This is a genomic window from Variovorax sp. KBW07 (genome assembly GCF_003852515.1).
In the GTDB taxonomy this organism is placed as follows: Bacteria; Pseudomonadota; Gammaproteobacteria; order Burkholderiales; family Burkholderiaceae_C; genus Variovorax.
Genome location: NZ_QAJK01000096.1, coordinates 1 through 42,859, shown reverse-complemented (window position 1 = coordinate 42,859; position 42,859 = coordinate 1). Strand labels below are relative to the sequence as shown.

The following is a 42,859-nucleotide window of genomic DNA, read 5'->3' as shown; positions in this document are numbered from 1 at the left end:
GCGCAGAGCACACCGCCAGCGTGAGCGAGTTCAGAGCACTGGTTGATCAGCGAAGCACTCAGAGCGTGTCCATGTGAGAATGGCATCGGGTGCTCCCCGCAGCGAAATAAAGGAGGAGCGAAGCGGGGGACATTCGCGGAGGGGAGTACCCGGTGTCAGTCGCACTCGCCCTGAAGAACAGCCCCGGCACAATCGACAAACCGAACCTTGGAGAGAGACCGCAATGACCATCGAGATATCGAAAGAAGCGCGCCAACAAGCCATCACATCCATCGAGCGCTACTTCCGCGAGAACATGGAAGAGCCCATCGGCAACATCGGTGCCGGCGCACTGCTCGGCTTCTTTCTCGAAGAAGTCGGCCCCGTCGTCTACAACAAGGCCGTCACCGACGTCCAGGAGCGCCTCCAGTCCCGCCTTTCGGAAGTCGACCTCGAAGTGCACGAAGACGAATTCCAGTACTGGCGCAAGTTCGACAAGCAGAAAAAAGCACGCTAGACACCGCCTGTCTCGACGGTGCCCAAGCCCCGGCGTAGCGCCCACGCATCGCCGCGAATTCAAAAATGCTTCCAAACGTTGCAGAATCCGAAGCCATGCAACACCACCGCACGCCCCTTCGCGCCATGCTTCGCTCCTTGCCGCGCACCCTTGCCGTCCTGCCGCTTGTGCTGGCCGCCTCGCTCGCCTCCGCGCAGCAAGACCCGGCCGCCTTTCCGCTGGACTCCGTCGGCTACCTCAACGAGGAGCTGCCGCGCATGGAGGCCGCCATTGCCGCCAAGGACCGCAGCTTCTTCCATGGCGCCATGGCCCGCACCGTGCAGTTCTCAGAACGCTGGGGCTTCAAGGCCACGGCCAACCCCGACCTCGCGGCCTACCCGATGTGCACGGCGGCAGTCATGGACTACGCCGTGGTCGGCATGTGCCGGCTCATGCCGTCCGACGACGCATGCGAGCCCGGCCTGGCCTCGCGCTTCGATGCCAACGTGAAGCGCTGCCGCGAAGTGGCCGCCAAGAAATAGCCGGAACAGGCGGTCGCACGACCAGGCCACCGGCCACACGAAAGAGACATCAGCACCATGGACTACACCCGCTACCAGACCCTTGCCATCACGCGCCGGGGCGCCAACGGCGCGGTGCTCGACATCCAGATGCGCGCCACCAACGGCAAGCTGCCCACGGCGGGCCATGACGGCCATCGCGAGCTGGCCGAGATCTGGCGCGACGTGTCGGCCGACGACACGGTGCGCTGCGCGGTGCTGCGGGGCGAAGGGCAGGGCTTCTCGGGCGGCGGCGACCTGGCCATGGTGCAGGACATGACGACCGACGACGCGGTGCGCCAGCGCGTGTGGAAAGAAGCGCGCGACCTCGTCTACAACATCATCAACTGCGACAAGCCGATCGTCAGCGCCATGCATGGCCCGGCGGTGGGCGCGGGGCTGGTGGCGGGGCTGCTGGCCGACATTTCCATCGCCACGAAGAACGCGAAGATCGTCGATGGCCACACGCGCCTGGGCGTGGCGGCGGGCGACCATGCGGCCATCGTGTGGCCGCTGTTGTGCGGCATGGCCAAGGCCAAGTACCACCTGCTGTTGTGCGAGCCGGTGAGCGGCGAAGAGGCCGAGCGCATCGGCCTGGTGTCGCTGGCGGTGGACGAGGCCGACCTGCTGCCGCGTGCCTATGAAGTGGCCGACCGTCTCGCGGCCGGCAGCCAGAGCGCGATCCGCCTGACCAAGTACGCGCTGAACAACTGGCTGCGCCAGGCCGGACCGACCTTCGACGCCTCGCTGGCGCTCGAATTCATGGGCTTCGCGGGCGCCGACGTGCGCGAGGGCGTGGCCTCGCTGCGCGAACGGCGTGCGCCGAACTTCGGCTGAAGAAAAATACGAAGCCCGGCACCCACCGGACTCTTCGGCATCAGGCCTTGCGCAAGCCCTGCAGGGTCTGCAGCAGCACGACACGCGTCTGCCCCAGCACCATGCCCTTCCACTCCTCGTTGTCGCAATAGAACGCGTCGCGCAGCTGCGCGCGGATCTCTCGCTTCTGCGCTTCCGGTGCCTCGGGGTAGCGGCGCAGCCAGGTGTCGGCGCGCAGGCGAAGCAGCACTTCCAGGTCGGGCAGGGTGCCGAACTCCAGGCCCATCGGCGCGACGCGGGCGTTCGGGCATTCGTCGTACGCGGTCGAGATGACGGGGCCCGACACGTCGGCCGAGGCCGAATCGCCGGCGAAGGGCGCGAACACGTCGGCGCCCCACCAGGCATGCGCCATCGCGAGGTCTTCGGGCGTGTTGCGGCCCGGGTAGATCTTCTCGCCGTGGCCGTAGGGGCCCAGGCCGGTGTGCACGTCGATCCAGCCGAGGTGCGTGGCCGATGCCGCGTACTTGCGCAAGATGGCGCGAATGGTCTTGTTGCTCCACGACGGCGCGGTGCCGCCGTAGAACAGGCCGTCGGGCGAGGTGTACTGGCCCTTGGTCACGGCCGCGCGGAAGGCAGTCATGCCATGCTTGCCGATGTAGGCGCCCACGGCTGCGTCGTCGGCGGGTGTCGGCGGCCACGTGGCGGGCAGCACCAGCGGCTCGACCTCGGCATAGCCGGCGTTCACCGGCAGCGGCGCGTTGAAGTCGATGTGGTTACGGTTCAGGTCGATGTTGTCTTCGTTGGTGCGGTGCAGGTGCGAAAAACCGTGCGGGTTGACCGCGTGCACCAGCAGCAGCGCCACGCCGGCCTGTTCGAGCCGGCCCAGCAGGTCGGCGTCGTTCAGCGTGGCGACCTGCGCGCCCGAGCCGCAGAAGCCTTCGGGGCCGTGCGTGCCCGAGGTCACCAGCAGTACCTTCTTCGCGTCTTTCGCGCCGATGAGTGCCACGTCGGTGGCCAGCTCTTCGCCGAGCGCGCCGCGGTGCGCTTCGAGCACGAACGATTCAATGGCCGCGCCGCGCTGGGCGGCGGCCTCGAGAAACTTGGCGCGGGCTTCGACATACGTGCCCGAAAAATAACGGGTGGCGGCGGTGCGTTGTTGTGTTTGCATGGGATGTGGGCTCCTGTCCGAAAAATGTGGGGCGCTAAGGTCGCGAATCAGGCCGGCGCGTGCGCGTTGGCGGCGTCGATGTCGCGGCCGGTGTGGTCGCGCAGCCAGAGCAGGCCGAGCAGCGAAACCACCGTCATCACGACCAGGTACCAGGCCGGCGCGAGCTTGCTGCCGGTGGCATTGACCAACCAGGTACTCACGAAGGGCGCAAAGCCGCCGAACAGCGCCACGCCCACGCTGTACACCAGGGACATGCCGCTGGCGCGCACCGCCTTCGGGAACATCTCGGGCAGCATGGTGATGCCCGGCACCGTTTGCGCCACCAGGCCCACGCTCAGCGCGGCCAGCACCACGAACAGCACGGTTGGCGTCGGCGAGGCGTTGAGCCACAGGAAGGCCGGGTAGATCACGATCGCCAGCGCCACGCGGCTCCACAAGATCAGCGGCTTGCGGCCCACCACGTCCGACAGCTTGCCGACGAAGGGCGCGAGCGCGAACGAGATCAGCCCGGTAATGGCGGCGCCGATCAGCGCCACCGATGGCGTGAGGCCAAGCTCGCGCACGGCGTAGGTCGGCATGTAGAAGGTCACCACATAGGCGGCCGTGGTGCCGCCGACCAGCGCGAGGATGGCGGCCAGCACCGTCTTGCCGTGCTGCGTGCAAACGATCGCCAGGCTGCTCTGGCGGCGCGGCGCGGCGGCTTCTTCGGGCGAGATGTGCAGCGACTCTTCCAGGTGCCGGCGGATGTACATGCCCACCGGCGCAATCAGCATGCCCAGGATGAACGGCACGCGCCAGCCCCAGCTCTGCATGGCCTCGGTAGACAGCGAGACGGTCAGCGCGCCCACCACCACGGCGCCCATCAGCACGCCCAGGCCCTGGCTCGCGAACTGCCAGCTCGCCATGTAGCCGCGGTTGGCCGGCGTGGCGTGCTCCACCAGCAGCGTGGTCGAGGCGCCCACTTCGCCGCCCGCCGAGAAGCCCTGGATCAACCGGGCCACCACGATGATGATCGGCGCCGCGACGCCGATGCTCGCGTAGGTGGGCGTGAACGCGATCAGCGCGCAGCCCAGGGCCATCAGGAAGATGGTGAGCGTCATGGCCTTCTTGCGGCCCGCGCGGTCGGCGTACGCGCCGATGACGATGCCGCCCAGCGGCCGCATGATGAAGCCGACACCGAAGCTGGCCACCGTCAGCAGCAGCTGTCCGTACGAATTGAAGGTCGGAAAGAACAGCTTGCCGATCACCAGGGCCAGGAAGCCGTAGACCGTGAAGTCGAAAAACTCCAGCCCGTTGCCGATGGTTGTGGCCACGATGGTCTGGCGCCTGCGCGCGGACGTCGGGGGCTGCTTGCTTGGGGTGCTCATGTCTCTCCAGTGTGTCTTTGCTTTTCGAGGATGTCGGCCGAAGGTATCTACGCCCCGACCGCGCCGGATGCTAGAGACTCGCAGCTGTCATGAAAAGACAATAATTGGGCGTTAAAGATAACTTTTGGTTTTCATGAAACCCAACCAGCTGCACGCCTTCGTGGCGGTGGTCGAGCAGATGAGTATCCGGGCCGCTGCGCGCGTGCTGGGCATCTCGCAACCGGCCGTGACCAAGATCGTGCGCGAGCTGGAGCGCGAGGTCGGCGCGCCGCTGGTGGAGCGCAGCGTCAAGGGCGTGCGGCTCACCGAGTTCGGCCGGGCCTTCGCGCCCAGGGCGAGGCTGCTGCTGTCCGACATGCAGCGCGCGCGCGACGAAATTGCGCAGATACGCGACGGCGCGACCGGCTCCATCTCGCTGGCGGTGAGCGCCTCTTTCGCGCTGACCGTGCTGCCCGCGGCTTTCAAGGACTTCCACACGCGGCTGCCCGCGGTCGATGTGCAGTTCAGCGAGGCGGTGCTGCCGTGGATGCTGGCGCGGCTGCGCGATGGCTACCTGGACTTTGCGGTGGCGCACGTGGTGCCGGGCCGGCTCGATCCGCAGTTCGAGGCGATCGAGTTGTTCCCCGTGCAGCTGGTGGTCGGCCTGCGCGAGCGCCACCCGCTGCGCGCGAGCCGCTCGCTGAAGGAGCTGTACGACGCCGAATGGATCTTGCCGGGCGACGACCATGACCAGCGCGGAAGCGACTCGGTGGCGCCGCTGTTCATGCCGCTGGGCCTGCCGCCGCCGACGCGCGTCATACAGGGGCAATCGGTCACGGTGGCGCTCGGGCTGGTAGGGCACATGGACCTGATCGGCCTGTTCGTCGAGCCGCTGGTCAAGCTCACCTTCAAGCGCCACGGCATCTGCCGCGTGGACATCCGCGAAACGCTGCCGACGCTGAACGTGTGCGTCATCAAGCGCAAGGGGCAGTTGCTGACGCCGGCGGCGCAGCACTTCGTGGAGTGCGTGCAGCGGGCGTCCGAAGCCGCGATGGCGGCTTAGGACTGAACGGACCTGGTCCGCTACAGCGAAGGAGGGAAGTCGACGCCGGCTTCACCGCCGCCCGGCCACGGCGCGTACTTGTGCATCGCGCGTGCGAACAGATCGCTGGCGGTCCAGCCCGACAGCCAGGCATGCAGGCGGGGCCAGGGCTGGGCATCGAACCATGCGGGCGCGACCATCGCGAACTGGCGCACGAAGGGCATGACGGCGGCATCGGCCAATGTGGCGTGCGTGCCCGCCAGGTGTGCCGTCGCAGAAAGCCGGGCTTCGAGTTCGCGCAGGAACCGGGCGCCGCGCTCGCGGGCCGCGGAACCTTGTGCGTCCTCGTCAGCAAACCGCCCGGGGTACTTGTAGCGGTCGAGCTGCGGCTTGAACTCGTCGTCGCAGGTGGCCACCAGCGCCAGCATGTCTTCGAGCGTGCCCGCGTCGGGTTGCAGCCAGCGTTGCGGGTCGTTGCGTTGCAGGGCCCAGCGCATCACGTCCAGGCTTTGCTCGAGCACCGCGCCTTCTGGCGTCACCAGCACCGGCACCGTGCCCTTGGGCGATGCGGCCAGCATGTCGGCCGGCTTGTTCTTCAGCACGACTTCGCGCAACTCGCAGCGCTGGCCGCTTGCGACGAGCGCGAGCCTTGCCCACATCGCATAAGGGCAGCGGCGGAACGAATAGAGAACGGGGAGGGCGGCAGTGGGCATTCGGATGTGCGGGCGAAGCGGCCGATTTTCAGGCACTGCGGCTGGCTCGCGCGCCGGCGGGGTTTTCATCACAATGGGCGGCCATGGCCGAACGCCTCTTTCTTCGCCTCGACGACGATCCGTTGCACGGACCGGAGTCGGGCGTGCCCGCCGGCACGCTGCGCGCGCTCCCGGTGTGCGAGTCGCTGCAACGGCATGTCTCGCACATCCTGATGTACCGCGAGACTTTTGCCGAAGGCCACGAGATGCGCGAGCGCGTGCTGCCCGACGGCGCGGTGCGGCTGGTCTTCAATTTCGGCGATGCGCCATCCGCCGATGATGGCGAGGGGTATGCGGTTGAGGCCATCGGTGCATCGGCCGCACCGGTCGTGGTGCGCATGCGCCGGCGTGTCGAAGGGCTCTCCGTCACGCTGCGCCCCGGCGCGGCGGCGGCCTTGCTGGGCATGCCGGCCGGGGAGATCAGCGGCGGCGCCGTGCACCTCGATGCGTTGTGGCACGGCGAAGGCAGCGAACTGCTGGCGCGCATGGCCGAGGCGCCAGACGATGCGGCGCGCGTGGCGTTGCTGCATGCGGCTTTGCAACGACGGCTCGCCGGCAGCGATACCAAGAGTCAGCCCGTGGCAGCCGCGATGCGCGCCGCGCAACTCATCGCCGCATCGGGTGGGCGCCGGCCGTTGCGCGAGGTAGCCGCCGCCGTCGGCGTTGGCGAGCGGCGTTTGCAGCAGCTCTTTCAAGCGCATGCCGGGCTGTCGCCGCGCGCATGGAGCCGGCTCGCGAGGCTGCATGGCTGCCTGCGTGCATTGCGCCTGCAGCCTTCTTCGCCCGCATGGGCCGATGTGGCACTCGACAGCGGCTTCTACGACCAGTCGCACCTGGTGAACGAGTTCCGCGCGCTCTGCGGCGTCACGCCGACCGAGTTCATGGGCCATGCCGTTTCGGGTTCTTCCAAGACGGCGCGCTGAGCCCGCACTATCTTCGTCGGCTCTCATGCAGGCAGACAGAAGGAGCAACCGCACATGATGCAGAACAACGAAAACGGCCACCGTCCATTGAAGGACTGCGTGGCCGTGGTGACCGGTGCCAGCCGCGGCGCGGGCCGCGGCATCGCGCAGGAACTGGGTGCCGCCGGGGCCACCGTGTACGTGACCGGGCGCAGCACGCGCGAACACCCGGCCGACACCTACGGCCAACTGCTGGCGCTGTCGGACATGCAAGCAGTGCCCGGCAGCATCGACGACACCGCCGACGAGGTCAACCGCATGGGCGGGCGCGGCATTGCCGTGCCCTGCGACCACACCCGCGAAGAAGAAGTGGCGGCGCTCTTTGCGCGCGTGGAACGCGATGCCGGTCGGCTCGACCTGCTGGTCAACAACGCCTGGGGCGGCCACGAGACTTTCAACGGCGTGTTCGAAGCGCCGTTCTGGGAGCACCCGCTGTCGAACTGGGATTCGATGTTCGACCGCGGCGTGCGCAACCACCTCGTGGCCAGCCGCTGCGCCGCACCGCTGATGGTGCGCCAGAAGAAGGGGCTGATGCTCACCACCACTTTCTGGGACCGCGGCCACTACCTGCGCGGCAGCCTTTTCTACGACCTGGCCAAGGCCTCGATGACGCGGCTGGCCTTCGGCATGGCGCAAGACCTGCGCGCGCACAACGTCGCTTCCATCGCGGTGTCGCCCGGCTGGATGCGAACGGAGTTCGTGCTCGCGGGCCACAAGACCGACGAGGCGCATTGGCAGGAACGCCCGGCGCTGGCGCGCACCGAATCGCCGCGCTACCTGGGCCGCGCGGTCGTGGCGCTGGCGGGCGATTCGAAGGTGCTGGGCAAGAGCGGCGAAGTGCTGCGCGTGGCCGACCTGGCCCGCGAATACGGCTTCACCGACATCGATGGGCGGCAGGTCGAAGCCTTCGAGATGTAGCCCAGGCCGGCCGGCCGGCGTGCGCTACGCGACGGCTGCCAGCCCGAGCGCACGCGCCAGCTGTGCCCCGGCCTCGGCCAGTCCCTGCTGGTCGTTGTGGATCTCGATGGTGGCAAGGCCCGCAGGCATGCGGAAGTCGAGCGCGCGCCGCACCCGTGCCTCCACCATGTCGGCCGATTCGCGGCCCCGCGCCATGAGGCGCTCCCGCAGGGTTTGCACACTGGCCGTGATGTGCACCACCGTCATGTCCGGATAGCGGCGCGCCGCTTCCGGCAGGTAGGCTCGCGATCCATTCACGATCACCACGTCGCTGCCGCGCTGCGGTGGCAGCTCGGCATGGCGCACGCCGTAGCACAGGCTATTGGCTTCCCAGTGGAGCCCGAAGGCGCCGGCTTCGCGCAATTGCAGAAAGCCGTGGGTGTCGATGCTGTCGTGCTGCTCGCCGTCCGCCGTGGCGGCGCGCGTGATGGTGCGCCGCGCGAAGGCGACCGGCGCGTCGGGCGCCAGTTGGTTCTTCAGCCATGCGAGCAGGCTGTCCTTGCCGGCGCCCGAGGGGCCGGCCACGTACACGAGCCGCCCGCTCATTGGCCCAGCTCCATCTGCGCCAGGCACATGAAGTCGGCACCGGGCGTGGGTTCGGCAAATAGGCTGATGGCTTCGAAGCGCAAGGGCGGCGCCGCCAGCAGCGGCGCGAAATACTGCTGCGCCGCCGCGCGCAACGCGTCCACCGCGGCGGGTTCGGTGTCGCGCAGCGAACCGGTCAGCGACATGTGGAAGCGGAAGCGCTCCAGCACGAAGGGGTAGCCCCATCGCACCAGCAACACGTCTTCTTCGGGCGTGAGGCCGGCCGCGCGGCGGCGCTGCAGTTCGGCGGGCGAGAGCGGCTCGGCAAAGGCATGAAGGCCCGTCACGCAGGCACCGGCCACCGCGTGCAACGCCGGGCTGGGTTGCGCGGGCACGAGCGCAAGAAAATCATCGAGCAGCGCCACTTCGAGCGGCGGCATGTCGAACGGCTCCCAGGCCTGGCAGAGCGTCTGCAGGCCATCGCGCAGGGTGGCTTCCTCGATGTGCGGCCACAGCGTGAAGGGCGCGGCAAGCGTGGCGTGCCAGCCATAGCGCCGGGGCGCGGCCGTGGCCTTGCGTTGCAGTTCGGCGGGCAGTCCGTCGAAGACCGGTTGCGGCCTGGCCTGGCCACTGGCCGCGCACCGGCCCAGCCAATTGCTGCCGGCCTCCCACCAGGGGCTTTCGATGGTGGGCGCGAAGTAGGCCGCGTAGCGATGCGCCCGGCGCATCGAAGGGGCGTGGCGCTCATTCATCGTGCTTCACCGTCAGCGTGGTGCGGTCGCCGGCAAACCAGGTGCGCGCGTATTCGATCGGCACGCCGGCGGTGTCCACGTTCACGCTCTCGACGAACAGCACCGGCCGGCCCACGGGCTGGCGCAACTGCGTGGCCACCGGGGCCTCGGGCATCTGCGCGGTGATGCGGCTCTCGCGCCGCGTGTAGTCGTCCACGCCATGCGCCGCGAAGCCGGCCGTGATGGAGCCCGTTTCGCGCACCACGGCCTCGAGCCCGGCAAAGCGCGGCAGCGGAAAGAAGCGCTCGCTGAAGTGCAGCGGTTGTCCTTCGGCGTCGCCGATCAGGTTCATGCACAGCAGCGTGCTGCGCGCCGCAACGTCGAGCGCGCGCGCTTGCGCGGCGGTGGCGCGCACGGTGCTGGCGGTCACCACGTGCAGTGCGCCACGCAAGCCGGCCTGCGCCAGACGCTGGTGGTGCCGCGGGCGCTTGCCCAGTGCGATGTCGACCGCGAACTCTTCGACATAGGTGCCGCTGCCTTGCGTCGCGCGTAGCAGGCCCTGGCTGATGAGGTCGGCCAGCGAGCGGCGGATGGTGTGGCGGTTGACGCCGAACTGCTCGGCCAGCGCGTGTTCGGAAGGCAGCCGCTGGCCCGGCGGATAGACGCCGCGCGCAATGGCGTCGGCGAGGTCGGCGGCGATGCGGGTCCAGAAACTGTCGCGAGCGGGGCGCGCGGGAAGCGATGCGGAAGAACTTGTTGTGGTTGTCATGAAGTCGTCTTGTGCGCTCTCTAAGCTCGCGCCGGTTGTTCAATTTGTCTATACAACTTTCAGAATATCACTTTCATGTTTCATGCTTTTGACACGGAACCGGCCGCACATCCGCTCGACCGGGCGCAGTGGATGGCAACGCTGGCACGGGCACCGCTCGAACTGCTGGAGCCCGCTCTGGGTGCGCATGCGCAGCACACGCCGCATTGGCTGCGTCCGCCCGAAACCGGGCTGGTCATGGTGCAGGGCCGCGCCGGCGGCACCGGCGAGCGATTCAACGTGGGCGAGGTCACGGTGACGCGCTGCGCGCTTCGCCTGGGCGAAGGCGCCGATGCGGTCGGCGTGGCCTACGTGCTGGGCCGCTCGCACCGCCAGGCGCAACTGGCCGCCGTGGCCGATGCGCTGCTGCAAGACCCCGAACAGCAAGCCTTGCTGAACACCCAACTGCTGGTGCCGGTGCGCCGCCACCTGGCGCTGCAACGCGCAAGGCGCCATGCCCGCGCGCAGAGCAGCAAGGTCGAGTTCTTCACCGTGGCTCGTGAAGCCGGTGTCGCCGACGAAGAGGAGGGCGACGAATGAACACCCACGACCTTTCGAAACTCGGCGCCGGTTTTTCCGACGCGGCACTGGGCAGCCAGTCGGTGTTTCGCGCGGCGCTGCAGGCGCTGTCGCACCCCGGCCGCGTGACCGCGCTGCCGCACGACGCACAGACGCCATCGCGCGGCCACCCCGCATCGGCCGCGCTGCTGCTGGCGCTGCTCGATCCCGATTGCACGCTGTGGCTCTCGCCCTCGCTGGCGGCCAGCGATGCCGCCGCATGGCTGCGCTTTCACACCGGCTGCGTGCTGGTCGATGCGCCGGACCAGGCGCAGTTCGCGTGGGTCGCGCAGGGCGACGAGTGCCCGGCGCTCGAGCGCTTTGCCCACGGCAGCGATGCCTACCCCGACCAGTCGGCCACCTGCGTGCTCGACGTGGCCGCACTGAGCGAAGGCCGTGACGGCAGCGACGTTAATGCAGCCAACGCACAAGCCTGGACGCTGCGCGGCCCCGGCATCCAGCACAGCACGCGCATCGAAGTCGGCGGCCTTCCGCGCCCCGGCGACTCGGCCTTCACCGTGCAGTGGGCTGCCAATCACGCCGGGTTTCCGCGCGGCATCGACCTGTTCCTGGCCGCGCCGCAACAGATCGTCGGCTTGCCGCGCACCACGCACATCGATGCGCGCATCGAAGCGCGCACCGAAGAAGGGGAGGCTTGAGATGTACGTTGCCGTCAAGGGCGGTGAAGCCGCCATCCTCAGCAGCTACGAGCTGCTGGCCGAACAACGCCGCGGCGACACGGGCACGCCCGAGCTGTCGGTTGCGCAGATCCGCGCGCAGCTCAAGCTCGCGGTCGACCGCGTGATGACCGAGGGCTCGGTGTACGACCCCGAGCTGGCCGCGCTGGCCATCAAGCAGGCGGCGGGCGACATGGTCGAGGCCATCTTCCTGCTGCGCGCCTACCGCGCCACGCTGCCGCGGCTGGGCACCAGTGTGGCACTCGACACCGCGCGCATGCAGCTCGACCGCCGCATCTCCGCCACTTTCAAGGACCTGCCGGGCGGGCAGGTGCTGGGCGCGACCTACGACTACACGCAGCGCCTGCTGGACTTCACGCTGCTGGCGAACGCGGCCAATGCCGATTCGGCGCAGGCCGCCACGCGCACCGGCGCCAATGCCGCCAACGCAGCCACCTCGCCCACCGTCACACCGCGCGTGGTCGACCTGCTGAACCACGAAGGCCTGATCGAAACCCACGAGGTGCCGCCCGGCGACCCCGCGCCGGTCGACCTCACGCGAACGCCGCTGCGCTTTCCCGCCGACCGCGCCACGCGCCTGCAGAACCTGGCGCGCGGCGACGAAGGCTTCCTGCTGGCCATGGCCTATTCGACGCAGCGCGGCTATTCGCACAGCCATCCCTTCGTCGGCGAGATCCGCGTCGGCAGCGTCGAGCTGGAGCTGGCGCCCGAAGAGCTGCCCTTCACCATTTCCATCGGCGACATGGAACTCACCGAATGCGAAATGGTGAACCAGTTCGCCGGCAGCAAGACCGAGCCGCCGCAGTTCACGCGTGGCTACGGCCTGGCCTTCGGGCACAGCGAGCGCAAGGCCATGGCCATGAGCCTGGTCGACCGCGCGCTGCGCGCCGAAGAACTGGGCGAGGCCATCGAGGCGCCCGCGCAGATGCAGGAATTCGTGCTCTCGCACAGCGACAGCCTCGAAGCCTCGGGCTTCGTGCAACACCTGAAGCTGCCGCACTACGTCGACTTCCAGTCCGAGCTGGAGCTCGTGCGAAAGATGCGCGCGACCCCACGCGGGAACGAGGAAGAAGCCACGGGAGAACAGCCATGACCACAGCCACCACCTACAACTTCGCCTACCTCGACGAGCGCACCAAGCGCATGATCCGCCGCGCCATCCTGAAGGCGGTGGCCATTCCCGGCTACCAGGTGCCCTTCGGTTCGCGCGAGATGCCGCTGCCCTACGGCTGGGGCACCGGCGGCATCCAGGTCACGGCCGCGGTGATCGGGCCGAAAGACGTGCTCAAGGTCATCGACCAGGGCTCGGACGACACCGTCAACGCGGTCAACATCCGCCGCTTCTTCCAGCGCACCACGGGCGTGGAGACGACCACGCGCACCACCGAGGCGACGCTGATCCAGACGCGCCACCGCATTCCCGAAGCGCCGCTGGCCGAAGGCCAGGTGCTGGTGTACCAGGTGCCGGTGCCCGAGCCGATGCAGCGGCTGGAGCCGCGCGAAACCACCACGCGCACGCTGCATGCGCTGGCCGAATACGGCCTGATGCACGTGAAGCTGTACGAAGACATCGCGCGCTACGGGCACATCGCCACCACCTACGACTACCCGGTGCTGGTGAATGGCCGCTACGTGATGTCGCCGTCGCCGATTCCCAAGTTCGACAACCCCAAGCTGCACATGAACCCCGCGCTGCAGCTCTTCGGCGCGGGCCGCGAAAAGCGCATCTATGCGCTGCCGCCGTACACGCCGGTCGAGAGCCTGGGCTTCGACGACCACCCGTTCGAGGTGCAGCGCTGGGACGAACCCTGCGCGCTGTGCGGCGCGACCGACAGCTTTCTCGACGAAATCATCACCGACGACCGGGGCTCGCGCATGCACGTGTGCTCGGACTCCGACTACTGCCAGTCGCGCCAGCAAGTGCCGGCCGCGCAAGCCGCCGCACCCGAAGAACAGGCCACCGCATGAACGCCGCACTTTCCCATCCTCCCTTGCTGCGCGTGCGCGGCATCGGCAAGCGCTACGGCGACCGCGTGGCGCTGCATGACGCATCCTTTGATCTGTGGCCCGGCGAAGTGCTGGCCGTGGTCGGCGAGTCGGGCTCCGGCAAGTCGACGCTGCTGAACGCCATCGCGGCGCGCGACAAGCCCGATGCCGGCAGCGTCGAGTTCCAGGTGCGCGGCGGCGGGCTGCAGGACATCTTCTCGATGACCGAAGCCCAGCAGCGCCTGCTGGCCCGTACCGACTGGGGCTTCGTGCACCAGAACCCGGCCGATGGCCTGCGCATGGATGTGTCGGCCGGCGCCAACGTCGGCGAGCGGCTCATGGGCCTGGGCGAACGCCACTACGGACGCCTGCGTGCCACCGCCGCCGAATGGCTGCAGCGCGTGGAGATCGATCCGCAGCGCATCGACGACGCGCCGCGCACCTTCTCGGGCGGCATGCGGCAGCGCCTGCAGATCGCGCGCAACCTGGTCACGCAGCCGCGCCTCATGTTCATGGACGAGCCGACCTCGGGGCTCGACGTGTCGGTGCAGGCCCGCCTGCTCGACCTGCTGCGCCAGCTCACGCGGCAGATGCAGCTGGCCGCCATCGTGGTCACGCACGACCTGGCCGTGGCGCGCCTGCTCGCGCACCGCATGGTCGTGATGCAGCACGGCCGCGTGGTCGAGTCGGGCCTGACCGACCAGGTGCTGGACGACCCGCAGCACGCCTACACCCAATTGCTCGTTTCTTCGGTGCTCACCCCATGACGACTCCATTGCTTCACATCCAGGGCGTGGCCAAGCGCTTCACGCTGCACCACCAGAACCAGCTGGAGCTGTCGGTGTTCGACCAGGTCGAGCTGAGCGTCTCGGCCGGCGAATGCGTGGTGCTCGACGGCGCCTCGGGCCTGGGCAAGAGCACGCTGCTCAAGCTCATCTATGCCAACTACCGCGCGAGCCAGGGCCACATCACCGTGCAGTCGCAAGACGGACCGGTCGACGTGACGCAGGTCACGCCGCGCGAGCTGGTGCGGCTGCGCCGCGACACCATCGGCTACGTGAGCCAGTTCCTGCGCGTGATCCCGCGGGTGCCGGCCCTCGACGTGGTGGCCGAGCCGCTGGCCGAAGACGCCGGCGACGACCCCGCCGGCATCGAGGCCGCGCGCGAAGAGGCGCGCCGCTGGCTCACGCGGCTGCGCATTCCCGAGCGCCTGTGGCACCTGCCGCCCGCCACCTTTTCCGGTGGCGAGCAGCAGCGCATCAACATCGCCCGCAACATGATCAAGCCGAAGCCGCTGCTGTTGCTCGACGAGCCCACCGCGTCGCTGGACGCGGCCAACACCGACACGGTCATCGCGCTGATCCGCGAGGCCACGGCGCGCGGCGCCGCCACGGTCGGCATCTTCCACGACGCGGAAGTGGGGGCCGCGGTGGCCACGCGCCGCGTCAACGTCGGCGAATTCAGGAGCCAGCAATGAGCGCGCGCATGGTGTTTTCGAATGCACGCATGGTGCTGCCGGACGAGGTGGTGTCGGGTTCGCTGTCGGTGGCTGGCGGGCGCATCGATGCGATTCACGGCGGCCCGAGCGCGGAAGGCTCGATCGACCTGGACGGCGACTACCTGCTGCCGGGCCTGGTCGAGATTCATACCGACAACTTCGAGCGCCACCTGATGCCGCGCCCGAAGGTGCACTGGAACCCGTTGCCGGCGCTGCTGGCGCACGACGCCGAGGTGGCTGCCGCGGGCATTACCACGGTGTTCGATGCGCTCGGCGTGGGCGAGGCCGACCCCGAGAGCCTGCGCGGCAGCACCTGGGGCGCCACGCTTTCGATGCTCGATGCCTGCGCCGCGCAAGACCTGTTGCGCGCCGACCATCACCTGCACGTGCGCTGCGAGCTGCCCGCGCCCAACACCATCGAGCTGTTCGAGCCGTTTCGCGGGCATGCGCGGCTGTCGCTGATTTCGCTGATGGACCACACGCCGGGCCAGCGCCAATGGGAAGACATCGAGCTGGCGCGCGTGTACTACACCGGCAAGAAGGGCTGGAGCGACAGCAAGTTCGAAATGCGCGTGGCCGATTCGGGCCGGCTGCAGACCGCGTACGCGCAACCGCACCGCCGGCACTTCGTCGACTACTGCCGCACCCACGGCATTGCGCTGGCCAGCCACGACGACACCACGGTGGCGCATGTGGAGCAGGCTCACGCCGAGGGCGCGAGCATGTCGGAGTTTCCGACCACGCTGGCGGCGGCGCGCGCGGCGCGTGCGCATGGCCTGGCCAACGTGATGGGCGGGCCGAACGTGATGCGCGGCGGCTCGCACTCGGGCAACGTGGCGGCGGCCGACCTGGCGCGCGACGGCCTGCTCGACATTCTTTCGTCCGACTACGTGCCGAGCAGCCTGCTGGGCGCGGCGATGCGGCTGGTGGACGATGCACTCGTCACGCTGCCGCAGGCCGTGTCCATGGTGACGCAGGCACCTGCACGCGCCGCGCGGCTGCAAGACCGCGGTGCGCTCGAAGCGGGGCTGCGCGCGGACCTGGTGCAGGTGCGCATGTGCACCTTGCCCGGCGGCGTGCGGCATCCGCTGGTGCGCGGCGTATGGCGCGAAGGGCGCCGCGTCATCTGAAACCGAAGTGACACGCGCTCGTCGCCGAAGTGTCGCCGCAGCGTCATACCGGTTGGCGAGACTTCACTTGTCTAGACGACTTTAGGCCTGCCATGAACTCTCTTTTGCATATCCGCCAGCTCAACAAGCACTTTGCCAACGGCAAGCATGCGTTGCGCGACATCAACCTCGACGTGGCGCGCGGGGAAATGGTGGCGCTTATCGGCGCCTCGGGCTCCGGCAAGTCGACGCTGCTGCGCCACATCGCGGGGCTGGTGGCGGCCGACGGCGCCACGCAGTCGCTGGTGGAGATCGACGGGCGCTGCGTGCAACAGGGCGGCCGCATCCATCGCGACATCCGCAAGGTGCGCTCGCAGGTGGGCTTCGTGTTCCAGCAGTTCAACCTCGTGGCGCGGCTGCCGGTGCTGGTGAACGTGCTGGTGGGTTCGCTGCACCGCATGCCCTGGTGGCGCAGCTGGATGCGCCTGTTCACGGCGCAGGAGCGCGCACTGGCCCTTGAAGCACTGGCGCGCGTGGGCATTGCCGACTGCCATGCGCAGCGTGCGTCCACCCTGTCGGGCGGACAGCAGCAGCGCGCCGCCATTGCACGCACGCTGGTGCAGGGCGCCAAGGTGGTGTTGGCCGACGAGCCCATCGCCTCGCTCGACCCCGAGTCGTCGCGCAAGGTGATGGAGATCCTGGCGCGCATCAACCGCGAAGACGGCTGCACCGTGGTGGTGTCGCTGCACCAGGTCGAGATCGCCATGAAGTACTGCCCGCGCGTGGTGGCGCTGAACCAAGGCCAGGTGGTGTTCGACGGACCGTCGTCGGCGCTCACGCCCGCGCTGCTGCACGAGCTGTATGGCGTGCAGGCCGAAGAACTGCTGCGGCCCGCGGTGCCGACCGCGCCGGCTTCGTCGGTGCCGCCGGCCACCGAAGGCGCCAGCGTGCATGTGCCGACGCCGCCCATGGCCATGCCGTGGGCCGCGCGCCCGGCCAACGTCGCCTGATTTATTCCGCGCGCCACGTCGGCGCGCCCCCGTTTTCTTTCCCAACGTTCCCCTTTGGAGTCATCCATGATCAAGAAACTCTGTGCAGCCCTGGCCCTCGGCCTGGGCATGGTCGGCGCGTTTGCGCAAGACATCAACTTCGGCATCATCTCGACGGAGGCGACGCAGAACCTCAAGGGCGACTGGCAGCCGCTGATCGACGACATGAGCCGCCAGACCGGCCTGAAGGTCACGGCCTTCTTCGCACCCGACTACGCCGGCATCATCGAAGCCATGCGCTTCAACAAGGTGCAGCTGGGCTGGTTCGGCAACAAGTCGGCCATGGAAGCCGTGGACCGCGCCAGCGGCGAGGTGTTTGCGCAGATGGTCAACGCCGACGGCACCCAGGGCTATTACTCGCACCTGATCGTCAACCGTGAGAGCCCGCTCAACACGCTCGACGACGTGCTGAAGAACGCCAAGAACCTGAGCTTCGGCAACGGCGACCCGAACTCGACCTCGGGCTACCTGGTGCCCGGCTTCTACGTCTTCGCGCAGAACAAGATCGACGCCAAGACCGCCTTCCGCGTGACGCGCAGCGCCAACCACGAAACCAATTCGCTGGCCGTGGCCAACAAGCAGGTCGACGTGGCCACCAACAACAGCGAAAACCTGGAGAAGGTGAAAGAGCGCTTCCCCGAGAAGTTCAAGGACATCAAGATCGTCTGGACCTCGCCGCTGATTCCGCTCGACCCGCTGGTCATGCGAAAGGACCTGCCCGAAGCCACCAAGGCCAAGCTGAAGAACTTCTTCTTCAACTACGCCAAGACCGATCCGCGCGAGAAAGAGATCGTCATGAAGATCTCCAAGCTCTCGGGCTTCAAGGAATCGAGCGACAAGCAACTGCTGCCGATTCGCCAGCTCGACCTGTTCGGCCAGCGCACCAAGATCGAAGCCGACACCGTGCTGAGCGACGCCGACAAGAAGACGCGCCTGGCCGACATCGACAAGAAACTGGCCGCGCTGAACTGATCGCCGGCCGCAGCAGCTCCCCCAAAGACCGACCGCCATGGCCTCGACGATTCCGATGACCCGCCCGCCGCTTTCCGCGGTGGCCCCCAAGCGCAACCTGGCGTGGCAGCTGTCCTGGGCCGTGCTGCTGGTGCTGCTGCTTGCCTCGTGGAAGGGGGCCGACATGCGGCCGCTCGACCTGATCCGCGACAGCGGCAACATGGCGACCTATGCCGCCGAGTTTTTCCCGCCCAACTTCACGCAGTGGCGCATGTACCTGCAGGAGATGGTGGTCACGCTGCAGATCGCGTTGTGGGGCACGGTGCTGGCCGTGGTGACGGCCGTGCCGCTGGCGTTGCTGGCCTCGGCCAACATCGTGCCGTGGTGGATCTACCAGCCGATGCGCCGCCTGATGGACAGTTGCCGCGCCATCAACGAGATGGTGTTCGCCATGTTGTTCGTGGTGGCCGTGGGGCTGGGGCCGTTTGCCGGCGTGCTGGCGCTCTGGGTGCACACCACCGGCGTGCTGGCCAAGCTGTTTGCCGAAGCCGTGGAGGCCATCGACACGCAGCCCGTGGAAGGCATCCGCTCGACCGGTGCCAGTGCGTTGCACGAGATCGTGTATGGCGTGCTGCCGCAGGTGATGCCGCTTTGGATTTCGTATGCGCTGTACCGTTTCGAGTCGAACATCCGCTCGGCGTCGGTGGTCGGCATGGTGGGGGCGGGCGGGATCGGCGTGGTGCTGTGGGAGATCATTCGCGGCTTCCAGTACGCCGAGACCTGCGCGGTGATGATCATCATCGTGGTGAGCGTGAGCCTGATCGACCTGGTGTCGGCGCGCATCCGCAAGGTGCTGATCTAGGAACGCTGCCGTGGCATTGACCCTTGACGACATTGCGCAGTTGCTGGCCGGACCCGGCCAGCAGCAGTACGGCCGCGAAGCCGTGAGCCAGCTCGATCACGCGCTGCAGTGCGCCGCGCTGGCGGAAGAAGCGGGGGAGAGCACCGAGACCGTGGTGGCGGCGCTGCTGCACGACCTCGGCCATCTGCTCGCACCCGAGAATGCCCGGGAAGAAACCACGGCACCGAGGGCGCGCGACGACCTGCACCAGTACATCGCGCTGCCATTCCTGCATGGCGTGTTCCCGCCCGGCGTGCTGGCGCCGGTTCGCCTGCATGTGGATGCGAAGCGCTGCCTGTGCACATTGGACGCAGGCTACTGGGACACGCTGTCTCCGGCGTCGAAGCACAGCCTGGAACTGCAGGGCGGGCGCCATACGCCTGAAGAGGCCGAGGCTTTCATGCGCGCGCCATTCGCCGAAGAGTCGCTGCGCGTGCGGCGCTACGACGACCTTGCGAAAGTGAAGGGCAAGGTGACGCCTCCGCTGGCGCACTATCTTTGGAAGATGGCGCAGGTCGCGCTGTAGCGAGCGCCTGCCGCGATGAGTTGCAACGGCCGCTGAAGTAGCGCCGCACGGCACATCGGGCATCGCCGGAAGATACTGCGCAAGCACGGCGCGGCGAAACCCTCCGGCCCGGAAACAATGCGCTCGCCCTGCTGCGAACCCGCGCCAGGGCATGCGTGTTCAACTCCGGAAAGTCCATGACGCTCCCGCGTCGCTTGTATGAGAGATCTTGTGTTCCAGTTCGTCGGCGTGGTTCTTCTGGCCGACTTCATCAGTGGTCTCGTGCATTGGGCGGAAGACGCCTACGTTCGCAAGGAAACGCCCGTGGTGGGCAGGTGGATCGGTGAAGCCAACATCGAACACCACGTGAAGCCCCGGGCCTTCGTGCTGCGCGGCTGGTGGGCCAGTTCGTGGGACCTGGTGCTGACGGCGGCACTGGTTCTGATGGGCGCCTGGTGGCTCAAGGCCCTGACCTGGAAGGTGTGGCTGTTCGCGCTGGTGAGCGCCAATGCCAACCAGGTCCACAAGTGGGCGCACCGCGCGCCGCATGAAAACGGCCGGTTCATCACAATGCTGCAAAAGCTCAGGCTGCTGCAGACGCAGCGACACCATGCGCAGCACCATTCGGGGCAGAAGAATTCGCACTATTGCTCGATCACCAACTTCCTGAACCCGCTGCTGGAAGAAATCAACTTCTGGAAGGGCGTGGAATACGCGATCGAGAAGACGCTGGGGTGCAAGCGCAAGCCCGACATTTCCGTGAAGGCATTGGCACCGGCGGCGTAACGGACCGAAGGCGGGCGGTGCCTGCCTTTAAATGCAACATTGTGGCGATACTTCATATAATGCAATTCCGTTGCATATATGGAGTTCGCCCCGATGTCCGCCCGTCTCCCCGTTACCGTGCTGTCCGGCTTTCTCGGCGCCGGCAAGACCACGCTGCTGAATCACATCCTCCATAACCGGGAGGGGCGCCGCGTGGCGGTGATCGTCAACGACATGAGCGAGGTCAACATCGACGCCGCGCTGGTGCGCGACGGTGGCGCCCAGTTGTCCCGCACCGACGAGAAGCTGGTCGAGATGAGCAACGGCTGCATCTGCTGCACCCTGCGCGAAGACCTGCTGATCGAAGTCGACCGGCTCGCGAAAGAGGGGCGCTTCGACCAACTGGTGATCGAGTCCACCGGCATTTCAGAGCCCCTGCCGGTGGCCGAGACTTTCACCTTCGCCGGCGAGGACGGCAAGAGCCTGGCCGACGTGGCCCGGCTCGACACCATGGTGACGGTGGTCGACGCCTTCAATTTCCTGCGCGACTACGGCTCGGCCGACAGCCTGGGCCAGCGCGGCCAGTCGCTCGGCGACGAAGACACGCGCACGGTGGTCGACCTGCTGATCGAGCAGATCGAGTTCTGCGACGTGCTGGTGGTCAACAAGACCGACCTGGTGACGGCCGAAGAGCGCGAACGGCTGATGGCCATCCTGCACAGCCTGAACCCGCGCGCCCGCATCGAGGTGTCGGAGTTCGGCCGGGTGGCGCTCGACCGCGTGCTCGATACCGGCCTGTTCGACTTCGAGCAGGCCGAGCAGGCGCCGGGCTGGCTGGCCGAGTTGCGCGGCGAGCACCAGCCCGAGAGCGAGGCCTACGGCATTCGCAGTTTTGTCTACCGCTCGCGGCTGCCGTTCCACCCGATGCGCTTCTGGAAACTGGTGCAGACCGAATGGGAGGGCGTGGTGCGCTCCAAGGGTTTCTTCTGGTTGGCGAGCCGCGCCACGCGCGCGGGTTCGTGGTCGCAGGCGGGTGGTGCCTGCCGCTATGGCGCGGCCGGTTTCTGGTGGGCCGCGGTGCCGCGCGAACACTGGCCGACCGACCCCGACACGCTCGAGCTGATCCGCAAGAACTGGGACCCGGCGACCGGCGATGCCCGGCAGGAACTGGTGCTGATCGGCATCGAAATGGACGAGCCGGCGCTGCGCGCGAAGCTCGATGCCTGCCTGCTCACGGAAAACGAAATGCGCTTCGGTGCGTCGTGGTGGCAGAACTTCGAGGACCCGTTTCCGTCCTGGAATGCATAGAGCGTCGGGGCGCTGATTCGCGCGGGGACCGAGGCCGGCCGGGAAGAATCCACGAGCCAGGTATGGGCGGAAGATGAGAGTAGTTCTTATTTGGAAACTACAATCGCGGCGCCATGTCTGCCTCACATCCTGCGCACGAACCCCTGCTCCACGCCCGAGAACTCTTTGCCGGCCATCACGCCTGGCTCACGAACCGGCTGCACGCGCGGCTGGGAAACATGGCGGACGCGCAGGACGTGGCTTCCGAAACATTCCTGCGGGTGATCGGCCAGCGCGATCTGGCCGCGGTGCAGGAGCCTCGCGCCTTTCTCACGACCATTGCCAAGCGCCTGCTGTTCACGCTCTGGCGCCGCCGCGAGCTGGAGCGCGCCTACCTCGACACGCTGGCCCAGCGGCCCGAGGAAATGGCGCCTTCACCCGAAGAGCGCGCGGTGCTGCTTGAAACGCTGGAGCACATCGCCAATGCGCTCGATGGCCTGTCGCTGAAGGCGCACCAGGCGTTTCTGCTGAGCCAGCTCGACGGGCTGGGGTACCACGCGATCGCGGCCGAGCTGGGCATCTCGCACAGCACCGTGCGACGCCACATGGCCGACGCGTTCGGCCGCATCGCGCTGGCCATGGCACGCCAGCATGCGGGCATTGCCGCACCGGCGCGCGAGCTGGCCGCCTGATGGCGCCGGACATCTCGCTGGACGCCGCCACGCAGGCCGCCGTGGGCTGGATGGTGGTCATGCACTCCGGGCATGCCAGCGCCGCCGAGCGGCGCGATTTCGATGCGTGGCTGCTTGCCAATCCGGGCCACGGCGAGGCCTGGCAACGATTGACGCGTGCCCTGAATGGCACGCTGGGGCCAGCGCGCGTCGCGGTTCCTTCCCATGAGGGCACGCCGGCCTCCGGTGCCTTGCTGTCCGAGGTGATGGCGCGCCAGGACGTGCGCTCGCGCCAGCGCCGGCGCCTGTTGCGCAATGCGCTGGGCATCGGTGGCATGGCGGCCGGCGCCGCGCTGCTGGCGGAGCGCCAACTGCCGCTGGCCGAGCTGACCGCCGACCTGCGCACCGGCACCGGCGAGCGGTGCGACTTCATGCTGCCCGACGGCAGCAAAGTCACGCTGGACGCGCGCTCCGCCGCCGATCTCGATTTTCGCGAGGGGCATCGCACCGTCACGCTGCGGCGCGGCGCACTGGTGGCACAGGCCGCGCCGGTGCGCGGTGCGGGCGATGCGCCGTTCATCGTGCGCACCGCGCATGGCGCATTGCGCGCGCTGGGCACGCGCTTCGTGGTGCGGCAGGGCGACGGCGAAAGCTCGGTGGGCATGCTGGAGCACAGCGTGGAGATCAGCACCGCGAACGGCCGCCCCGAAACGCTGGCCGAAGGCCGGAGCGCGCGCTTCGGGCCCTCGGGCATCGTGCGCACGGACGAAGCACCCGTGGCCACCGCTGCCTGGGAGCACGGCATGCTCGAAGCCCACAACCAGACCCTGGGCGAAGTGGTGCAGGCCTTGCGCGCGTACCGCCGGGGCTTCATTCGCGTGACGCCCGAGGCGGCGGCGCTGCGCGTCTATGGCACCTACGCGCTCGACGACTCCGGCCGCGCGCTGGTCGCGCTGGGCGAGACGCTGCCTGTCGGCGTGCGCATCTTCCAGGGCGGCTGGCTGGTGCTGATCGATCGCCTGTAGCACTGCTATCCGGTAGCGATCGAGGCGACGGCCGCCGTCTGCGTGGCGGCATTGCCCCGCACGCATCCAGGCGCGAAGCCCACGCCGCAAAAAAAGATGAACACTTTTTCCAGCTCGGACGACAAGTCTCGGAACCCTTTCGCTTCCTGACTTTTCCCGAGGACTTCATGCCAGCCCTTTTCTCTTCGCGCCATCGCCTGCAGGCAGTGGCGACGGCCACCGCCCTGATGTGCGCATTGCACGTTCATGCGCAGGCGCCGGCCACCGCGGCAACGGCCGCCGCCGACAGCGCGGTGCATGTCTACGACCTGCCCGCGCAGCCGCTGGGCAGCACGCTGGCCCGCATTGCCGGCACCAGCAGCCAGCAGATCAGCATGGACGCCGAGCAGGTGCGCGGGCTGAACGCGCCCGCCGTGCGCGGCAGCCTGACGGCTCAGCAGGCAGTGCGCATGGCACTGGCCGGCAGCGGCCTGGAACTGGTGCGCACCGACAGCGGCAACTGGTCGGTGCGCAAGCTCGCCGCGCCGGCGCCACGGAGCGCGGCGATGCCGGCGGCCGAGGGCGGTGCCCTGGGCGAAGTGCTGGTGACGGCGCAGGCCGAGCCCGGCGCCACGTCGGAAGGCACGGGCTCCTACGCGGCGCGCGCGGTCACGATCGGCAAGCAGGAACAGCGCCTTCGCGACGTGCCGCAGTCGGTCTCGGTGCTCACGCGCCAGCAGCTGGACGATCGCAACCTGGGCAGCCTCGACGACGCGATGCGCACCGTCACCGGCATTTCGGTGGAGACCTCGAGCACGGGTGGCAACCACGGCAACTTCTACGCCCGCGGCTATGCGCTGGACTCGGTGCAGATAGACGGCGTGGTCACGCCCGCGAGCACCGGCAACGACCTGTCGACGGGCTTCGGCATGGCCATCTACGACCGCCTCGAAGTGCTGCGCGGGCCGGCCGGGCTGTTCCAGGGCGCGGGCGATCCGGGCGGCACCATCAACCTGGTGCGCAAGCGCGCGCAAAAGGACTTTGCGGCCCGCTACGAACTCACCGCCGGCTCGTGGGACCGCTACGAGGGGCAGGTCGACGTGACCGGCCCGCTCAATGCGTCGGGCTCCGTGCGTGGCCGGCTGGTGGCGGCCTACCAGGACCGCCATTCGTTCGTCGACTACGTGAACTCGCGCAAGCCGTTGCTGTACGGCACGGTCGATGTCGACCTGGGCGCCAACACCACGCTCACCGGCGGCATCACCTACCAGCAGTACAAGGGGCGCCCCGCCTTCGGCCTGCCGGCCTATACCGACGGCCGCTTTCTCGACGTGAGGCGCTCGACCAACCTCGACCCCGCATGGAACCACATCACCGAGGAGGTCAAGGAGTACTTCGGCGAACTCAACCACCGGCTGGCCAACGGCGGGCAGGCCAAGCTCAGCCTGGTCTACCGCGAGCAGGACGAACCGACGCGCAAGTTCGGCTGGTCGGACTGCGCCGTCGACCGGCCTAGCGGCGACAGCTGCTACATCAGCTGGATGTACCGCAGCCACTGGCGCACCTACAGCGCGGATGCGTTCGTGACGACGCCGTTCGACGCATTCGGCCGCACGCACCAGGTGACGGTCGGCGCGGACTACCGGAACATCTACAAGACCTTCCAGTACGGTGGCGGCGATTCGGGCTACATCAACGCCTACCAGCCCGACAACAACGTGTCCCAGCCCAGCTATGCCTTCGACAACGGGAACAGGGGCAAGACGACGCAGTACGGCACCTACGCCCGCGCCAACCTGAAGGCCACCGATCGCCTGCAGGCGGTGCTGGGCGGGCGCCTCAGCTGGTGGGAGAACACGGCGCACAACCGCAACGCGTACTTCAACCAGTTCACCGACACGCATGCGAAGGTGAGCCGCAAGTTCACGCCGTTCGCGGGCCTGGTGTACGAGCTGTCGGACAACCTGTCGGCCTATGCCAGCTACTCCAGCATCTTCGCGCCGCAGATCGCCACCGACGTTGCCGGCCAGACGCTGCGCCCGCGCACGGGCAAGCAGGCCGAGGTGGGGCTGAAGGCGGAGCTTTTCGACAAGCAGGCCAACGCGCACGTCGCGCTGTTCCGCATGCAGGACGTGAACCGCGCCATGACCGACCCCGACAACCTGCTGTTCAGCATCGCCGCCGGCAAGATGCGCAACGAGGGGCTGGAGGCCGAGATCACCGGGCGGCTGTCGCCGCGATGGGACCTGAGCGCCGGCTATGCGTTCACGCGCACGAAGACGCTGGAAGGCACCGACGAGCAGAAGCGGCAGCTGTACACCTACATCGCACCACGCCATACGTTCAATGTGTGGACCCGGTACCGCTTCGGCCCCGGTGCGCTGCAAGGCTTCAGCGTGGGCGGCGGCGTGCGCGCCGTGAGCAGCACCTATCGCCTGGCCGGCGACGTGAAGTTCGAGCAGAAGCCCTATGCCGTTGCGTCGCTGCAGGTGGGCTACCGCTTCAACCCCAAGCTGGAGGCCACGCTGACCGTCGACAACCTGTTCGACAAGGTCTACTACCAGCGCGTGTGGGCCGCGTTCGGCTCGAACTTCTACGGCGAGCCGCGCAGCTTCACGCTGGCATTGCGCGGGAAGTTCTGACCGGTGAGGAAGGGAAGGGCGCCCGCTACCGGGCGCAGTCGCCGCAGGTGCCGTGCAGCGTGAGCGCGGTGTGCCGCGTGTCGATGCCCTGCTTGCGCAACGCCTTCCCCAGCCGGCCCATCACCTTGGGCAGCTCGGGGTCGGAGGGCAGCGCCAGCACCTTGTGGCACTGGTCGCATTCGAAGGTGTTGCCCGACGCGGTTTCCACGTGGCGCGAGAAGCGGTTGACCCGGTCGGGCCCGACGCGGCGGTCGCACAGGCCGGCTTCGACCAGCCGGTCGAGCACGCGGTAGATGGTCACGCGGTCGGGCGCCTCGCCGGTGGCGGCGGTGCAGGCGGCGGCGACTTCTTCGTGCGTGAGCGGCTGGGAGTTGTGTTCGAGCAGTTCGAGCACCGTTTGCGCGGCGCGCGTCACGCGCAGGCCGCTGCCGCGCAGCAGGGATTCGCTGTCGAACGGGGCTGCGACGAGCGGGGGCTTCGGGTGCGGGTTGATTGTCTTCATGCGAAACGACATTGTGTTGCATCCCCGCGCCTCCTGCGCGACATGACCAAAAATCGCCCGCCTGCCATGCCAGATAATCGCCCGCATCGAGATCAACGGGCGGCACGGACAGCATGGACACAGCGCGGGGCGGCGACGCACTCAGTCACGTGCTCGCGACGTACAGGTCCGAGCGGGCGGTTACCGCGCGCTTTTCGTTGACCTCTCCCTGGGCACTGCATTCGACCGGCGTCGCTGGCCCGCTGATCCGCATGTGCACCGGCGCGCCGTACTGGATTGCGGTGGACGGCGCCGAGCCGGTGGCCGTGGCCCCGCACGACATCGCGATGCTGCCGCAGGGCAGCGCCCACACCGTGTCGTCCGCGCCGGGGCTCGAGGCCGAACCCTTTCGCGACCTGATCACGGCGCATTCGACCGGCCGGCACGGCGACCACCCGATCGTCTTCTCGCACGGCGGCGGCGGGCCCGCGACCGCGCTGTTCTCGCTGCACCTCTGGATGCCCGCGCAGGGCCTGGGCTCGATCATGGCCAGCCTGCCGCCGCTGATCGTGCTGCGCCAGGGGCAGATTCCGACGACCGCATCGCTCGCGCAGGCCATGGAGTCGCTGGTGAACGAGACCATCGCCCAGCGGCCGGGCTGGCAGCTGTCGGCGGCACGCATGGCCGACCTGCTGCTGGTGCACATCCTCTGCGAGCACCTGTACGCCCAGCCGCAGGCCCAGCCCGCGCAGCAGGCGGGCCGGCTGCGCGGGCTGGACGACGAGAGCATCGCCCGCGCGATGTCGCTGATGCACGAGCGGCCCGAGCACCCGTGGTCGGTGGCGACGCTGGCGCAGGCCAGCTATCTCTCGCGCACCGTGTTCAGCGAGCGCTTCCGCGCGCTGGTGGGCGTGACGCCCATGCACTACCTGGGCTCCTACCGCATGACGCTGGCGGCCGAGCAGCTCAAGAACCGGCAGTTGAGCCTGCACCAGGTGGCCGAGGCCGTGGGCTATGCATCGGAAAAAGCGTTCTCCCGCGCCTTCCAGCGCTGGACGGGCATGACGCCCAGTGCCTACGCGCGCCAGCACGGCGATACCGGCCACTGAACCCCGAGTCCGCCGGGCCGGACGATCGGTGCCCAAATCCGGCGTGCCGGAGGTTGAAGCGGCGGCATGCGCGCCGAACAATCGGCGCATGCCCATCCAACGCCGAAGAGTCATTCCCGAAGTGCGCAACCCGGCGCTCGAAAACTCGCTCGTGAAATCGATTGCGTCCGGCGACGACCAGCAGCGCGAAGCCACGGTGAAGAACACCGACGGCGAGCCGCTGCTGCAGTTCGAAGGCCGCAGCAACCCGTACCTGGAGCACCAGCGCAACGACCTGCTGCTGAGCATCCAGCACATGCGCAGCGAAGGCCACGACGAAATGGTCTTCATGTGCATCACGCACTGCAAGGAGCTGACCTTCAAGGCCCTGCACTACGAGCTGGCCAACATGCAGGCGCGCATCAGCGCCGACGACGTGACAGGCGCGCTGCAGCTGGCCCCGCGGGTGCGTGCGCTGCTGGAGTTCCTGGGCAAGACCTGGGACGTGCTCTCGACCATCACGCCGCACGAGTTCAACCAGTTTCGCAACACGCTGGGCATCGCCTCGGGTCAGCAGTCGTACATGTACCGGCATGTGGAGTTCATCCTGGGCAACAAGTCGGTGCCGCTGGCACGCGCCCATGCGAACAACCCCGACGTGTGGCCCTGCATGGAGCGCGCGCTCCATTCGCCGAGCCTGTACGACGACGTGCTGGCGCTGCTGCACCGCCGCGACATCGCGATGCCGCCCGAGGCGCTGTCGCGCGACTGGTCGGCCCCGTATGCGGTCAATCCGGGCGTCGAGGCGGCGTGGCTGTGGGTCTACGGCGACCCCACGCCCGAGAACGATCTGTACCGGCTCGGCGAGGCGCTGATGGACATTGCCGACGTGTTCTCGCAGTACCGCTGGCGGCATTTCGTGTCGGTCGAGCGCATCCTCGGTTTCAAGCCGGGCACGGGCGGCTCAGCCGGCGTGGGCTGGCTGCGCAGCGTGGTCGATCACCGTTTCTTTCCCGAGCTGTGGTCCGTGCGGACGCAGCTCTGAACCAGTCCTCTCTTCCTTTCTTCCTTCATCACTCCTGGAGCTTTCGTGTTCGATCACCTGCCCGCGTATGCCGACGACCCCATTCTTGGCCTGTTCGATGTCTACAAGGCCGATCCGCGGCCCGGCAAGGTCAACCTGGGCATCGGCATCTACTGCGATGAAGCGGGCCAGGTGCCGGTGCTCGAATCGGTGCGCGCGGCGCGCGCGGATGGCGTGGGCGCGCGAGGGCCCAGCGTCTACCTGCCGACAGAAGGCGGTGAGGCCTACCGCGACGCAGTGCGCGCGCTGGTGTTCGGCAAGGCAGCCGCCGCCGACATCGTGGTGGTGCAGACCGTCGCCGGCACCGGCGCGCTGAAGGTCGGCGCGGACTTTCTCAAGGGCGTGCTGCCCGAGGCCGCGATCTGGATGCCTGATCCGACCTGGGCCAATCACGCAGCCATCTTCAGCGGCGCGGGCTTCCGTGTCGAAAGCTATCCCTACTACGCCGGCGCGACGGGCCGCTTCGATGTCGATGGCGCCGTCGCGGCGTTGCGCAAGCTGCAGGCCGGCAGCGTCGTGCTGCTGCACCCGTGCTGCCACAACCCGACGGGCGTCGACCCTTCGCAGGCCGAGTGGCACGCGCTGTTCGACGTGATCGCGCAGCGCGGACTGCTGCCGTTCTTCGACATGGCCTACCAGGGCTTCGCGCATGGCGTGGACGAAGACGCGTGGGCCGTGCGCGAATGCGTGCGGCGCGGCATTGCCTGCCTGGTGGCCAGCTCGTTCTCGAAGATCTTCTCGCTGTACGGCGAGCGAGTGGGCGCGCTCAGCGTGCATGCGCCCTCGGCCGACACGGGGCGGTTGCTGGGGCAGCTCAAGCTGGCGATCCGCCGCAGCTACTCGTGCCCGCCGGCGCAAGGGGCCGCGCTGGTGGAGGCGGTCTTGTCCAACCCGGCGTGGAACGCCCAGTGGCGCACCGAGCTCGACGCCATGCGCGGCCGCATGCGCGACATGCGAACGCGCCTGCACCGCATGCTGGGCGAGGCCTTGCCGGAGCGGGACTTCGGGTTTCTCGTCGCGCAGAACGGCATGTTCAGCTACTCGGGGCTGTCGGCGGCGCAGATCGAGGCGCTGCGCTCGCGCTTCGGCGTGTACGTGGTGTCGTCGGGGCGCATCTGCGTGGCGGGACTCAACGCGTCGAACATCGGGCATGTGTGCGAAGCACTGGCCGACGTGTGTGCGGGCGGGGCCGCGCAATGACGCGGGCGGCACGGGTATTGATCGTCGGCGCGGGCATCGCGGGTTGCTCGGCCGCGATCGCGCTGGCGGACAAGGGCTTTCGCGTCACCCTGGTCGAGAAGCAGGCCGAGTGGCGTTTCCAGAGCTCGGGCATCTTCATCTACGGCAACGGGCTCGAGGCGCTGCGCAGGGTCGGCGTGCTGCCGCGCATTCTTGAGGCGGGCTTCGGCATCGGGGACGGGCGCAACGTCTACCTCGACCACCATGGCGCGCCCATCGTCGACGTGTTCTATCCGGCGTCGAGCGGCGGGGCGGTGCCCATCCTGGGCATCCGGCGCGCGGAGATGCATCGCATCCTGGCCGGCCGCCTCGGCGCGCTCGGTGTCGAGATCCGGCTCGCAACGATGGTGACGGCCCTTCATGCGCCCGGTGGCGGCGAGCACGCGGAAGTCACGCTGTCCGACGGCTCGGCGCAGCGCTTCGATCTGGTCGTCGGCGCCGACGGCATCCGCTCGCAGGTTCGCGAGGCCGTGAGCGGCCCGTTGACGCCGCGCTACACCGGCTTCGGCGTCTGGCGCAGCGTGCACGACCGGCCGCGCGCGCTCGACGCGAAGATCATGATGATGGGCATCGGCAAGCGGCTGGGCATCATGCCGATCAGCGACGACAAGCTCTACATCTTCGGCACGGTGAGCGAGCCGGCGGACCGCTGGTATCCGAAGGAGACCTGGCCCGCGCAGATGCGCGCCCGGTTCGCGGAGTTCGGTGGCCCGGCGCGGCAGTTCCTCGATCAGCTCGGCGCGGATTCGGAGGTGCTCTACACCGCGGTCGAAGAGGTGCAGGCGCCGCTGCCCTGGCATGCAGGGCGGGTGCTGCTGATCGGCGACGCGGCGCACGCTTCGACGCCGTTCATGGGGCAGGGCGGTGCCATGGCCGTGGAAGACGCCGTGGTGCTGGCCGAGATGCTTGCCGCCGATGGCATCGGCGAGCCCACGCTGCAGGCCTTCGGCAAGCGCCGCTACCCGATGTGCAGGTTCGTGCAGGACGCCTCGCGCAAGGTGGGTGAGGCGGGCGCTGTAGAAGACGCCGCGAGCTGCGCGCGCCGCAACACGGCGATGCAGGCCACGGCGCAGCAGCAGGTCGATGCCTTCTACCGCGAGCTGGACGCCTTGCGCACCGTGCCGGCCTAGCGGGCCGCATATGCCCGGATGCACCTAAGCATCTGACAAAAGGGTCGTTCGCGCGGCGGCGAGGGGGCGGCAGAATCGCGCGCTTTGCCGTCCGCAACCGAAAGCCCTGCCATGTGCCCCCATCTCCTGCTGAAACCGGTCCTCGCGCTGTGGCTCGGAGCCCTGTGCGCCCTGGCCGCGCAGGCACAGCCACAGCAACCGGCGGCCTATCCCTCGAAGCCCGTGCACATCACGGTCGCGAACACGCCCGGCAGTTCGCCCGACGTGCTGGCGCGCTACCTGGCGCAGCGCCTGTCCGAGCAATGGAAGCAGCCGGTGGTGGTCGACAACCGCGCCGGCGCCGCGGGCATCCTGGCGGCCGATGGGCTGGCCAAGGCGCAGCCCGACGGCTATTCGCTGCTGGTGGGCGCCGACGGGCCGATCACCATTCTTCCCAACATCCAGGCGGGCCTGCCCTACGACGCGCGGCGCGACCTGTTGCCGGTGGTGTCGCTCGGGCAGATCGACTTCGTGCTGGTCGCCAATCCGAAGACGGGCTTTCGCACGGTGGCCGACTTCGTGCGCGCCGCGAAGGCGCGCCCGGGGCAGATCAACTACGCCTCGGCCGGCAACGGCAGCCCGCAGCAGCTCAGCATGGAGCTGCTCAAGCAGAAGACGGGCATCTACGTCACCCACATTCCGTACCGCGGCGGCCCGCTGGGCATGCAGGACGTGATCGCGGGGCAGGTCGATGTGATGTTCATTGCGGTCGGCCCGGCGCTGCAGCACATTCGCGCCGGCAAGCTCGTGGCCCTGGGCACCAGCGGCGAAAAACGCCATGCCCTGTTGCCCGAAGTGCCGACCGTGGGCGAAAGCTACGCGGGCTACCGCTCGGGCACGTGGTTCGGCCTGTTCGCGCCGGCGCGCACGCCGCAGCCGGTGATCGATGCCATTGCCGCCGAGGCCGCGCGCGTCGTGCAAGCGCCTGCCACCCGAGCCGACCTCGCGGCACAGGGCATCGAGGCCACTGGCTTCCCGCAGCGCCAATTCCAGACGCAGGTGAATGCCGAGTACGAGCGCTATGCGCAGATCGTGAAGGCGGTCGGCATCAAGGCCGAGTAGCCGAGTAACGATCGACCGGCCCGGCTAACGCACCGACCTGGCCAGCGCCTTGGCGAAGGCTTCGACGTCTTCGTCGCGGCAGACCTCGGCGGCCAGCGGTGCCTGTCCGCCAGCCACAGCGACCAGCGCCATGGCCTTCTTCGGGCACAGGCCGAGGCAACTCGACTGCACCACGCGCAGGCGCCCGGGCAAATGCACCAGGTCGCGCCTGAGTTCCTTGCGGACCTGCCTGGCCTTCAGTTTCGTGGGGCCGTCGCCGCGCTCTTCGCAATCGCCGCAGACCAGCACCACGCCGGACAGTCTGGTTTCGACCAGGGGAGGGGAATGGCTCACGTGGTTCTCTTTCCTTTTGTTTCAGCCCATCTTGGGCGCGAAGGAGCGCCGCGCAAGTCAGCCGACCGCCCGAATGCGCTAAGGTCTGGTCATCCGCGTTCTTGAATACCTTTGCCCGACCATGTCCCGTCCTCCCATCGAAATCGAAACCGCCCCGAACCCCACCGCCACGGTGGTCCTGATGCACGGCCTTGGCGCCGACGGCAACGACTTCGTGCCCATTGCCGGCGAGCTCGACCTGTCGGCCGTGGGCCCGGTGCGCTTCGTGTTCCCCAACGCGCCGGTGATCCCGGTCACGCTGAACAACGGCTACCAGATGCCGGCCTGGTTCGACATTGCGGCGGCCGATTTCAATGTGCGGGAAGACGCCGCCGGCCTGCGCCGCTCGCAGGCCGCCATCGAGGCCGTCATCGCCAACGAAAAGGCCCGTGGCATTGCCGCCAGCCGCATCGTGGTGGCGGGCTTTTCGCAGGGCTGCGCCATGGCGCTGCTGACCGGCCTGCGCCACACCGAGCGGCTGGGCGGCATCGTCGGCCTGTCGGGCTGGTTGCCGCTGGCGGCCAGCACCGCGGCCGAACGCCACGCGGCCAACCACGACACGCCGGTGTTCCTCGGCCATGGCCGGCAAGACCCCATGGTGCCCATTGCCCGGGCACTGCAATCGCGCGACGCGCTGGCCGCTTTGGGCTATACCGTCGAATGGCACGAGTACTCGATGGCGCATTCGGTCTGCATGGAAGAAGTGGCCGACCTGAACCGCTTCCTGCTGCGCGTGCTGGGCTGAGCGGGCCGTCGCGGCCAGTCCACGAGAACCACGAGATTCGCGATACCCACGAGACAAGAGAAGGAGACAGGCAAATGATCCTCGTCATCGGACACGCCCTCGCCAAGCCCGACACCCTGCAGGCAATGCTGGCCATCAGCGTGGAGCACGTGCTGCGCTCGCGCGCCGAGCCCGGCTGCATCTCGCACGAAGTCACGACCGACGTGCAAGACCCGCTGCGCCTGACTTTCGTGGAGCGCTGGAGCGACATGGCCACGCTGCAGGCGCACTTTCGCGTCGATGCCTCGCGCGCCTTCGGCAAGGCGCTGGCCGCCATGGCCGACGGCGCGCCCGAGATCCACGTCTACCAGTCGGAAGAGATCGACCTGTCGGCGGGCCGCGCCAAGGCCTGAATCGCGCACACCAGACAACCGGCGAACGACCATGCCGAACCTGTCGTCAGCTATCAAAAATGTAGCGCCTCACAGGGTAACCAACCCCGGGATTCCCTGCACGAGCAGTGCCCGCGCGCCCGTGCTACCTTCCAGCCCCTCAGAAGATTGATGGGTGATAACAATATGAGCAACAGATTGCAGGAGAGGTTGGGTGCACTTTCAGCCGCACGACTGAAAGGCATGCGACGCGGGATCGAGAAAGAAAGCCTGCGCGCGCTGCCGGATGGCAAGCTCGCGCTGACGCCGCATCCGCTGGCGCTGGGTTCCGCGCTCACGCATCCGCACATCACGACCGACTTCAGCGAATCGCAGCTCGAGCTCATCACGGGCGTGCATTCGGGCGTCGAATCGGCGCTCGAAGAGCTGACCCGGGTGCACCAGTTCACCTATCGCGTGCTCGACACGCTCGGCGACGAGCGCCTGTGGGTGTCGAGCATGCCCTGCGGCCTGCCGACCGACGAAACCATTCCGATCGGCCGCTATGGCTCGTCGAACGTGGGCCGCGCCAAGAGCGTGTACCGCATGGGCCTGAGCCACCGCTATGGCCGCCGCATGCAGACCATTTCGGGCATTCACTACAACTGGTCGCTGCCCGATGTGTCGAGCGAGCAGTACTTCGCGCTGATCCGCAACTTCCGCCGCCACGCCTTTTTGCTGCTGTACCTGTTCGGCGCCTCGCCGGCCTTGTGTTCGAGCTTTGTCGCGGGCCGCCCGCACGAGCTGCAGCCGCTGGGCGACGGCAGCATGTTCATGCCGCACGGCACCTCGCTGCGCATGGGCCGCCTGGGCTACCAGAGCGACGCGCAGGCCTCGCTGGCGGTGAGCTACAACAGCCTCGACGGCTATGGCGCCTCGCTGCAGGACGCGCTCACGCGCCCGTGGCCGGCCTACGAGTCCATCGGCATCCGCAACCTGGGCGGCGACTACAACCAGCTGGGCACCAGCCTGCTGCAGATCGAGAACGAGTTCTACGGCACCATCCGCCCCAAGCGAGTGATCAACCCCGGCGAGCGCCCGCTGCATGCGCTGCGCGAGCGCGGCGTGGAATACGTCGAGGTGCGCCTGATGGACCTCGACCCCTTCGAGACCGTTGGCATCAATGCGCAGACCATGCGCTTCATCGACGTGTTCCTGCTGCACTGCCTGCTCAGCGACAGCCCCGACGACACGCCGCAGGAAATTGCCGACCTGGCCCACAACCAGCACCTGACCGCCGCACGCGGCCGCGAGCCGGGCCTGCGCTTGTCGCGCGGCGGCAGCGAAGTGACGCTGACCGACTGGGGCATCGAGCTGGTCGAGCAGTGCCTGCCCATTGCCGCCGCGCTCGACGCGGCGCAGGGCGGCACGCAGCACGCCGATGCGGTACACGCCGCCAGGGCCGCGCTGCAAAACCCCGACAGCCTGCCGTCGGCCCGCGTGCTGGCGGCCATCGAGCAGCAGCACGGCAACTCCTTCGTCGGCTTCGTGCGGGCCCAGTCCGAGCAGACCCGCGCGGCGTTGCTGGCGCTGCCGTTCTCGGCCGCGCAACAGGCCGAGTTCGAGCAGATGACGGCCGAGTCGATCCAGGAGCAGAAGCGCATCGAGGCGGCCGACACGCTGCCTTTCGAGATCTACCGCGAGCAGTACGTGTCGCCCGCGCGCCTGGGCATGGCGCGTGGCCGCATGGCGGTTGCTGCATAGCCGACAGCCGCGCTGGCCGATGGCCTACAGGCTTTGGCCTGCATCGCCCACCGCGTGCGCCTGCAGGGCTGCGAAGATGGCATTCATGCATCGCGCAAGCTCCGACCCGGTGAGGTCTCCATGACTGTCAAGGCCTACTTGGTGGAAGACAGTCCCGTCATCCGCGAAAACCTCGTCGGTTTCCTGGAGGACGTGGCCGATGCCCAAGTGGTGGCCTCCGCCAGCACCGAGGACGAAGCCGTCATGTGGCTGCGCCTGCATCGCGACGAATGGGACCTGACCATCGTCGACCTGTTCCTCAAGCGCGGCAACGGGCTCGGCGTGATCCACGAATGCCGCAACCGCGCGCCGCACCAGAAGGTGGTGGTGCTCAGCAACTACGCCACCGCCGATATGCGCCAGCGCTCGGAACAGCTGGGCGCCGATGCCTTCTTCGACAAATCGGCCGAGCTCGACCAGCTGGTGGCCTATTGCGACCTGGTCCGCTCGTCGCACGGGTGACTGGCTCCGCGTGCCCGTGGCTGCGCCACGGTGCTTTTCTGGGGTAAAACGCCACGCTGCCGCCATGCGGCAACCGAATACCGGCAACTCCCCAATGAAAGCGACAGAGACACCATGAGCAGCAGCAGCAACAGCACCATCGACTTCAAGGGCCGCGTGGCCATCGTGACCGGCGCCGGCGGGGGCCTCGGCCGCCAGCATGCGCTGGCCCTGGCGGCGCGCGGCGCCAAGGTGGTGGTCAACGACCTGGGCGGTGCGCGCGACGGCTCCGGCGGTTCGGTGAGCGCCGCGCAGGCGGTGGTCGACGAGATCAAGGCGGCCGGCGGCGAAGCCATTGCCAACGGCGCCTCGGTGACCGACTTCGCGGCCGTGCAGGCCATGGTCAAACAGGCGGTCGACGCCTGGGGCCGCATCGACATCCTGGTCAACAACGCTGGCATCCTGCGCGACAAGAGTTTTTCGAAGATGGAGCTGGCCGACTTCCAGCTGGTGGTCGACGTGCACCTGATGGGCGCCGTGAACTGCACCAAGGCCGTCTGGGCGCTCATGAACGAGCAGAAGTACGGCCGCATCGTCATGACCACCTCGTCGTCGGGCCTCTACGGCAACTTCGGCCAGAGCAACTACGGCGCCGCCAAGCTGGCGCTGGTGGGCCTGATGCAGACGCTGAGCATCGAAGGCGCCAAGAACGACATCCGCGTGAACTGCCTGGCACCCACCGCCGCCACCCGCATGACCGAGGACCTGTTCCCCAAGGAAATGCTCGAAGCCTTCCAGCCCGAGGCCGTGGTGCCCGCCATGCTGGTGCTGGCCTCGCAGGATGCGCCCAACCGCACGGTGCTGTGCGCCGGTGCCGGCGTGTTCGAAGCCGCCCACATCACGCTGACGCAAGGCGCCTGGCTGGGCAGCGGCCCCGACGCGGCCGAGCAACTGGCCGCGCGGCTGGCCGAAGTGACGTCGCGCGAGGGCGAAGTGGTGCCGCAGAGCGGTGCTTCGCAGGGCAGCAACGAAGTCGCCAAGGCGATGGGGAACGCCAAGAGGGGCTGACGGCAACGCGCCTGTTTTGCCCTGTTCATGGCGCTTGACCTCGAGTGCACTCGAGCATTTCCAATGAATTCACCGGGACTTCCGGTTCATTCAATGCAAGGAAATGACGCCATGAACACGACGAGCGACAACAAGGCCCTGGTCTCGCGCATCCACGCCGAGCTGGACAAGGGCAACGGCCAGTTCTTCATCGACAGTCTGGCCGACGACGCGCGCTGGACGCTGGAGGGCACCACGCCCTGGTCGCGCACCTACGCGGGCAAGGCCGCCATTCGCGAAGAGCTGATCAAGCCGCTGTTCGCGCAATTCGCCGGGCCCTACGTGAGCCAGACCGAGCGCATCATTGCCGAGGGCGACCGGGTGGTGGTGCTGTTCAGCGGCGACGTGCCCACCAAAGCCGGCAAGCGCTACAACAACCGCTACTGCTACGTCTACCGACTCGAAGGAGGCCAGGTGAAAGAGCTGACGGAGTACTTCGACACCGCACTGGTGCAGGCGGCGCTGACGGCGCCTTCTGCCGCTGGCCATGCCGGCTGACGCGCCGCTCGCCGCACCCCTGGCGAAGGACGCCAAGGGCACGCCCTTCCACATCGGCGAACTGGCCACGCGCACCGGCCGCACGGTGCACGCCATCCGCTGGTACGAGACGCAGGGCCTGGTGCCCGGCGTGGCGCGCGACGACGGTGGCCGGCGCCTCTACGGCGAGCTGCACGTGGGCTGGCTCGACCTGATGGAGCGGCTGCGCCGCACCGGCATGTCGATTGCCGAGATGCGCGAATACACCGCGCTGGCGGTGCAGGGAAAGGTCACGCTGCGCGAGCGGCGCAACATGCTCGCCGCGCACCGTGCGCGCGTGACCGAGACCATCGCCGAATGGAAAAGGGCGCTGTCGCTGGTCGACCGCAAGATCGACTTCTACGACGAATGGATGGCCAGCGGCCACCGGCCGCCGCTCATTCCCGCCGAGACGCCCCGCCTTGCGCCACCGACCGCGCCACCGAAGAGGCGCAGGGCCAAGGGCAAGGCCTCGCCTATTCGGCCGTGAAGCTCGGGTCCTTGCGGATCGAGCCGCGGTCGCGGTGGTTGTTCAGGCGGCCCAGCGTGCTGTCGAGCAGGCGCTTGAGCTTGTCGGCCGCGCCGCGGAAGGCCTCGTCGAGGCTGTTCGCGTGCTGCGTCACCGCCAGTGGCTGGTGGTGGGCAAGGCGGGCTTCCATCACGCAGCGCTTGTCGCCGCCGCCGGCCTTGTCGTGGTTCTCGTCGCTCAGATGCACCTCGACGCGCGTCACGTCTTCGACGAAACGGCTCAGGTGTTGCTTGATCTCCGTATCGGCCCAGCGTTCCAGCGTGTCCTTGTTCTCGATACCGTTGCTCGTATTGACCTGAATCTGCATGCAATGTCCCTGCTGGATGGATGAACGAATGCCCACTGTGCGCCCTGGAGCGCGGGTGTGCGCGTAGGTCTTTCCCCTGCCCACAAGCCGGGCAGGGTCCGAAATGCGCGTTGCTTGCTCAGCTCTGGATGTACGTGGTCAACTGTTCGATGGTCGCCTCGTGGTCCGAGATGATGTCGTCCATCAGGTCCTGGATCGAGATCATGCCGACCACCTTGTCGCCATCGACCACCGGCAGGTGGCGAAACTTGCGCTGGCTCATCAGCGTCATGCAGGCGCGCGTGCGGGTCTGCGGGGTCACGGTCATCACGTCGGGCGTCATGATCTCGGCAACCTTCATTTCCTTCGAGTTCTTGCCCTGCAGCGCCACCTTACGGGTGTAGTCGCGCTCGGACAGGAAGCCCACCAGCTTTTCGCCGTCCATCACCATGAGCGCGCCCACCTCGTAGTGGGCCAGCGTGGCCAGGGCATCGAAGACGCTGGCCTGGGGAGAGGTGCGCCAGGCCGCGGAGTCGTGACGCTTGAGCAGTTCGGAGACGGGTTTCATCGCGGTAACTCCATGAAAAAAGTTTCGATTCACGCCGACGCTCATGCGCCGCCCTCGGTCAAATGATAGGGGCGGAAAAGCGCTTCGCGATGCAAAACCCTCTAGGGGATTGCGCGCGGATTGCCCACGCGTCCCGCGCGAGAACTTAAGGCTGTGCCGTTGCTGCGGCAGGCGCGGCCAGCACGCGGCTGAGCGCCACCGGGTCGCCCACCACCGTTTTCACGAGGCCCTTGTCGTCGAACTGCACCTGGAACTCCGACCAGCTGTCGCGCCAGTAGCGCCACGTGGGCGCGTCGAGGCTGGGGTTCTCGCTGCCCACCGGATAGGCGATGGCCATCAGCACCTGCTCGCGCGTCATGCCGGGCATCACCTTGCCGGCCATGATGGCGTCTCGCACCGCGGGCGCGAAGGCGGCCATCTTCTGTATTGGATCGGTCGTCACCACGTAGCGCTGTGCGAATTGGTGCAACGTGATGTTGCGGCTGTAGTCGTTCTTGATGCGCTGGGGCTTGCCGCCGAGTTGCAGGTTGAAATAGCGGAAGTCGTAGCCCGTGATGCGTGCCGGCGTGCCCACGGCAACGATCTGCGTGCCTTGCTCGTCGTAGTTGATGTCGCTGATCGAATCGCCGTAGGTGCGCATGTTGCAGCACAGGAAGCCGTTGACCAGCGGACCGGGCGGCGGCGAGGGCCGCTGGGCGTGGACGACGGTCGCGGCAACGGCGGTGGCTGCCAGCAGGGCGGCAGCGGCAAGGCGCTTGATGGGCATGAAACTCCCTCGGGGTCGGTTTGTTGGTCTGTCTGTTGAAACGGCTGCGGGCGCAGCGCGCGGATTCTAGGGTCGATCGCGCTCCGGGCGAAGGCAGAATGCCCGCTTTCAGCTATCGAAAAGATAGCGGCCAGCTGCCGTTCAGGTTCCCGGGCCACAATCCTCACCCGGCCTTGCGGCCACCCCCTTCCAGACAGCGCGAAAGAAAGAACACCCACCCATGGCGATCCAGTGGTTCCCCGGGCACATGTACACGACCCAGAAAGCCATCACCGACCGGGTGAAGGACATCGACGTGGTCATCGAGCTGCTCGACGCGCGCCTGCCCGGCTCCAGCGCCAACCCGATGCTCGCCGAGCTCACGGCCGGCCGGCCGACGCTCAAGGTGCTCAACAAGCAGGACCTGGCCGACCCCGCGCGCACCGCGCTCTGGCTGGCCCACTACAACGCGCTGCCCGACACGCGCGCCATCGGGCTCGATGCGAGCCAGACCACGCCGGCGCAGCAGATCGTCAAGGCCTGCCACGAGCTTTCGCCGCGGCGCGGCGGCATGGCCAAGCCCATGCGCGTGCTGATCTGCGGCATTCCGAACGTGGGCAAGTCGACCCTCATCAACACCCTGACCGGCGGCCGCAAGGCCAAGACCGGCGACGAGGCCGGCATTACCAAGCTCGAGCAGCGCATCACGCTGGCCGACGACTTCTACCTGTGGGACACGCCCGGCATGCTGTGGCCGCGCATCGTGGTGCCCAAGAGCGGCTACAACCTGGCGGCCAGCGGCGCCATCGGCCGCAACGCTTTCGACGAGGAAGAGGTGGCGCTGGAGCTGCTCAACTACCTCAAGGCGAACTACGCCGCCGGCGTGGCCGCGCGCTTCAAGCTCGTGGAGCTCGACGCCGCCACCATGGCCGAGATGAAGGACGAGGCCCTGCTCGACACCATCGGGCGCAAGCGCGGCGCGTTGCTGGGCAAGGGCAAGGTCAACCTGCAGAAATCCGCCGAGATCGTCATGCACGAATTTCGCGCCGGCAACCTCGGGCGCGTGACGCTCGAAACACCGGTGGAATATGCGCAGTGGCTGGCCGAGGGCCAGCGCATCGATGCGGAGCGTGCCGCAAAGAAGGCGGCACGCGGAAACAAGAAGGGCAAGCAGAAGCCCGAGGCAGCACCCGAGGAAAGCGCCTGATGCCGAGCTTCCTTTTCTTTCGAAAGGGTGGCCTCGACACCGATTCGGAAGACTTCCCGGGGCTGGTGAGCGTTGCCGCCTACCTCAAGCAACTGAGCGCGCAGGAACACGAGCGCAAGCCCACCGATGCCGACGGCTTCTTGCGCGAACTCGACGCCGTGCCATGGAGCGAACTGATGGCCGCCTGGCTCGTGGAGCAGGCAGGCCCGCTGCCCGCGCTGGTTCTGTGCACCGGCGACATGAAGGTGCAGCTCGGCGTCAGCGGCATCTTTCACGAGCAGTTGCACTACTACCAGTGCACCTTCAACCGCGAAGTGAAAAAAGGCTGGTTCTCGAAGGAAACGCAAAACCTCAGCTTCGAGATTCATGCGCGCGAAGACGTGGCGGGCCTGGTGCGGCAGTTCGTGCAGGGCAGCTTCGACGCACTGGCTGACGAGGCCCGGCGCATCGGGCAGAACTTCGTCGCTTAGCGCCGGTTGCTGTTGCTGGTTGCTGGTTGGCGCGCACCGGCGAATCGACCCCACGGCTGAACGAAAGGCGCCTGCTCACTATCATCGAGACATGCAACGTCTCACGCGCCAACGCAACGCCGTTTTCTCCGCCTTCAGCGACGCCGCTCGCGTGCTCACAGCCCCCGAGATCCTCGCGCATGCACGCGAGCTCGTGCCCGAGATCAGTTTGTCGACCGTGTACCGGCAGGTCTCGCTGCTGCTGGCGGACGGCGAGATTGCCAAGGTCGAATTGCCGGGCGAGCCGGCGCGCTACGAAGTGGCGTGCAAGCCCGGGGCGCACAAGCATTCGCATGGCCACGGCCACGGCCACGATCACGGCGAAGCGGACGACCACCACCATCACTACTTTCACTGCACGAACTGCGGGCAGGTCCTGCTACTGCATTCGTGCCCCGGGCCAATGGACGACCTCGTGCCCAAGGGCTTCAAGGTGCACAGCCACGAAGTGACCTTGCATGGCCTGTGCGCGCCCTGCGCAAGCGCGGAAGACCCGAAGGCGCGCGCGGCGAAGGCGCACTGACCCGCGGGCCGGCCGCATGGCCGGGCACGTCGAAGGCAATGCAGAGTAGGGTCGCCGTCAGCCTTGCAATATTATTGAGAATGGATTCGCGATAACGTATAGTCGCGGGTCTTCCTCCTTTCGGCCTACCTATGCAAGTCCTGTCCTCCCTCAAAGAAGCAAAGAAGCGCCACCGCGATTGCCAGGTGGTGACGCGGCGCGGCCGCACGTACGTCATCTGCAAGTCCAACCCACGCTTCAAGGCCAGGCAGGGCGGCGCGAAAAACAAGAACAAGCGCTGATTGACCTGCACGGGCTGACGGGCCCGGCGCGCTGACACAACAACGCGGCACGCCGGCCCTTCGCCCCTTGCTTCCGTGCACTGGCGTCCTCGCCGGTGCAAGACGACGACCACCACCACCGACAACACCGAACGCACGCATCGGCGCACCCGCGCCGGCGCCCGCCTGCGCGCGCCTCTTTCAACACCGGAACCTCTCCATGCTCCGAGCCATCGGCCTGACCAAACAGTACGGAACGCACACCGCGCTCGACCGCCTCGATCTCGACATTCGTGCCGGCGACATCTACTGCCTGCTGGGCGCCAACGGTGCCGGCAAGACGACGACCATCAACCTGTTCCTGAACTTCATCGAGCCCACGGCCGGCACAGTGGAAATCAACGGCATCGACGTCACGCGCTACCCGGTCGCGACCAAGCAGCATGTGGCCTACATCCCCGAGCAGGTGACGTTGTACGGAACGCTGTCGGGCCTGGAAAACCTGCGCTTCTTCGCCGGCCTGGCATTGGGCACGGAGCTGCCGCGCAACCGCTTGCTGGAGTTGATGACGGAGGTGGGGCTGGACCACGCGGCGGCCGACAAGCGCGTGTCCGCCTACTCGAAGGGCATGCGCCAGAAGGTGTGGATTGCAGTGGCGCTGGCCAAGCAGGCCAAGGCGTTGCTGCTCGACGAGCCGACCTCGGGGCTCGACCCTCAGGCGGCGAGCGAGTTCTCGGGCCTGCTGCGGCGCGCAGCCGACAACGGCGTGGCGGTGCTCACGACGACGCACGACCTGTTCCATGCCCAGCAGACAGCGACGCGCGTCGGAATCATGAAACGTGGAGTGCTCGTGGAAAGTCTTGACGGCGAGGCGTCGATTGCGCGTACCGATCTGCAGTCGCTCTACCTTCAGCACATGAGGGCGTAGATGGCTTGCTCTCTTCGTCTTCGCACGCTTCGTCGTTGCTCCTGGCTTGCTGTTCGGGGCGACGCCCACGCCGACGGTGTG

General features: G+C 67.8%; 50 protein-coding genes. 39 read left to right on the top strand and 11 right to left on the bottom strand.

Annotation, left to right across the window (positions count from 1 at the left end; genetic code table 11):
• Positions 1-223: 223 nt before the first annotated feature.
• The 3 genes from DBV14_RS19765 to DBV14_RS19755 all read left to right on the top strand — a co-directional run bounded on the left by DBV14_RS19765 (position 224) and on the right by DBV14_RS19755 (position 1,872).
• Complete coding sequence (locus tag DBV14_RS19765; RefSeq protein WP_124461233.1) at positions 224-496, top strand: DUF2164 domain-containing protein; 273 nt, start codon at positions 224-226, stop codon at positions 494-496.
• Positions 497-621: 125 nt separating this feature from the next.
• Entirely contained in the window at positions 622-1,017 is a 396-nt protein-coding gene (locus DBV14_RS19760; RefSeq protein WP_260397135.1) for a hypothetical protein, read from the top strand.
• A gap of 57 nt (positions 1,018-1,074) precedes the next feature.
• On the top strand, positions 1,075-1,872 hold the full coding sequence (locus DBV14_RS19755) for an enoyl-CoA hydratase/isomerase family protein (protein WP_124461229.1): 798 nt from the start codon (positions 1,075-1,077) through the stop codon (positions 1,870-1,872).
• Between the two features lie 40 nt (positions 1,873-1,912).
• Here the strand turns inward: DBV14_RS19755 and DBV14_RS19750 are convergent, their stop codons facing one another.
• On the bottom strand, positions 1,913-3,019 hold the full coding sequence (locus tag DBV14_RS19750) for a M14 family metallopeptidase (RefSeq protein ID WP_124461226.1): 1,107 nt from the start codon (positions 3,017-3,019) through the stop codon (positions 1,913-1,915).
• A 47-nt stretch (positions 3,020-3,066) separates the two neighbouring features.
• The gene (locus DBV14_RS19745) at positions 3,067-4,386 is read right to left on the bottom strand and encodes an MFS transporter (RefSeq protein ID WP_124461224.1); all 1,320 of its coding nucleotides are present in this window, start codon (positions 4,384-4,386) and stop codon (positions 3,067-3,069) included.
• Positions 4,387-4,519: 133 nt separating this feature from the next.
• Here DBV14_RS19745 and DBV14_RS19740 point away from each other — a divergent pair, with 133 nt between their 5' ends.
• Positions 4,520-5,428, top strand: coding sequence for a LysR substrate-binding domain-containing protein (locus tag DBV14_RS19740; RefSeq protein ID WP_124461222.1), 909 nt, complete (start codon positions 4,520-4,522; stop codon positions 5,426-5,428).
• 20 nt (positions 5,429-5,448) lie between these two features.
• Here the strand turns inward: DBV14_RS19740 and DBV14_RS19735 are convergent, their stop codons facing one another.
• Entirely contained in the window at positions 5,449-6,120 is a 672-nt protein-coding gene (locus tag DBV14_RS19735) for a glutathione S-transferase (RefSeq protein ID WP_124461220.1), read from the bottom strand.
• 83 nt (positions 6,121-6,203) lie between these two features.
• Here DBV14_RS19735 and DBV14_RS19730 point away from each other — a divergent pair, with 83 nt between their 5' ends.
• Both DBV14_RS19730 and DBV14_RS19725 read left to right on the top strand, forming a co-directional pair.
• Positions 6,204-7,082, top strand: coding sequence for a helix-turn-helix transcriptional regulator (locus DBV14_RS19730; protein ID WP_124461218.1), 879 nt, complete (start codon positions 6,204-6,206; stop codon positions 7,080-7,082).
• A 54-nt stretch (positions 7,083-7,136) separates the two neighbouring features.
• Positions 7,137-8,039 (top strand): SDR family oxidoreductase, encoded by a 903-nt coding sequence (locus tag DBV14_RS19725; RefSeq protein WP_221621906.1) that lies wholly within the window; start codon positions 7,137-7,139, stop codon positions 8,037-8,039.
• Between the two features lie 24 nt (positions 8,040-8,063).
• Here DBV14_RS19725 and phnN read toward each other — a convergent pair whose 3' ends face one another.
• The 3 genes from phnN to phnF are packed head-to-tail and all read right to left on the bottom strand — an operon-like array spanning position 8,064 to position 10,103.
• Positions 8,064-8,624: a phosphonate metabolism protein/1,5-bisphosphokinase (PRPP-forming) PhnN gene (phnN, locus tag DBV14_RS19720; RefSeq protein WP_124461217.1), complete on the bottom strand. Its 561-nt coding sequence runs from the start codon at positions 8,622-8,624 to the stop codon at positions 8,064-8,066.
• Complete coding sequence (locus DBV14_RS19715; RefSeq protein WP_124461215.1) at positions 8,621-9,355, bottom strand: DUF1045 domain-containing protein; 735 nt, start codon at positions 9,353-9,355, stop codon at positions 8,621-8,623. The genes phnN and DBV14_RS19715 overlap by 4 nt, the downstream gene beginning before the upstream one ends.
• Complete coding sequence (gene phnF, locus DBV14_RS19710) at positions 9,348-10,103, bottom strand: phosphonate metabolism transcriptional regulator PhnF (protein ID WP_124461214.1); 756 nt, start codon at positions 10,101-10,103, stop codon at positions 9,348-9,350. The genes DBV14_RS19715 and phnF overlap by 8 nt, the downstream gene beginning before the upstream one ends.
• A 75-nt stretch (positions 10,104-10,178) precedes the next feature.
• Here phnF and phnG point away from each other — a divergent pair, with 75 nt between their 5' ends.
• The 16 genes from phnG to DBV14_RS19630 all read left to right on the top strand — a co-directional run bounded on the left by phnG (position 10,179) and on the right by DBV14_RS19630 (position 25,766).
• Positions 10,179-10,682, top strand: a complete 504-nt coding sequence (phnG, locus tag DBV14_RS19705; RefSeq protein ID WP_124461212.1) for a phosphonate C-P lyase system protein PhnG — start codon at positions 10,179-10,181, stop codon at positions 10,680-10,682.
• Positions 10,679-11,359, top strand: coding sequence for a phosphonate C-P lyase system protein PhnH (phnH, locus tag DBV14_RS19700; protein WP_124461210.1), 681 nt, complete (start codon positions 10,679-10,681; stop codon positions 11,357-11,359). The genes phnG and phnH overlap by 4 nt, the downstream gene beginning before the upstream one ends.
• Before the next feature lies 1 nt (position 11,360).
• Entirely contained in the window at positions 11,361-12,491 is a 1,131-nt protein-coding gene (locus DBV14_RS19695) for a carbon-phosphorus lyase complex subunit PhnI (protein WP_124461208.1), read from the top strand.
• The gene (locus DBV14_RS19690; protein ID WP_124461206.1) at positions 12,488-13,366 is read left to right on the top strand and encodes an alpha-D-ribose 1-methylphosphonate 5-phosphate C-P-lyase PhnJ; all 879 of its coding nucleotides are present in this window, start codon (positions 12,488-12,490) and stop codon (positions 13,364-13,366) included. Before DBV14_RS19695 ends, DBV14_RS19690 begins: the two co-directional genes overlap by 4 nt.
• Positions 13,363-14,151, top strand: coding sequence for a phosphonate C-P lyase system protein PhnK (gene phnK, locus DBV14_RS19685; RefSeq protein ID WP_124461203.1), 789 nt, complete (start codon positions 13,363-13,365; stop codon positions 14,149-14,151). The genes DBV14_RS19690 and phnK overlap by 4 nt, the downstream gene beginning before the upstream one ends.
• Positions 14,148-14,861 carry a phosphonate C-P lyase system protein PhnL gene (gene phnL, locus DBV14_RS19680; protein ID WP_124461201.1) on the top strand — a complete coding sequence of 238 codons (714 nt, stop codon included), beginning with the start codon at positions 14,148-14,150 and terminating at the stop codon, positions 14,859-14,861. Before phnK ends, phnL begins: the two co-directional genes overlap by 4 nt.
• Complete coding sequence (locus DBV14_RS19675) at positions 14,858-16,012, top strand: alpha-D-ribose 1-methylphosphonate 5-triphosphate diphosphatase (protein ID WP_124461199.1); 1,155 nt, start codon at positions 14,858-14,860, stop codon at positions 16,010-16,012. The genes phnL and DBV14_RS19675 overlap by 4 nt, the downstream gene beginning before the upstream one ends.
• Before the next feature lie 92 nt (positions 16,013-16,104).
• Entirely contained in the window at positions 16,105-17,001 is an 897-nt protein-coding gene (gene phnC, locus DBV14_RS19670) for a phosphonate ABC transporter ATP-binding protein (RefSeq protein ID WP_124461197.1), read from the top strand.
• A 66-nt stretch (positions 17,002-17,067) separates the two neighbouring features.
• On the top strand, positions 17,068-18,012 hold the full coding sequence (phnD, locus tag DBV14_RS19665) for a phosphonate ABC transporter substrate-binding protein (RefSeq protein WP_124461194.1): 945 nt from the start codon (positions 17,068-17,070) through the stop codon (positions 18,010-18,012).
• 37 nt (positions 18,013-18,049) lie between these two features.
• A complete protein-coding gene (gene phnE, locus DBV14_RS19660) occupies positions 18,050-18,853 on the top strand; it encodes a phosphonate ABC transporter, permease protein PhnE (RefSeq protein WP_124461192.1) in 804 nt (267 codons plus the stop codon).
• Between the two features lie 10 nt (positions 18,854-18,863).
• Positions 18,864-19,418, top strand: coding sequence for a phosphonate degradation HD-domain oxygenase (locus DBV14_RS19655; protein ID WP_124461190.1), 555 nt, complete (start codon positions 18,864-18,866; stop codon positions 19,416-19,418).
• A gap of 198 nt (positions 19,419-19,616) precedes the next feature.
• A complete protein-coding gene (locus DBV14_RS19650; RefSeq protein WP_124461188.1) occupies positions 19,617-20,183 on the top strand; it encodes a fatty acid desaturase CarF family protein in 567 nt (188 codons plus the stop codon).
• A 93-nt stretch (positions 20,184-20,276) separates the two neighbouring features.
• Positions 20,277-21,470, top strand: a complete 1,194-nt coding sequence (gene zigA / locus DBV14_RS19645) for a zinc metallochaperone GTPase ZigA (RefSeq protein ID WP_124461186.1) — start codon at positions 20,277-20,279, stop codon at positions 21,468-21,470.
• A gap of 113 nt (positions 21,471-21,583) precedes the next feature.
• Entirely contained in the window at positions 21,584-22,141 is a 558-nt protein-coding gene (locus DBV14_RS19640) for a sigma-70 family RNA polymerase sigma factor (protein WP_124461184.1), read from the top strand.
• Positions 22,141-23,145 (top strand): FecR domain-containing protein, encoded by a 1,005-nt coding sequence (locus tag DBV14_RS19635; protein ID WP_124461182.1) that lies wholly within the window; start codon positions 22,141-22,143, stop codon positions 23,143-23,145. Before DBV14_RS19640 ends, DBV14_RS19635 begins: the two co-directional genes overlap by 1 nt.
• A 167-nt stretch (positions 23,146-23,312) precedes the next feature.
• A complete protein-coding gene (locus DBV14_RS19630; protein WP_124461180.1) occupies positions 23,313-25,766 on the top strand; it encodes a TonB-dependent receptor in 2,454 nt (817 codons plus the stop codon).
• Positions 25,767-25,791: 25 nt separating this feature from the next.
• On the opposite strand, the gene DBV14_RS19625 is transcribed toward DBV14_RS19630, so the two are convergent.
• Positions 25,792-26,268, bottom strand: coding sequence for a Fur family transcriptional regulator (locus DBV14_RS19625; protein ID WP_124461177.1), 477 nt, complete (start codon positions 26,266-26,268; stop codon positions 25,792-25,794).
• A gap of 113 nt (positions 26,269-26,381) precedes the next feature.
• On the opposite strand from DBV14_RS19625, the gene DBV14_RS19620 reads away from it, so the two are divergent.
• The 5 genes from DBV14_RS19620 (at position 26,382) to DBV14_RS19600 (ending at position 31,889) form a co-directional block, all read left to right on the top strand.
• Positions 26,382-27,356, top strand: coding sequence for an AraC family transcriptional regulator (locus DBV14_RS19620; protein WP_124461175.1), 975 nt, complete (start codon positions 26,382-26,384; stop codon positions 27,354-27,356).
• A gap of 88 nt (positions 27,357-27,444) precedes the next feature.
• Positions 27,445-28,380 carry a tryptophan 2,3-dioxygenase gene (locus tag DBV14_RS19615; RefSeq protein ID WP_124461173.1) on the top strand — a complete coding sequence of 312 codons (936 nt, stop codon included), beginning with the start codon at positions 27,445-27,447 and terminating at the stop codon, positions 28,378-28,380.
• 45 nt (positions 28,381-28,425) lie between these two features.
• Positions 28,426-29,619, top strand: a complete 1,194-nt coding sequence (locus tag DBV14_RS19610) for an amino acid aminotransferase (RefSeq protein WP_124461171.1) — start codon at positions 28,426-28,428, stop codon at positions 29,617-29,619.
• Complete coding sequence (locus tag DBV14_RS19605) at positions 29,616-30,788, top strand: FAD-dependent oxidoreductase (RefSeq protein ID WP_124461169.1); 1,173 nt, start codon at positions 29,616-29,618, stop codon at positions 30,786-30,788. Before DBV14_RS19610 ends, DBV14_RS19605 begins: the two co-directional genes overlap by 4 nt.
• Positions 30,789-30,899: 111 nt before the next feature.
• The gene (locus DBV14_RS19600; protein ID WP_124461167.1) at positions 30,900-31,889 is read left to right on the top strand and encodes a tripartite tricarboxylate transporter substrate binding protein; all 990 of its coding nucleotides are present in this window, start codon (positions 30,900-30,902) and stop codon (positions 31,887-31,889) included.
• 24 nt (positions 31,890-31,913) lie between these two features.
• Here DBV14_RS19600 and DBV14_RS19595 read toward each other — a convergent pair whose 3' ends face one another.
• Positions 31,914-32,222: a (2Fe-2S) ferredoxin domain-containing protein gene (locus tag DBV14_RS19595; protein WP_124461165.1), complete on the bottom strand. Its 309-nt coding sequence runs from the start codon at positions 32,220-32,222 to the stop codon at positions 31,914-31,916.
• 121 nt (positions 32,223-32,343) lie between these two features.
• On the opposite strand from DBV14_RS19595, the gene DBV14_RS19590 reads away from it, so the two are divergent.
• From DBV14_RS19590 to DBV14_RS19560, 7 genes are all read left to right on the top strand, one after another.
• On the top strand, positions 32,344-33,006 hold the full coding sequence (locus DBV14_RS19590; RefSeq protein ID WP_124461163.1) for an alpha/beta hydrolase: 663 nt from the start codon (positions 32,344-32,346) through the stop codon (positions 33,004-33,006).
• A gap of 74 nt (positions 33,007-33,080) precedes the next feature.
• Complete coding sequence (locus DBV14_RS19585) at positions 33,081-33,398, top strand: putative quinol monooxygenase (protein WP_124461161.1); 318 nt, start codon at positions 33,081-33,083, stop codon at positions 33,396-33,398.
• A 165-nt stretch (positions 33,399-33,563) separates the two neighbouring features.
• On the top strand, positions 33,564-35,120 hold the full coding sequence (gene gshA / locus DBV14_RS19580; RefSeq protein ID WP_124461159.1) for a glutamate--cysteine ligase: 1,557 nt from the start codon (positions 33,564-33,566) through the stop codon (positions 35,118-35,120).
• Between the two features lie 120 nt (positions 35,121-35,240).
• Positions 35,241-35,621, top strand: coding sequence for a response regulator transcription factor (locus tag DBV14_RS19575; protein WP_124461157.1), 381 nt, complete (start codon positions 35,241-35,243; stop codon positions 35,619-35,621).
• Between the two features lie 114 nt (positions 35,622-35,735).
• Positions 35,736-36,668, top strand: coding sequence for an SDR family NAD(P)-dependent oxidoreductase (locus DBV14_RS19570; protein ID WP_124461155.1), 933 nt, complete (start codon positions 35,736-35,738; stop codon positions 36,666-36,668).
• Positions 36,669-36,779: 111 nt separating this feature from the next.
• Entirely contained in the window at positions 36,780-37,205 is a 426-nt protein-coding gene (locus DBV14_RS19565) for a nuclear transport factor 2 family protein (protein ID WP_124461153.1), read from the top strand.
• On the top strand, positions 37,195-37,713 hold the full coding sequence (locus tag DBV14_RS19560; RefSeq protein WP_124461152.1) for a MerR family transcriptional regulator: 519 nt from the start codon (positions 37,195-37,197) through the stop codon (positions 37,711-37,713). The genes DBV14_RS19565 and DBV14_RS19560 overlap by 11 nt, the downstream gene beginning before the upstream one ends.
• Here the strand turns inward: DBV14_RS19560 and DBV14_RS19555 are convergent.
• The 3 genes from DBV14_RS19555 to DBV14_RS19545 form a co-directional block, all read right to left on the bottom strand.
• Positions 37,700-38,059 (bottom strand): HPF/RaiA family ribosome-associated protein, encoded by a 360-nt coding sequence (locus DBV14_RS19555; protein ID WP_124461150.1) that lies wholly within the window; start codon positions 38,057-38,059, stop codon positions 37,700-37,702. The genes DBV14_RS19560 and DBV14_RS19555 overlap by 14 nt on opposite strands.
• Positions 38,060-38,177: 118 nt before the next feature.
• Positions 38,178-38,606, bottom strand: coding sequence for a CBS domain-containing protein (locus DBV14_RS19550; RefSeq protein WP_124461148.1), 429 nt, complete (start codon positions 38,604-38,606; stop codon positions 38,178-38,180).
• A 145-nt stretch (positions 38,607-38,751) separates the two neighbouring features.
• On the bottom strand, positions 38,752-39,372 hold the full coding sequence (locus DBV14_RS19545) for a cell envelope protein SmpA (RefSeq protein ID WP_124461146.1): 621 nt from the start codon (positions 39,370-39,372) through the stop codon (positions 38,752-38,754).
• A 220-nt stretch (positions 39,373-39,592) separates the two neighbouring features.
• On the opposite strand from DBV14_RS19545, the gene ylqF reads away from it, so the two are divergent.
• The 5 genes from ylqF (at position 39,593) to DBV14_RS19520 (ending at position 42,778) form a co-directional block, all read left to right on the top strand.
• Positions 39,593-40,558: a ribosome biogenesis GTPase YlqF gene (gene ylqF / locus DBV14_RS19540; protein WP_124461144.1), complete on the top strand. Its 966-nt coding sequence runs from the start codon at positions 39,593-39,595 to the stop codon at positions 40,556-40,558.
• Complete coding sequence (locus DBV14_RS19535) at positions 40,558-41,028, top strand: hypothetical protein (protein WP_124461142.1); 471 nt, start codon at positions 40,558-40,560, stop codon at positions 41,026-41,028. Before ylqF ends, DBV14_RS19535 begins: the two co-directional genes overlap by 1 nt.
• 91 nt (positions 41,029-41,119) lie before the next feature.
• Positions 41,120-41,590: a Fur family transcriptional regulator gene (locus DBV14_RS19530; RefSeq protein ID WP_124461140.1), complete on the top strand. Its 471-nt coding sequence runs from the start codon at positions 41,120-41,122 to the stop codon at positions 41,588-41,590.
• A gap of 131 nt (positions 41,591-41,721) precedes the next feature.
• On the top strand, positions 41,722-41,871 hold the full coding sequence (ykgO, locus tag DBV14_RS19525) for a type B 50S ribosomal protein L36 (protein ID WP_013542562.1): 150 nt from the start codon (positions 41,722-41,724) through the stop codon (positions 41,869-41,871).
• A 199-nt stretch (positions 41,872-42,070) separates the two neighbouring features.
• The gene (locus tag DBV14_RS19520; RefSeq protein WP_124461138.1) at positions 42,071-42,778 is read left to right on the top strand and encodes an ABC transporter ATP-binding protein; all 708 of its coding nucleotides are present in this window, start codon (positions 42,071-42,073) and stop codon (positions 42,776-42,778) included.
• The last annotated feature ends 81 nt before the right edge of the window (positions 42,779-42,859 follow it).

Excerpts from the sequence above, each read along its gene's own strand:
- DBV14_RS19765 (WP_124461233.1), top strand. The coding sequence starts at position 224 with ATGACCATCGAGATATCGAAAGAAGCGCGCCAACAAGCCATCACATCC.
- DBV14_RS19760 (WP_260397135.1), top strand. The coding sequence starts at position 622 with ATGCTTCGCTCCTTGCCGCGCACCCTTGCCGTCCTGCCGCTTGTGCTG.
- DBV14_RS19755 (WP_124461229.1), top strand. The coding sequence starts at position 1,075 with ATGGACTACACCCGCTACCAGACCCTTGCCATCACGCGCCGGGGCGCC.
- DBV14_RS19750 (WP_124461226.1), bottom strand. The coding sequence starts at position 3,019 with ATGCAAACACAACAACGCACCGCCGCCACCCGTTATTTTTCGGGCACG.
- DBV14_RS19745 (WP_124461224.1), bottom strand. The coding sequence starts at position 4,386 with ATGAGCACCCCAAGCAAGCAGCCCCCGACGTCCGCGCGCAGGCGCCAG.
- DBV14_RS19740 (WP_124461222.1), top strand. The coding sequence starts at position 4,520 with ATGAAACCCAACCAGCTGCACGCCTTCGTGGCGGTGGTCGAGCAGATG.
- DBV14_RS19735 (WP_124461220.1), bottom strand. The coding sequence starts at position 6,120 with ATGCCCACTGCCGCCCTCCCCGTTCTCTATTCGTTCCGCCGCTGCCCT.
- DBV14_RS19730 (WP_124461218.1), top strand. The coding sequence starts at position 6,204 with ATGGCCGAACGCCTCTTTCTTCGCCTCGACGACGATCCGTTGCACGGA.
- DBV14_RS19725 (WP_221621906.1), top strand. The coding sequence starts at position 7,137 with ATGATGCAGAACAACGAAAACGGCCACCGTCCATTGAAGGACTGCGTG.
- phnN (WP_124461217.1), bottom strand. The coding sequence starts at position 8,624 with ATGAGCGGGCGGCTCGTGTACGTGGCCGGCCCCTCGGGCGCCGGCAAG.
- DBV14_RS19715 (WP_124461215.1), bottom strand. The coding sequence starts at position 9,355 with ATGAATGAGCGCCACGCCCCTTCGATGCGCCGGGCGCATCGCTACGCG.
- phnF (WP_124461214.1), bottom strand. The coding sequence starts at position 10,103 with ATGACAACCACAACAAGTTCTTCCGCATCGCTTCCCGCGCGCCCCGCT.
- phnG (WP_124461212.1), top strand. The coding sequence starts at position 10,179 with ATGTTTCATGCTTTTGACACGGAACCGGCCGCACATCCGCTCGACCGG.
- phnH (WP_124461210.1), top strand. The coding sequence starts at position 10,679 with ATGAACACCCACGACCTTTCGAAACTCGGCGCCGGTTTTTCCGACGCG.
- DBV14_RS19695 (WP_124461208.1), top strand. The coding sequence starts at position 11,361 with ATGTACGTTGCCGTCAAGGGCGGTGAAGCCGCCATCCTCAGCAGCTAC.
- DBV14_RS19690 (WP_124461206.1), top strand. The coding sequence starts at position 12,488 with ATGACCACAGCCACCACCTACAACTTCGCCTACCTCGACGAGCGCACC.
- phnK (WP_124461203.1), top strand. The coding sequence starts at position 13,363 with ATGAACGCCGCACTTTCCCATCCTCCCTTGCTGCGCGTGCGCGGCATC.
- phnL (WP_124461201.1), top strand. The coding sequence starts at position 14,148 with ATGACGACTCCATTGCTTCACATCCAGGGCGTGGCCAAGCGCTTCACG.
- DBV14_RS19675 (WP_124461199.1), top strand. The coding sequence starts at position 14,858 with ATGAGCGCGCGCATGGTGTTTTCGAATGCACGCATGGTGCTGCCGGAC.
- phnC (WP_124461197.1), top strand. The coding sequence starts at position 16,105 with ATGAACTCTCTTTTGCATATCCGCCAGCTCAACAAGCACTTTGCCAAC.
- phnD (WP_124461194.1), top strand. The coding sequence starts at position 17,068 with ATGATCAAGAAACTCTGTGCAGCCCTGGCCCTCGGCCTGGGCATGGTC.
- phnE (WP_124461192.1), top strand. The coding sequence starts at position 18,050 with ATGGCCTCGACGATTCCGATGACCCGCCCGCCGCTTTCCGCGGTGGCC.
- DBV14_RS19650 (WP_124461188.1), top strand. The coding sequence starts at position 19,617 with ATGAGAGATCTTGTGTTCCAGTTCGTCGGCGTGGTTCTTCTGGCCGAC.
- zigA (WP_124461186.1), top strand. The coding sequence starts at position 20,277 with ATGTCCGCCCGTCTCCCCGTTACCGTGCTGTCCGGCTTTCTCGGCGCC.
- DBV14_RS19640 (WP_124461184.1), top strand. The coding sequence starts at position 21,584 with ATGTCTGCCTCACATCCTGCGCACGAACCCCTGCTCCACGCCCGAGAA.
- DBV14_RS19635 (WP_124461182.1), top strand. The coding sequence starts at position 22,141 with ATGGCGCCGGACATCTCGCTGGACGCCGCCACGCAGGCCGCCGTGGGC.
- DBV14_RS19630 (WP_124461180.1), top strand. The coding sequence starts at position 23,313 with ATGCCAGCCCTTTTCTCTTCGCGCCATCGCCTGCAGGCAGTGGCGACG.
- DBV14_RS19625 (WP_124461177.1), bottom strand. The coding sequence starts at position 26,268 with ATGAAGACAATCAACCCGCACCCGAAGCCCCCGCTCGTCGCAGCCCCG.
- DBV14_RS19620 (WP_124461175.1), top strand. The coding sequence starts at position 26,382 with ATGGACACAGCGCGGGGCGGCGACGCACTCAGTCACGTGCTCGCGACG.
- DBV14_RS19615 (WP_124461173.1), top strand. The coding sequence starts at position 27,445 with ATGCCCATCCAACGCCGAAGAGTCATTCCCGAAGTGCGCAACCCGGCG.
- DBV14_RS19605 (WP_124461169.1), top strand. The coding sequence starts at position 29,616 with ATGACGCGGGCGGCACGGGTATTGATCGTCGGCGCGGGCATCGCGGGT.
- DBV14_RS19600 (WP_124461167.1), top strand. The coding sequence starts at position 30,900 with ATGTGCCCCCATCTCCTGCTGAAACCGGTCCTCGCGCTGTGGCTCGGA.
- DBV14_RS19590 (WP_124461163.1), top strand. The coding sequence starts at position 32,344 with ATGTCCCGTCCTCCCATCGAAATCGAAACCGCCCCGAACCCCACCGCC.
- DBV14_RS19585 (WP_124461161.1), top strand. The coding sequence starts at position 33,081 with ATGATCCTCGTCATCGGACACGCCCTCGCCAAGCCCGACACCCTGCAG.
- gshA (WP_124461159.1), top strand. The coding sequence starts at position 33,564 with ATGAGCAACAGATTGCAGGAGAGGTTGGGTGCACTTTCAGCCGCACGA.
- DBV14_RS19575 (WP_124461157.1), top strand. The coding sequence starts at position 35,241 with ATGACTGTCAAGGCCTACTTGGTGGAAGACAGTCCCGTCATCCGCGAA.
- DBV14_RS19570 (WP_124461155.1), top strand. The coding sequence starts at position 35,736 with ATGAGCAGCAGCAGCAACAGCACCATCGACTTCAAGGGCCGCGTGGCC.
- DBV14_RS19565 (WP_124461153.1), top strand. The coding sequence starts at position 36,780 with ATGAACACGACGAGCGACAACAAGGCCCTGGTCTCGCGCATCCACGCC.
- DBV14_RS19560 (WP_124461152.1), top strand. The coding sequence starts at position 37,195 with ATGCCGGCTGACGCGCCGCTCGCCGCACCCCTGGCGAAGGACGCCAAG.
- DBV14_RS19555 (WP_124461150.1), bottom strand. The coding sequence starts at position 38,059 with ATGCAGATTCAGGTCAATACGAGCAACGGTATCGAGAACAAGGACACG.
- DBV14_RS19550 (WP_124461148.1), bottom strand. The coding sequence starts at position 38,606 with ATGAAACCCGTCTCCGAACTGCTCAAGCGTCACGACTCCGCGGCCTGG.
- DBV14_RS19545 (WP_124461146.1), bottom strand. The coding sequence starts at position 39,372 with ATGCCCATCAAGCGCCTTGCCGCTGCCGCCCTGCTGGCAGCCACCGCC.
- ylqF (WP_124461144.1), top strand. The coding sequence starts at position 39,593 with ATGGCGATCCAGTGGTTCCCCGGGCACATGTACACGACCCAGAAAGCC.
- DBV14_RS19535 (WP_124461142.1), top strand. The coding sequence starts at position 40,558 with ATGCCGAGCTTCCTTTTCTTTCGAAAGGGTGGCCTCGACACCGATTCG.
- DBV14_RS19530 (WP_124461140.1), top strand. The coding sequence starts at position 41,120 with ATGCAACGTCTCACGCGCCAACGCAACGCCGTTTTCTCCGCCTTCAGC.
- ykgO (WP_013542562.1), top strand. The coding sequence starts at position 41,722 with ATGCAAGTCCTGTCCTCCCTCAAAGAAGCAAAGAAGCGCCACCGCGAT.
- DBV14_RS19520 (WP_124461138.1), top strand. The coding sequence starts at position 42,071 with ATGCTCCGAGCCATCGGCCTGACCAAACAGTACGGAACGCACACCGCG.